The organism is Nocardioides sp., from assembly GCF_030149505.1.
Classification (GTDB): domain Bacteria; phylum Actinomycetota; class Actinomycetes; order Propionibacteriales; family Nocardioidaceae; genus Nocardioides.
On the sequence record NZ_JASBRN010000053.1, the window covers coordinates 1 to 56,544 of the forward strand.

The following is a 56,544-nucleotide window of genomic DNA, read 5'->3' on the forward strand; positions in this document are numbered from 1 at the left end:
CCGGGCTGCGGCGACTACGGCATCCTCAGCTCGGTGCAGTCGGCCTTCGCGAAGCTCGGCAAGTCGCTGGAGAACACGGTGATCATCTCGGGGATCGGCTGCTCCAGCCGCTTCCCGTACTACATGGGCACGTACGGCTTCCACACGATTCACGGCCGCGCGCCCGCCATCGCGACCGGCGTCAAGGCCGCGAGGCCCGAGCTCGACGTGTGGGTCGTCACCGGTGACGGCGACGCGCTCTCGATCGGCGGCAACCACCTGATCCACGCGCTGCGTCGCAACGTGAACATGACGATCCTGCTGTTCAACAACCGGATCTACGGGCTCACCAAGGGGCAGTACTCGCCGACGTCCGAGCGCGGCAAGCACACCAAGTCCACGCCGATGGGCTCGGTCGACGAACCGTTCCGGCCGCTGTCGCTCGCGCTCGGCGCCGAAGGCACGTTCGTCGCGCGCACCATCGACTCCGACCGCAAGCACCTCCCCTCGGTGCTGTCGGCTGCCGCGGCCCACCGCGGCACGGCACTGGTGGAGATCTTCCAGAACTGCCCGATCTTCAACGACGGCGCCTTCGACGCGATCAAGAGCCCCGACACCAAGGCCGACGCGATCATCCCGCTCGAGCACGGCCGGCCGATCCGCTTCGGCGCCCCGGCCGAGGACGGCCTGGGCTCGCGCGGCCTGGTCCGCTCGGCCTCCGGCGGCGTCGAGGTCGTCGACGTGGCCGAGGTCGGCGCGGAGGCGATCCTGGTCCACGACGCGCACCAGCCGGACCCGACGACGGCGTTCGCGATCAGCCGGCTCACCGACTCGGGCTACCTCAACCAGTCGCCGATCGGCATCTTCCGCCAGGTCGAGCGGTCGACGTACGACGACGAGGCCCGCGCCCAGCTCGCGACCGCCCGGGGTGCGGTCGAGGAGGCCGGTGCCGCGGCACCGACGGAGCGGCTCGCCGCCCTGATCGGTGGCGGCGACACCTGGACGGTCGTCTGAGGTCCACCCACCCACGCGCGAGAGGGCCCCACCGTCGGTGACGGTGGGGCCCTCTGCTGTGCCGGCCGGCCCGGCGGTGCCGGTCAGAAGATCCGGTAGATGTAGATCTCCGGCGAGACGGCGGCGAGGAACTTCTCGTTCTCCCGGGTGGAGACCCGGTAGTACACGCGCTTGATGCCCTTCTTCAGGCCCGGGACCCGCTCGGAGTACCGACCCTTGGCGTTGGTCTCGATGCCGCGCAGCTTCTTCCACTTGGCGCCGCAGTCCTTGTCCTGCTTGCAGAGCTTGGTCTCGATGACGGCGTTGACGCGCTCGCCGGTGCTGGGGGCGATCTTGCCCTTGATGAGGAACTTGTTGGGCTTGGGCTCCTTGCCGTTGATGCTGATCTGGCGCTCGACCTGCTCGGCGCTGGCAGCGGGGCCGGTCGCGACGACGAGGCCGAGTCCGAGCAGCAGCGCGGTGAGGGTGGCGAGCAGGCGGTGGATGGTCCGCATGGGAACTCCTGGGGTGGGGGGCTTGACGTTCGATGCCTCTCTGCCCCGGTGCCGGACCACCCAAACAGGCCTCTTATGCTCCGGAGGTGAACGACGCGGGTCGCGGGGTGGCGCTGGGCGCAGCGGCGTACCTCATGTGGGGGCTCTTCCCCCTCTACTTCCCGCTGCTGGAGCCGGCCGGCTCGCTGGAGATCCTGGCGCATCGGGTCGTGTGGTCGACGCTCACGGTCGGCGTGCTCGTGCTGCTGCTGCGACTGCGCTCCACGCTCGCCGAGGTGCTGCGGGACCGGCGCACGGTCGTGCTGCTGTGCCTGGCGGCGCTGGCGATCAGCGTCAACTGGGGTGCCTACATCTACGGGGTGACCAGCGGCCGCGTCGTGGAGACGGCGCTGGGCTACTTCATCAACCCGCTGGTGACCGTCCTCATGGGCGTCGTGGTGCTCAAGGAGCGCCTGCGGCCGCTGCAGTGGGCAGCCCTGGCGGTGGCTGCGGTCGCCGTCGTGGTGCTGGCCCTCGCCTACGGGCGCCCGCCCTGGGTCGCGATCGTCCTGGCCCTGTCCTTCGCCTGCTACGGGCTCGCGAAGAAGACCGCCTCGGTCGGTGCGGTGGAGTCGCTCGCCGTCGAGACCGCGGTGCTGGCCCCGCTGGCCCTGGGCTTCCTGCTGTTCATCGGTCTGGCCGGCACCGCCGAGGCCGGGCGGCACGGGGTGGGCCACGCCCTGCTCTTCACCACGACGGGCATCGTCACGGCGGTGCCGCTCATCTGCTTCGGCGCCGCGGCCACGCGGGTCCCGCTCTCGACCATCGGGCTGCTGCAGTACCTCGCGCCGGTCCTGCAGTTCCTGCTGGGGGTCCTGTGGTTCCGCGAGGAGATGCCGGCTGCCCGCTGGGTCGGTTTCGTGCTGGTGTGGATCGCCCTGGTCGTCTTCACCGCCGAGGCCCTGACCCACCGGCGCCGCCAGCTCGCGCTGGCGGCCGAGGCGTCCGCGGTGTGAGGCGCCCCCTGCGCTGACCACCGCCGTGGCACCCTGGTCCCGCTCGACACGCGGTCGACGTCAGGAGTCTCCAGGAGGTTGACGGTGGACCTGTCCCAGGTGGTCCCGGGCATCATCGACACCCACATCCACCAGTGGGATCCGTTCACCACTCCGCGCGAGGCGTCGCGACTCGCGCCGCTCTACCGGCGCGCACCGGGGCTGTTCGAGCGACTGATGCCGGTCCTGCTGGACCGCGGCGGCCGGGAGCTGATCCTCACCGCCCAGCACGTGGCTCGCGCCTACCTCCCCGCTGACTACGCCGCCGACGTCGCCACCGTCCAGACCGTGCTGGGCGTCCCCGTCACCGACGCCGTGCACGTGCAGTGCGGCTGGCACCGCCCCGACCAGTCGGAGGAGACCGCCTGGCTCGACGCGCTCCCCTTCGGTGTGGAGGGCCGGCCGCGCCTGGCGGCCATCGTCGGCAACGCCGACCCGCGCGATCCCGAGTTCGCCCGGCACCTCGACGACCACGCGGCCGCGAGCAGCCGCTTCCGCGGCATCCGCTTCATGACCGCCCACCACCCCGACAGCGGCGTGAAGTCCTGGATCGAGGAGCCCGGCGTCCTCACCTCGGCCCCCGTGCTGCGCGGCCTCGCGGCCCTGGTCGAGCGTGGCCTGACCCTGGACACCTTCGTCTTCTCCCACCAGCTGCGCGAGGTCGCCACCCTCGCCGCGGAGTACCCCGAGCTGACGATCGTCCTGGACCACTACGCCACCCCGATCGGGCTGCTGGGGCCCCGTGGCAAGGCGACCGGGCGCACCGAGGCCGAGCGCCTCGACCTGCTCGCCCGCTGGCGCGACGACATCGCCGTGGTCGCCGAGCACCAGAACGTCGTGGCCAAGCACTCCGGTCTCGCCTTCCCGCCGCTCGGCCACTCCGCACGCGACCTCGACCGGTCCCGGCTCGCAGAGCTCGTCGCGCCCTTGGTCGAGCACACGACGACGGTCTTCGGTGCCGAGCGGCTCGTCTTCGGCTCGAACTACCCCATGGACAAGCCGGTCGCCCGGATCGAGACGATCCTGGGCGCCCTGGTCGACCTGCTGGCCCCCCACGGCCCCGACCTGGTCCGCAAGGTCCTGCACGACAACGCGCAGCGGGTCTACTCGCTGTGACCGACCGTCGGTCGAGGTGCGGGGAGCGCCGGCGACGGGCCACGAGACCCCGCAGCGTCCACGCCTAGGCCGGGCTTGGCGGCTCCGCGCCCGGGTCGACCTTCTCGCCGGGAGCAGCTGCGACGGCGACGACGACCTTGCCCCGGGCGTGGTCGACCTCGAGGTGCCGCAGCGCCGCGGCCCCGTCCTCGAACGGGTACACCCGCTCCACCACCGGCCGCAGCTCCCCCCGCTCGACCATGCCGACCAGCTCGGCCAGCCGCGCCGCGTCCGGCTTCGCGAACGGCACCGTGACCCGCATGCCGAGGAGGCGCCCCAGCAGGGCACCGCGGGCGAAGAGCCCGATCGGGCCGAGGTAACCCCCCTCCCCCGGGTTGCCACCGCCGGCGAGCACGAGCCGACCGCGGGGCGCGACCAGGCGCCGAAGGTCCCGGAGGGACCGGTTGCCCACGAGGTCCAGCACCACGTCGTACGTCGTCGTCGACCGCTCCACCTCACCGCGGGTGTAGTCGAGGACCGCGCTCGCGCCCAGCGAGGTGACCATGTCGAGGTTGCGGCTGCTGCACACGCCGGTGACCTCGGCGCCCCGCGCCACCGCCAGCTGGACCGCGAACGTGCCCACCCCGCCCGATGCCCCGACCACCAGCAGCCGGGTGCCGGCACCGACACCGCCGGCGTCCAGGCACGTCACGGCCGTGGTGGCCGCCGCCGCCTCGACCACCCCCACCGCCTCCGGGCGCCGCGCCAGGCACGACGCCGGGACCGCGACCAGCTCGGCCAGCGTGCCCTCGTGCTCGCCCAGCACCTCGTCGCCGACCTGCCAGTCCTCCACGCCCGGGCCCACCGCGACGACGGTGCCCGCGACGTCCCGGCCACGGATCGGCTGCTTCGGCCTGCGCCGGCCGAAGTTCGTCCGGTCCAGCCGGGCGACCCGCGGCTCGCCGCGCATGATGTGCCAGTCGGCGGCGTTCAGCGAGACGGCCGCGACCCGCACGAGCACCTCACCGGTCCCCGGCACCGGCTCCGGGACGTCCGCCAGCCCCATCACCTCGGCACTGCCGTACACGTCCTGCACCCACGCCCGCATCGCCTGCTCCTGCCTCCGGCGGACCCCTCCGGCCCGCTCCGCACCCGACGCTAGTGAGCACTCGGCCGCAGCGGGATCGGGTGGAACCCTGGCCCGACCCCGAGTCCGCTGGCGCGTCCTCCTCAGCCGGTGCGGGTGGCGACGAGGTCGGCGAAGGCCTCGAGCGCACGACGCACGGGGGTGTCGGGGAGGACGACCAGCAGGGCCTTGGCCTCCTCGGCCTGCGCCTGGACGTAGGCACGGGCCTGGTCCATCGCCGGGTGGGCACGCAGGAGACCGAGCGCCTCGGCGACCTCGGCCTCGTCGACGATCGGGCCCGACAGCAGGGTCCGCAGCCGCTCGTCGGCGGGGTCGGTGGAGGCCTGCGCCATGAGCGTGGGCAGCGTGGGCACGCCCTCGCGCAGGTCGGTGCCGGGGGTCTTGCCGGACTCGTCGGTCTCCGAGGCGATGTCGAGGATGTCGTCGGAGAGCTGGAAGGCCGAGCCGACGATCTCGCCGTACGCCGCCAGCGCCTCCTCCACCTCGCGGCTCGCGCCGCTGAAGCGGGCGCCGTAGCGCGCGGAGGTGGCGATGAGGGAGCCGGTCTTGCCGGCGACGACCTCGAGGTAGTGCTGGAGGGGGTCCTCGCCGGGACCGGGCGGCACCGTCTCCATGATCTGGCCCTCGACCAGGCGGGTGAACGTCTCGGCCTGGATGCGCACGGCGTCCGCGCCCAGCCGCGAGGTCAGCTCGGAGGACCGGGCGAAGAGGAAGTCACCGGTGAGGATCGCGACCAGGTTGTCGTACCGGGAGTTGGCCGAGTCGGCGCCGCGGCGCAGCGCCGCCTCGTCCATCACGTCGTCGTGGTACAGCGAGCCGAGGTGGGTGATCTCCACGACGCAGGCCGCGGTGAGCACGTCCTCGCTGTCGGGGTGCTCCCCCGCCTCCGCCGCCAGCAGCACCAGCAGCGGTCGGAACCGCTTGCCACCCGCGGCCAGCAGGTGCCGGGCCGCCTCGGTGACGTAGGCGGTGCGCCCCTCGACGTGACCGTCGAGCAGGGCCTCGACGGTCTCCATCCGGGACCGGAGCCGGGCGGCGAGCGCGTCGTCGGTGACCGGCAGGGCCAGGGTGGCGGGGGGCGGGGTGGAGCTCACCTGATGAATTGTCCGGCATCCGCCGCGAGCTGCAGCAGCGGGCCCGGCACCAGGCCGAGGACCAGCGTGCCGAGGACGCCCACGGCGATGGTGCCGCTGGTCAGCAGCGACGGCGCGGTCACCGAGGCCACCTCCGCGTCGGCCTCCGGCACGTCGAAGAACATCAGCCTGATGTGGCGGACGTAGAAGTAGACGGCGAAGATCGAGGAGGCGATCGCGACGACCACCACCGGCCACGCGCCGGCCGACATGGCGACGGTGAAGACCGCCCACTTGCCGACGAACCCGGCGGTCAGCGGGATGCCAGCCATCGACAGCAGGAAGAACGCGAACGCACCGGCGACCAGCGGCGAGCGCTTGCCCAGACCAGCCCAGCGGTCGAAGGCCGTGGCCTCGCCGGAGGAGTCGCGCACCAGGCTGACGATCGCGAAGGCGCCGATCGTGGCGAAGGAGTACGTCGCGAGGTAGAACATCACCGCCTGCAGAGAGGTGACCTGGCCCTCGGCGAGCTCGCCGGAGGCCTGGACACCCAGGACACCGGTGAGCAGGAAGCCGGTGTGGGCGACCGCGGAGTAGGCGAGCATCCGCTTGACGTCGGTCTGCACGACGGCGAGGACGGCACCGATGAGCATCGTGAGGATTGCGATCACCCACATGACGGGCTGCCAGCTCCAGCGGTCGGCGCCGAAGCCGACGTACAGCAGGCGCAGCAGCGCGCCGAAGGCCGCGATCTTGGTGCCGGCCGACATGAAGGCGGTCACCGCGGTCGGGGCACCCTGGTACACGTCGGGGGTCCAGGCCTGGAAGGGCACGGCACCGACCTTGAAGAGCAGGCCGACCAGCAGCAGACCCAGTCCGATCCGGAGCATCACCGAGTTGGCGGAGTCGTTGCGGACGGCCGCGTCGATCGCGCCGAGGTCCATCGAGCCGGCGTAGCCGTAGACCAGCGCCATGCCGTAGAGGAAGAACCCGGAGGAGAACGCGCCGAGCAGGAAGTACTTCAGCGCCGCCTCCTGGCTCAGCAGGCGTCGGCGACGGGCCAGACCGCTGAGCAGGTAGAGGGGCAGCGAGAGGACCTCGAGGGCGACGAACATCGTGAGCAGGTCGCCGGAGGCCGGGAAGAGCAGCATGCCGCCGACGGCGAACATCAGCAGCGGGTAGACCTCGGTGTGGTCCAGGCCCTGGGCCTTGCGCTCGGCGTCGCTGCCCGGGAGGGCGGCAGCCTGGCCGGAGAAGGCGGAGACGCCGGCCTCGAGGCGGCGCTCGGCGAAGAGCGCGACACCCATGAGCGAGGCGACGAGCACCAGCGCCCAGATGAAGACCGTGGGGCCGTCGACCACGACCGACCCGGCTCCGCCGATGAGACCGCGGGCCTCGCCGTCGGCGACCGTGTCGAGGTTGGTGCCGACCAGGACGGTGCCGACGAGCGCGACGAGCAGGCCGACGGCGGCCAGGGCCACCTGGACGACGTGGCGGCGACCGCGCGGGAGGAAGGCCTCGGCGAGGATGCCGAGGCAGGCGACGCCGAAGACCACGATCAGCGGCCAGATCTCGGCGTACTCGAGGGCGGGCTCGGTGAACTCCATCAGTACTCGCCCTCCTCGGCGGTCTCGGCGGCCGCGGGCGCGGTCACCTCGGGCGGGTCGTCGGTGACCCCGACGTGGCTGAGCAGGTCACCGACGTAGGGGTTGGCGGCGTCCATCAGCGGGATCGGGTAGAAGCCGAAGAAGACCAGGGCAGCGACCAGCGGGGCCACGGCGGCGATCTCGCGCACACCGAGGTCCTGGTCGCGGGTCACGACGTCGGCGGTCGGGCCGGTCATCGTGCGCTGGTACATCCACAGCACGTAGATCGCGGCCAGCACGATGCCGGTCACGGCGACCGCGCCGACGTACCAGGCGTACTGGAAGGCCGCGATGATCACCAGGAACTCGCTGATGAACGGCGAGAGGCCCGGCAGCCCGAGCGTGGCCAGGCCGGCGACGAGCAGCAGGCCGGCGAGGACCGGGGTGACCTTCTCCTGGCCGCCCAGCTCGCGGATCGAGGCGGTGCCCCGACGGCTCACGAGGTAGCCCGCGACCAGGAACAGCGCCGCGGTGCCGAGGCCGTGGTTGACCATGTAGAGGATGGATCCGGTGCCGCCCTGGGTGCTGAAGACGAAGATGCCCAGCACGATGAAGCCGAAGTGGCTCAGCGAGGTGAGGCCGATCAGGCGCATCACGTCGTCCTGGCCGATCGCCACGAAGGCGCCGTAGACGATCGACACCAGCGCCAGCACGATGACCAGCGGCGTGGCCCACTGGGAGGCCTCGGGGAAGATCCCGAGGCAGAAGCGCAGCATGCCGAAGGTGCCGATCTTGTCGAGCACGCAGACCAGCAGCACGCTCGTTCCCGGCGTGGCCTTGCCGGTGGTGTCGGCCAGCCAGGTGTGCACCGGGAAGAGCGGGGCCTTGATGGCGAAGGCGATGAAGAAGGTCGCGAACAGCCAGCGCCCCGCCTCGGTGTCGATGTCGAGGGCCATCAGGTCCGAGAGCAGGTACGACGGCGTGCCGGCCTGCGCGGAGACGACGTAGAGCCCGATGACGCCGATCAGCAGGATGAGCCCGCCGGCCAGCTGGAACATCAGGAACTTGATCGCGGCCGCCGAGCGGCCGGCGCGGCCGAAGCCACCGATGAGGAAGTACGCCGGGATCAGCGTGGCCTCGAAGACCAGGTAGAAGAGGAAGACGTCGGTGGCCAGGAAGACCGCCAGCGACAGCGACTCCAGCGCCAGGGTCCAGGCGACGAAGGCCGTCGGGCTGCCCTGCTCGTTGCCGTCGACCGCGGTCTCCGTCTCGCGCCAGGAGGCGAGCAGCACGACCGGCACCAGGAGCGCGGTGAGCAGCACCATCAGCAGGCCCAGGCCGTCGACGCCCAGGGCGAAGTGCACGCCGAAGGCCGGGATCCAGTTGTAGGTCTCGGTCAGCTGCATGCCGCCGTCGAGCTCGTACTGCGCGGCCACGACCACGGCGAGGACCAGGGTCGCCACCGAGAAGCCGATGCCGGCCTGCTTGGCCACCGCGCCCTTGAGGAACGGCACGACCAGCGCGCCGACGAGGGGCAGCGCCACCAGGACGCTGAGAACTGGGAAGTCGTTCACAGGTTCACCACCAGGAGGGCCGCGAGCACGATGACCACGCCGGCGAGGATGGACAGGGCGTAGGACCGCACGAAGCCGTTCTGGGCCCGACGCAGGCCCTGGCCCAGGCCCTGCACCAGCGAGGCGCCACCGGTGAAGAGTCCGTCCACGAGCGAGCGGTCGGCCGACACCAGCCCACGGGTCAGTGCCTTGCCGGGCTCGACGACCAGGGTGTCGTGGATGGCGTCCCCGTAGAGGTCGTTGCGGGCCGCGCGGGTCACGAACGAGACGTCGGTCGGGGCGGTGCTGGGGATCGGGCGCCTACCGACGCTCAGCCAGGCGATCGCGACACCGACCGCCACCACGGCGACGGTGATGAGCGAGAAGACGATCGCCGGGAACGGCAGCTCGTGCTCGGGGGCCTTGCCGACGACCGGGACCAACCAGTCCTTGATCCAGCCGCCGAGGTAGAGCACGCCGCCGAGGACCGAGAGCGCGGCCAGCACGATGAGCGGGAAGGTCATGACGCTGGGCGACTCGTGCGGGTGCACGCCGTCCTGCCAGCGCTTCTCGCCGAAGAAGGTCATCAGCATGACGCGGGTCATGTAGAAGCCGGTCACACCGGCACCGATGAGCGCGCAGATACCGAAGACGGGGCTCTCGACCAGCGCGGTCTCGATGATCTTGTCCTTGGACCAGAAGCCGGAGAACAGCGGGAAGCCGATGATCGCCAGGTAGCCCATGGCGAAGGTCAGGAAGGTGACCGGCATGAGCTTGCGCAGCGCGCCGTAGTGGCGCATGTCGACGTCGTCGTTCATCCCGTGCATCACCGAGCCGGCGCCCAGGAACATGTTGGCCTTGAAGAATCCGTGGGTGATGAGGTGGAAGATCGCGTAGGCGTAGCCGTACACGCCCAGACCCGCGGCCAGCATCATGTAGCCGATCTGGGACATCGTCGAGCCGGCGAGCGCCTTCTTGATGTCGTCCTTGGCGCAGCCGATGACCGCACCCCACAGCAGCGTCACCGTGGCGACCACGACGACCGCGGTCTGGGCGGCGGGCGCGGCCTCGAAGACGAAGTTCGAGCGGACCACGAGGTAGACGCCGGCGGTGACCATGGTCGCGGCGTGGATGAGCGCGGAGACGGGCGTGGGGCCTTCCATCGCGTCCAGGAGCCACGCCTGCAGCGGCACCTGGGCGGACTTGCCGGCCGCACCGAGCAGCAGCAGGAGGCCGATCGCCGTCATGGTGCCCTCTCCGGCACCCGAAGCGTTGGCGGAGATGACGGTGAAGCTGGCCGAGCCGAAGGTCACGAAGAACATCGCGATCGCCAGGCTCATGCCGATGTCGCCGACCCGGTTGATGACGAAGGCCTTCTTGGCCGCCGCGGCCGCGGACGGCTTGTGCTGCCAGAAGCCGATCAGCAGGTACGACGCCAGGCCGACGCCCTCCCAGCCGAGGAACACGCCGAGGTAGTTCTCGGCGAGCACCAGCATCAGCATGGCCGCGACGAAGAGGTTGAGGTAGGCGAAGAACCGGCGGCGACGCGGGTCGTGCTCCATGTAGCCGATGGAGTAGACGTGGATCAGCGACCCCACGCCGGTGATCAGCATCAGGAACAGGATCGACAGCGGGTCGACCAGCAGGTCCATCCCGATCTCGTAGCCGCCGACGCTCACCCAGTCCCACAGGTGCTGGGTGACCGAGCGGTCACCCTCCTCGCGGCCCATCATCGCGATGAGCAGGAGGGTGCTGAGGACGAACGAGCCGACCGCCGTGGCCGTGCCGAGCAGGTGTCCCCACGCGTCGGTGCGCCGGCCGCCGAGCAGGAGCACCACGGCGCCGAGCAGGGGCAGCGCGATGACCAGCCACAGCAGCGGGAAGACGCCGCCGGCGTCGGCCGCGCTGATCGGGTCGACCACGGGGATGCTGTGGCCGCCTTCGGTGTAGAGGAACATCGTCCGCCTTAGTACTTGAGGAGGCTCGCGTCGTCGACCGAGGCCGAGCGACGGGTCCGGAAGATGGTCATGATGATCGCGAGTCCGACCACGACCTCGGCCGCGGCCACGACCATGACGAAGAAGGCCGCGACCTGGCCGTCGAGGTTGCCGTGCTGGTGGGCGAAGGCGACCAGGGCCAGGTTGCACGCGTTGAGCATCAGCTCCACGCACATGAAGACCACGATGGCGTTGCGCCGGGTCAGCACACCGATCGCGCCGATGGTGAACAGCACGGCCGAGAGGCCGATGTAGGCGTTGACGTCGTTCACGCGCCGGCCTCCGGGTTCTCGGTGTTGTGACCACTGCCGGAGGCCTGGTCGGTGCCGCCGGTCGCGCCGCCGGCGGGTCCGCCGTCGACGTCACCGAGCGTGCGCTGCACCTCGGTGATGTCGTCGGCGAGGGCCGGGGCGGACCGGACGGTACCGCGTGCGGCGAGGACCCGGGCGACCGACTCCTCGGCCGGGGTGCCGTCGGGCAGCAGCGCCGGGGTGTCGACGGCGTTGTGACGGGCGTAGACGCCCGGCGAGGGCAGCGGGACCAGCGGTCGGCCGGTCTCGGAGAAGTCACGCACGCGCTGCGCGGCCATCGAGGCCTGGGTGGGCTTGGGCTCCAGCCGCTCGCGGTGGGCCAGGACCATCGCGCCCACGGCGGCGGTGATCAGCAGCGCCGCTGTGACCTCGAAGAGCAGGACGTAGCGCGAGAACAGCAGGTCGGCGAGGCCCTCGATGTTGCCGCCGCTGTTGGCGGCATCGAGGCCGACCATGGTGCCGAGCGAGATCTGCGCGACGCCGACGAGCAGCAGCGCGCCCAGCACGACACCGGCGGTCCAGGCCAGCCAGCGCTGGCCGCGGATGGTCTCGACGACCGAGTCGGAGGCGTCGACGCCGACGAGCATGACGACGAAGAGGAACAGCATCATGATCGCGCCGGTGTAGACGATGATCTGCACCGCGAACAGGAAGGGCGCCTCGAGCGTCAGGTAGATGATCGCGAGGCTGATCATCACCGCCGCGAGCAGCAGGGCCGCGTGCACGGCCTTGCGCACGAACAGGATGCCGAGCGCCGCGGGGACGATGATCGCCGACAGCAGCCAGAAGGTGATGCTCATGCCTGCTCCCCCGCGGCCAGACCCGTCGCGAGGCTCGAGCCGGGCGCCGGTGCGGCGTACTGACCGCGGTAGTAGGCGCCCTCGTCGTCGCCGAGCCGCATCGGGTGCGGCGGCTGCTCCATGCCCGGCAGGAGCGGGGCCAGCAGGTCGGACTTCTCGTAGATAAGGTCCGCCCGGTTGTCGTCGGCCAGCTCGTACTCGTTGGTCATGGTCAGCGCGCGGGTGGGGCAGGCCTCGATGCACAGCCCGCACAGGATGCAGCGCAGGTAGTTGATCTGGTAGACGCGGCCGTAGCGCTCACCGGGGCTGTACCGCCCGGACCCGTCGGGCAGGTCGGTGTTGGAGGCGCCCTCGACGTAGATCGCGTCCGCCGGGCAGGCCCACGCGCACAGCTCGCACCCGACGCACTTCTCCAGGCCGTCGGGCCAGCGGTTGAGCTGGTGCCGGCCGTGGAAGCGCGGGGCGGTGGGGAGCTTCTCGAAGGGGTACTGCTCGGTCACCACCTTCTTGAACATCGTCCGGAACGTGACACCGAACCCGGCGACCGGGTCGATGAACTGCTCCTTGAACGTCTTCTCGTTCTCAGCCACAGGTCAGGCCTCCTCCCCGGCACCGGCCGGGACGGTGGTGGATCGGGGGAACTCGAGCGGTGCCGCGGCACCGCGCACGGCACCACCGGCGGGCATCGGGGGCACGGGGAAGCCACCGCTGGGGGCGGCCGGCTCCTCCGGCTCCTCCTCGCGCTCGCTGCCCAGCAGGCCGAGCAGCAGCACGACCGCGACGGCGGCACCGCCGAACAGGAGGACCTCCTGGACACCCACGTCGTAGGTGTTGGAGACGTAGCGCATGGTGGCGACCAGGATCGTCCAGCCCAGCGCGACCGGGATCAGGACCTTCCAGCCGAAGGCCATGAACTGGTCGTAGCGCAGTCGCGGCAGGGAGCCACGCAGCCAGATGAAGAAGAAGATGAAGAACAGGACCTTGCCGAAGAACCAGATCACCGGCACGTAGCCCTCGTTGGCGCCCTCCCAGACCCGGTCGATCCAGAACGGGGCGCGCCAGCCACCCAGGAAGAGCGTGGTCGCGAGGGCGGAGACGGTGGCCATGTTGATGTACTCGGCCAGGAAGAACAGGGCGAACTTCAGCGAGGAGTACTCGGTGTGGAAGCCGCCCACCAGCTCGCCCTCGGCCTCGGGGAGGTCGAAGGGGGCACGGTTGACCTCACCGACCATCGAGATCACGTAGATGACGAACGACGGCAGCAGGATCAGGCCGAACCACAGGTCCTCCTGGGCCGCGACGATCTCGCTCGTCGACAGCGACCCGGCGTAGATGAAGACCGCGATGAGCGCCAGGCCCATCGAGACCTCGTAGGAGATCATCTGGGCGCTGGAGCGCAGGCCGCCGAGCAGGGAGTACGTCGAGCCGGAGGACCAGCCGCCGAGCACGATGCCGTAGATGCCGATCGAGGCGATCGCCATCACGAAGAGCACGGCGACGGGCATGTCGGTCAGCTGCAGCGGGGTCCGCTCGCCGAACATCGAGACCTCGGGCCCGAACGGCACCACCGCGAAGGTGACGAAGGCCGGGATGACCGCGATGACGGGGGCGAGGACGAAGACGACCTTGTCGGCCGCCTTGGGGATCAGGTCCTCCTTGAGCGCCAGCTTCACGCCGTCGGCCAGCGACTGCAGCAGGCCGAAGGGGCCGTGCACGTTGGGGCCGACGCGGTGCTGCATCCGGGCCACCACCCGGCGCTCCCACCAGATGTTGAACAGCGTCAGCAGGACCAGCACGACGAAGACCAGGCCGGCCTTGACCAGCACCAGCCACCAGGGGTCCTGGCCGAAGGCCGAGAGGTCGTCGGCCGCACGGACCACGGTCGGGGCGATCACGCTCCTGCTCCCTTCACGGTCACCCGGGTGCCGGGTGAGGCGAGACCGGCGAGCACGCCGGCGCCGGTCGAGCTCGCGGGCACCCACACGGTGCCGTCGGTCATGTCGTCGACGACCTCGACCGGCATCGTCACCGAGCCACGGTCACCGGTCACGGTGACGGCAGCCCCGTCGGCGAGACCCAGGGCGGCGTGCGTCGCCGGGCTGACGCGGGCGACCGCGGGCCTCGCGGTGGCGGCGAGGTGCTTGTCGCCGTCCTGCATCGAGCCGCCGTCGATCATCAACTTCCAGGTGGACAGCGCGAGTCCGTCACCCGAGCCGGCGGCGGCGGGCTGCACGGGCGTCATGGTCGGGCGCTCGCCGTCCCACGGGCCCAGCTGCGCCATCTCGGCGCGGACGTCGGCGACCGTGCGGAAGCCGAGCGGGGCACCCTGGCCCAGGGCCGCCAGCTCCTCGGAGATCCCGGCGAGGACCCGCAGGTCGGGCAGCGAGGTCGGCGAGGGGAGCACGGCCTCGAAGGGCCGCGGACGGCCCTCCCAGGTCAGGAACGTGCCGGCCTTCTCGACCGCGGCGGCGACGGGGAACACCACGTCGGCCGCGCGGGTGACCTCGGTGTCGCGCAGGCCGAGGGCGACCACGAAGGACGCGGCGTCGAGCGCGGCACGCGTGGCTGCGGGATCGGTGGTGTCGTCAGGCTCCACGCCCGCGACGACCAGTCCGCCGAGCTCGCCGGCGGCGAGCGCGGCGACGATGGCGTCGGCGTCACGGCCGGGACCCTCGGGCAGCGAGCCGACGCCCCACGAGGTGGCCACGTCGACCCGGGCCGCGGCGTCGGCGACCGGACGGCCGCCGGGCAGCAGCGTGGGCAGGCAGCCGGCCTCGACCGCACCGCGGTCGCCCGCACGGCGCGGCACCCAGGCGAGCCGGGCACCGGTCTTGGCGACCAGGTCGGCAACCGCGCTGAACGCACCGGGGACGGCGGCCAGCCGCTCGCCCACCAGCACCACGGCGCCCGCGTCGATGCCGTGGTCGGCTCGGCCGAGCAGCTCGGCGATCGCCGCCGGCTCCTGGCCGGGGACGGTCGGGACGAGGGTCCCGTGCATCTTGCGCAGGCCGCGGGTGGTGTACGGCGCCAGCGCGAGGACGCGGGTCCCGCCCTGGCGGACCGACTTGCGCAGGCGCAGGAAGACCGCGCCGGCCTCGTCCTCGGGCTCGAGGCCGACCAGCACGACCGTGCGGGCCGACTCCAGGTCGGCGTACGTCACGCCGCCGTCCCACGGGCCCGTGAGGGCGACGTGGGCGGCGAGGAACTCCGCCTCCTCAGCGGAGTGCGGACGCGCGCGGAAGTCGATGTCGTGGGTGCCGAGGCTGACCCGCGCGAACTTGGCGTAGGCGTAGGCGTCCTCGGCGGTCAGGCGACCGCCGGTGAGCACGCCCACCCCGCCCGCGGCGTGCAGCCCGCGGGCCGCGACGGCGAAGGCCTCGGGCCAGGACGCCGGGCGGAGCGAGCCATCGCCGCCGTCCTCGACCCGGTCACGCACCATCGGGTGGGTGAGGCGGTCGTCGAGGGAGGCGTAGGTGAAGGCGAAGCGGTCCTTGTCGGTGAGCCACTCCTCGTTGACCTCCGGGTCGTCCCCGGCGAGGCGGCGCATGACCTTGCCGCGACGGTGGTCGACGCGGATGGCCGAGCCGCAGGCGTCGTGCTCGGCGACGCTGGGCGTCGAGACGAGGTCGAAGGGCCGGGAGCGGAAGCGGTAGGACTCCGAGGTCAGCGCGCCGACCGGGCAGATCTGGATGGTGTTGCCGGAGAAGTAGGACAGGAAGGGCGCGTCCTCGGCGATGCCGATCTGCTGCTGCGCGCCGCGCTCGACCAGCGCGATGAACGGGTCGCCGGCGATCTCGTCGGCGAAGCGGGTGCAGCGCTGGCACACGATGCAGCGCTCCCGGTCGAGCAGGACCTGGGGCGAGAGGTTGATCGGCTTGGGGAAGGTGCGCTTGACCCCGCCGGAGCCGGAGGTCGCGAAGCGGGACTCCCCGCGGCCGTTGGACATGGCCTGGTTCTGCAGGGGGCACTCGCCGCCCTTGTCGCAGACGGGGCAGTCCAGCGGGTGGTTGACCAGCAGGAACTCCATCACGCCCTGCTGGGCCTTGTCGGCCACCGGCGAGGTCGCCTGGGTGCTGACGACCATGCCCGGGGCGACCGGGAGCGTGCAGGACGCCTGCGGCTTCGGGAAGCCGCGGCCGTTGCCGGCGTCGGGGACGTCGACCAGGCACTGACGGCAGGCGCCCACGGGCTCCAGGAGAGGGTGGTCGCAGAAGCGCGGGACCTGCACGCCGATCTGCTCCGCGGCCCGGATCACCAGGGTGCCGGCCGGGACGCTGACCTCGACGCCGTCGATGGTCAGCGTGACGAGGTCGACCTCGGTCTTGTCGGGGGTCGTCGTCATGCTCGTGCTCCGGCCGTGGCCTTGCCGGCCCAGGCGGTCGAGGCGGCCGGGTCGAACGGGCAGCCGCCGTGGGTGAGGTGGGCGAGGTACTCGTCGCGGAAGAACTGGATCGAGCTGGAGATCGGGCTGGTCGCGCCGTCACCGAGGGCGCAGAAGGAGCGACCCAGGATGTTGTCGCACTGGTCGAGGAGCAGGTCGAGGTCGGACTCGCTGCCCTCGCCGCGCTCCAGCGCCGCCAGGGTCTGGGCCAGCCACCAGGTGCCCTCGCGGCACGGGGTGCACTTCCCGCAGGACTCGTGCTTGTAGAACTCGGTCCAGCGCAGCGTGGCGCGCACCACGCAGGTGGTCTCGTCGAAGAGCTGGAGGGCGCGGGTGCCGAGCATCGTGCCCACCTCGCCCATGGACTCGAAGTCCAGCGGGACGTCGAGGTGCTCGGCGGTCAGCAGCGGGGTCGAGCTACCGCCCGGGGTCCAGAACTTCAGCTGCCGCGGCTGGCCGTCGGGGCCCTGGCGCATGCCACCGGCCAGGTCGAGCAGCTGGCGCAGGGTGATGCCCAGCGGCGCCTCGTACTGGCCCGGGCGGGTCACGTGGCCCGAGAGGGAGAAGATGCCGTAGCCCTTGGACTTCTCGGTGCCCATCGAGGCGAACCACTCCGCGCCGTGGTCGATGATGCTGGGCACCGAGGCGATCGACTCGACGTTGTTGATGACGGTCGGGCTGGCGTAGAGACCGGCGACCGCGGGGAACGGCGGGCGCAGGCGCGGCTGGCCGCGACGGCCCTCGAGGCCCTCGAGCAGCGCGGTCTCCTCGCCGCAGATGTAGGCGCCGGCACCGGCGTGGACCACGATGTCGAGGTCGAAGCCGGAGCCGTGGATGTCCTTACCGAGGTGGCCGGCGGCGTACGCCTCCTCGACGGCGTTCTGGACCCGGCGGATGACGTGCAGGATCTCGCCGCGGACGTAGATGAAGGCCTTGTTGGCGCGGATGGCGAAGGAGCTGATGATGACGCCCTCGACCAGGGTGTGGGGGCTGGCCATCATGAGCGGGGTGTCCTTGCAGGTGCCCGGCTCGGACTCGTCGGCGTTGACGACGAGGTACTTCGGCTTGGGGTTGTCCTGCGGGATGAAGGACCACTTCATGCCGGTCGGGAACCCGGCACCACCGCGACCGCGCAGGCCGGAGTCCTTGACGGCGGTGATGATGTCGTCGGGCGCCATCGTGAGCGCCTTCTTCAGCGCGCGGTAGCCGCCGTGCTGCTCGTAGGACTCCAGGGTCCAGGACCGCTCCGCGCTCCAGTTGGCGGTGAGGACCGGCGTCAGGGTGTCGACCATCGCTACTGCGCCTCCTTCTTCTCTGCTGCGGTGGTGGCTGTGGGGGCCTCCTCCTCGACGGCCGCGGCCTCCGCCTCCTGCGAGGCGTCGCTGGCGGCGGCGACGTCGGCCGGAGCACCGGTGAGGTCGGTGCCACGACCGGCGTCCGAGCCCTCGGGCGCGGTCCATCCGCGCTCGGTGGCGATGCCCAGGCCGACCAGGGACGGGGCACCGGCGGCGGGGCCCTCGTGGACCCGGCCGTCGGGGAAGCCCGCGAGGACCCGCTCGGCCTCGCGCCAGGTGCACAGGCGCGGACCGCGGGTCGAGGTGACCTCCTTGCCCGCGCGCAGGTCGTCGACCAGGGCGACCGCGGACTCGGGGGTCTGGTTGTCCATGAACTCCCAGTTGACCATCACGACCGGGGCGTAGTCGCAGGCCGCGTTGCACTCGATGTGCTCGAGGGTGATCTTGCCGTCCTCGCTGGTCTCGTCGTTGCCGACGTCGAGGTGCTCCTTGAGGCGGGAGAAGATCTCGTCCCCGCCCATGACCGCACACAGCGTGTTGGTGCAGACCCCGACGTGGTAGTCGCCGACGGGCCGGCGCTTGTACATCGTGTAGAAGGTCGCGACCCCGCTGACCTCGGCGGGGGTGATCTCGAGGATCTCCGCGCAGGCCTGGATCCCCTCGGGGGTGACCCGGCCCTCGGCCGACTGCACGAGGTGCAGCATCGGCAGCAGCCCCGAGCGGGCCTCGGGGTAGCGGCCGGCGATCTCGCGGAGCTCGCCGTAGGTCTTCTCGTCGAGTGCCATTACCGGTCAACGCCTCCCATGACGGGGTCGATCGAGGCGATGGCCACGATGACGTCGGCGACCTGGCCGCCCTCGCTCATGACGCTCGTCGCCTGCAGGTTGTGGAAGGACGGGTCGCGGAAGTGCACGCGGAAGGGTCGGGTGCCGCCGTCGGAGACGACGTGCGCACCGAGCTCGCCGCGCGGGGACTCCACCGGGACGTACGCCTGGCCGGCCGGGACCCGGAAGCCCTCGGTCACCAGCTTGAAGTGGTGGATCAGCGCCTCCATGGACTCGCCCATGATGTGCTTGATGTGGTCGAGGCTGTTGCCCATGCCGTCGGAGCCGATCGAGAGCTGGCTCGGCCAGCCGATCTTCTTGTCGGCCACCATGACCGGGGCGCCCTCGAGGCCCGCCAGCCGGTCGGCGGCCTGCTCGACGATGCGCAGCGACTCCCACATCTCGGCCAGGCGGACGCGGAAGCGGCCGTAGGCGTCCGCGGTGTCCCACGTCTGGACGTCGAACTCGTAGTCCTCGTAGCCCGAGTAGGGCTGGGTCTTGCGCAGGTCCCAGGGGTAGCCCGTCGCGCGCAGCACCGGGCCGGTGAGGCCCAGCGCCGTGCAGCCCTCGAGGTCGAGGTGGCCGACGCCCTCGAGGCGGGCCTTGAAGATCGGGTTGGCGTTGCAGAGCGCGGCGTACTCGGGGATGCGCTTCTTCATCAGGGCGACGAAGGAGCGGATCTCCTCCAGCGCGCCGACCGGGAGGTCCTGGGCCACGCCGCCGGGGCGGATGAACGCGTGGTTCATCCGCAGGCCGGTGATGAGCTCGAAGAGGTCCAGGACCAGCTCGCGCTCGCGGAAGCCCATCGTCATGACGGTCAGGGCGCCGATCTCCATGCCGCCGGTCGCGATGGCGACCAGGTGGGAGGAGATGCGGTTGAGCTCCATGAGCAGCACCCGCATGACCTGGGCCTTCTCGGGCACGTCGTCCTCGATGTCGAGCAGCCGCTCGACGCCCAGGACGTAGGTCGCCTCGTTGAAGAACGGGGAGAGGTAGTCCATCCGGGTGCAGAACGTCACGCCCTGTGTCCAGGTGCGGAACTCCATGTTCTTTTCGATGCCGGTGTGGAGGTAGCCGATGCCGCAGCGGGCCTCGGTGACCGTCTCGCCCTCTAGCTCGAGGATGAGCCGCAGCACCCCGTGGGTCGAGGGGTGCTGGGGACCCATGTTGACGACGACCCGCTCCTCGGCCTCCTCGGCGAGGCCCTGGCTGATCGCGTCCCAGTCCTGCCCGGTGACGGTGAAGACCCGTCCCTCGGTGGTCTCGTTGGTGCCGGCGTACGCGTCGGTGGTGCTCATCAGTTGTAGCTCCTGCGCTGGTCGGGCGGCGGGACCGAACCGCCCTTGTACTCCACGGGGATGCCGCCCAGCGGGTAGTCCTTGCGCTGGGGGTGGCCCGGCCAGTCGTCGGGCATGAGGATGCGCGTCAGTGCGGTGTGGCCGTCGAAGACCACGCCGTACATGTCCCAGGTCTCGCGCTCGTGCCAGTCGGCAGCGGGGTAGACGCCGGTGACCGAGGGGACGTGGGGGTCGGAGTCCGGCGCGGTGACCTCGAGCCGGATCCGGCGGTTCCAGGTCATCGAGCCGAGGTGGTAGACGACGTGGAGCTCGCGGCCGGTGTCCTCGGGGTAGTGCACGCCGCTGACGCCCGCGCAGAACTCGAAGCGCAGCGCCGGGTCGTCGCGGAGCACCTTGACGACGGCGACGAGGTCCTCGCGGCGCACGTGGAAGGTGATCTCGCCGCGGTGGACGACGACGTCCCCGAGGGCGTGCTCGACGCCCGCGGCGCGGGTGCCCGCCTCCAGGGCGTCGGCGACCTCGTCGAACCAGCCGCCGTAGGGGCGCTGGACGGGCGCCGGGAAGGTGACGGCGCTGACCAGGCCGCCGTAGCCGGAGGTGTCGCCGGTGCCGGAGACGCCGAACATGCCGGTGCGGACACCGACCTGGCCGACCTGGCCGGTGGGGGCCGGGACGTTCTCCGGGGACTGCTCGGGCGCGCGCTGCTCGGGGCTCTTGTCGTCGCTCATCGCAGCAGGCCCCGCATCTCGGAGGTGGGCAGGGCCTTGAGGGCGGAGTTCTCCAGCTCCTCGATCTGGGCGCGGCGGTTGGCGCCGAGCTTGGTGTCCTGGACCTGGTCGTGGAGCTTGAGGATGGCGTCGATGAGCATCTCCGGGCGCGGCGGGCAGCCGGGGAGGTACATGTCGACGGGCACGACGTGGTCGACGCCCTGGACGATGGCGTAGTTGTTGAACATGCCGCCGGAGCTGGCGCACACGCCCATCGCGAGCACCCACTTGGGCTCGGCCATCTGGTCGTAGATCTGGCGCAGGACGGGGGCCATCTTCTGGCTCACGCGGCCAGCGACGATCATCAGGTCGGCCTGGCGCGGGGAGGCGCGGAAGACCTCCATGCCGAAGCGGGCCAGGTCGTACTTCGGGCCGCCGGTGGTCATCATCTCGATGGCGCAGCAGGCCAGGCCGAACGTGGCGGGCCAGAACGACGCCTTGCGGAAGTAGCCGGCGACCCCCTCGACGGTGGTCAGCAGGACTCCGCTGGGGAGCTTCTCCTCAATTCCCATCAGATCATTCCTTCCTCGGGCGACGCTGAGGGTCGCGAGGTGCTGTGCATGCCAAGGCGGACGAGGGAAGGCGACCTTCGTGCGGAGCGCAGCGGAGCGGTCGCCGACCGAGGACAACGCAGGCAGGTGCAGTGCATCGCGATCCTCAGTCCCAGTCGAGACCGCCGCGTCGCCATTCGTAGGCGTAGGCGACGGTGAGGTTGAGAAGGAAGAGCGCGACGGCCACGAGGCCGAACCCGCCGAGGACGTCGAAGTGGACCGCCCAGGGGACGAGGAACATGATCTCGACGTCGAAGACGATGAAGGTCATCGCCACGGTGTAGTACTTCACGGGGAACCGACCGCCGCCGATCGGCTGCGGGGTCGGCTCGATGCCGCACTCGTAGGAGTCGAGCTTGGCGCGGTTGTAGCGCTTGGGGCCGGTCAGCGTGCTGACGGCGACCGAGAAGATCGCGAAGCCCGCCGCCAGCGCGGCGAGGAACAGGACCGGTGTGTAGAGCTCCATGTGCTCCGACTCTCCTCTCCGGCGCCGCCGCCTGCCGGGCTCTCGTGACCGGTCCGAGCCGGGCTCCGGGCCCGGCGCGTGACCTTGTGAACGGAATCACGAGGTGGCGCGCCCCACATCTTGCCACTCGGCTGGGCGGGCGACCACCGGGGGGTGGGTGAGGTGCGGACCGGCTCGGACGAGCCGCTGACCTGCGCATTTACCGCACAGGAGCGTTGCTTAATTCAGGGGGCCGACCTACGCGCGGGCGCGGTGGAGCGCGACGATGCCGCCGGTGAGGTTGCGCCACTCCACCCCGGCCCAGCCGGCCTCCTGCAGCAGCGCGGCGAGCCCGGCCTGGTCGGGCCAGGCGCGGATCGACTCCGCGAGGTAGACGTAGGCGTCGGGGCTGGAGGAGACCGCGCGGGCCACCGGGGGCAGGGCGCGCATGAGGTACTCGACGTACGCCGTGCGGAAGGGCGACCACGTGGGGTGACTGAACTCGCAGACCACCAGCCGGCCCCCCGGGCGGGTCACGCGGAGCATCTCGCGCAGCCCGGCGACCGGGTCGACGATGTTGCGCAGGCCGAAGGAGATCGTCACCGCGTCGAAGGTGTCGTCGGCGAAGGGCAGCCTCGTGCCGTCACCGGCGGTGAAGGGCAGGTGCGGGCGTGCCTGCTTGCCGACCTGGAGCATCCCGAGGGAGAAGTCGCAGGGGACGACGGTCGCGCCGCGGTCGTGGAACGGCACGCTGGAGGTGCCGGTGCCGGCCGCGAGGTCGAGGATCCGCTCCCCCGGGACCGGCGCGACCGCGTCGACGACCTCGGTGCGCCAGCGGCGGTCCATGCCCAGCGAGAGCACGTCGTTGGTGACGTCGTAGCGCTTGGCCACGGCGTCGAACATCCGACGGACGTCGGTCGGCTGCTTGTCGAGGTCTGCGCGGGCCACGGGTCGAAGACTAGGCGGTGGGTCCTGGCGCAGGACTCACGCCCACCCGAGGGCGTCGAGGAGCAGCGGCGCCCCGAAGAAGAGCAAGATCCCCAGGACGATCCAGCCGGCGCTGCGGGCCATCGCCGGCCGTTCCTCCGGCAGCACGGCCCGGGGCACGCTGCGGACGGCGGCGAGGACGGCCAGGCCGCCGAGCAGCATCGGCACGGGCACGACCGAGTGGTCGCCGTACAGGAAGCCGACGGCGAAGGCGCCCCCGGCCGACAGGAGCATGATCGTCGCGGCCACCGCCAGGGACGTGCGCCACCGGTCGTGCAGCGCGCGGTTGACCTCAGGATCCGTGATGCCCATGGCCGGCACCCTTCCCCGATCCGGGTCGCGGTGATCCTGCTCTCTCGATGCCCGACGCCCGCGGACCCGTGAGTAGGCTCGACCCGTGACGAGCGGAGGTGCCATCGGGGACGGGCTCGGGGCTCCCGCCCCTGCCCTGGTCGCCCGCACCGTCGCCATCGACCCCGCTCGGGTCGAGGACCTGCTCGCCCTGCTGCCCGCAGGCGAGGAGCCGGTCAGCTGGGTACGTCGTGGCGAGGGCCTGATCGGCTGGGGCCGCGCCGCCGAGCTGCGGACGTCCGGACCGGGACGCTTCGAGGACGCCTCCGACTGGTGGGGCTCGCTGACCGCGCGCGCCGTGGTGCGGGACGAGGTGGCCCAGCCCGGCACCGGGCTGGTGTCGTTCGGGACGTTCGCCTTCGCCGACGACCCCGGCGACTCCGTGCTGGTCGTGCCGGCCGTGGTGGTCGGCCGTCGCGGGGACCGGGCCTGGCTGACCACGGTCGGCCGCGGCCTGGAGCACCTCGAGCACCCGTTGGTCGCCGCGGAGGCGCCCGTCGCGCCGGCCGGGGTCACCTTCACCGACGGTTCCCTCGACGGCGAGGCGTGGATGGCGGTCGTCGCCGACGCGGTCGCCCGGATCGGGCGCGGTGACCTGGAGAAGGTCGTGCTGGCGCGCGACCTGGTCGCCACCGCCGAGTCCGACGTGGACGTGCGCTGGCCCCTGCGTCGCCTGGCTGCGTCGTACCCCATGTGCTGGACGTTCCACGTCGACGGCATGGTCGGGGCGACCCCCGAGATGCTGGTGCGCCGCGAGCGCGGGCTGGTCACCTCGCGGGTGCTGGCCGGCACGATCCGGCGCACGGGCGACGACGAGCGCGACCTGGCCCTGGCCGCGCACCTCGCACGGTCGTCGAAGGACCTCGAGGAGCACGAGTACGCCGTCCGCTCGGTCGCCGACGCGCTCGGCCCGCACTGCTCGTCGATGAACGTGCCCGAGGCGCCGTTCGTGCTGCACCTGCCGAACGTGATGCACCTGGCCACCGACGTCGCCGGCGTCGTGCAGGACACCCACTCCTCCCTCGACCTCGCCGCCGCGCTGCACCCCTCCGCCGCGGTCGGCGGCACGCCCACCGCGGACGCCGTCGCGCTGATCGCCGAGATCGAGCGGATGGACCGCGGCCGCTACGCCGGCCCGGTCGGCTGGATGGATGCCAGCGGGGACGGCGAGTGGGGCATCGCCCTGCGCTCGGCCGAGGTCACCGGCCCGACCGTGCGGCTCTTCGCCGGCTGCGGCATCGTCGCCGACTCCGACCCCGAGGCGGAGTTGGCCGAGGCGCAGGCGAAGTTCGTGCCCGTGCGCGACGCGCTGTCCTGACCCGCCGAGCCGTCACTTCCGCACCCTCGAGACGTCAGTTCCTGCTCCGGTGAGGGTCGGACGTGACGGTTCGGGGGTTCGTTCCTGACGGTTCGGCGGTGCGGGGGTGAGAGCTCGGCGGTGCGGGGGTGACGGCTCGGCCGGGACCGGGCGCGGCTACAGGTCGGCGCCGTCGGGCAGCCGGAGGTACTCCTGGCCGCGCGGCTCCAGGAAGGTCCGCAGGTGCCCGTCGGCCATGCCGAGGGCCAGCTCGGAGTAGACCTTGTCGTGGATCGCGAGCGTGCGCGGGGCGCCGACGGCCAGGGCGAAGTCGATCGCCTCGGAGATCTTCAGCCACGGCGCCGAGACCGGGGCCAGCAGCAGGTCGACGGGCCGGCCGGGGCCGTCGAGGGCGTCGCCGGGGTTGAACAGGGTCGTGCCGCCGACGTCGAGGAGGTAGCCCGAGTTGTGCACCCGGTCGTAGTCGGGGTGGATCACCGCGTGGTGCTCGTTGACCACCTCGACCTCGATGCCCCCGGCGGCGAAGGTGTCGCCGGGTCGCACCCGCTCGACCCGCTCGGCCAGGTCCGGCGCCTGCGCGGCGATCGCGTCCGCGACCTCGCCGATGGTCCGGACCGGCGCGTCGGCGCGGCGCAGTTGCTCGGGGGTCCAGTGGTCGGCGTGGACGTGAGTCACGAGCACCAGGTCGGCCCCGTCGACGGCCTCGGGTGCCGTGAACGCACCCGGGTCGATGACGACGGTCGTGCCCTCGTGCTCGACACGGACGCAGGCGTGGCCGAACTTGGTCAGGCGCATGGGCCCCACGGTAAACGGCTGGGTGCGGAGCAGTGGCGTGCGCCAGGATGCGGCCCGTGCGCGAGGTGGTGCTGTCCGGCCTGGTCACCGGCTGGGCCATCGCCGTCCCCGTCGGCGCGGTCGCCGCGCTGCTGGTGACCCTGACGGCGCGCACGTCGTGGCGGGTCGGCGCGTCGGCGGCGCTGGGCGTGGCCACCGTCGACGGCGTGTACGCCGCGGTCGCGGTCGTCTCGGGGGCGGCACTGGCCCAGCTGCTGGCCCCGGTGGCGACCGGGCTGCGGATCGCCTCGGGCCTCGTCCTCCTCGCGCTCGCCGCGCTCACCGCGATCCACGCCTGGTCGCGCCGGTCGGCCCCGACGCAGGAGGGGCAGGCGGTGGGTCCGCTGCCGGCGTACGCGATGTTCGTGGGGGTGACGGCGGTCAACCCGGCGACGGTCGTCTACTTCGCGGCCGTCGTGCTCGGCAACCGCGACCTGGTCGACGGGGCGCTGGAGGGCAGCGTCTTCGTGCTGGCGGCGTTCGCGGCCTCGGCGTCGTGGCAGCTCTTCCTGGTCGCGGCCGGGTCAGGGCTGGGCCGCGCGGTCACCGGGCCGCGCGGTCGCCTGGTCACGGGGCTGCTCGCCGCCGGGGTGATCGCCGGGCTGGCGCTGCACACGATGCTGGGGTGAGGTCCCGACCGCCGGTCGGCACCAGGTCGGAGGAGGGCTCGTGACAGGGACGATCGGGATCACAGGGGTCACCGGGGCGGTGGGCGGCGAGGTGGTGCGCCTGCTCGGGGGCGCCGACATGCGGCTGGACCTGCGGCTGCTGGCCCGCGACCCCGCTCGGGCCCCCGCGGTGGACACCGACGTGCGGCGCTGCGACTACGCCGACCCCGCGGGCGCCCGCGAGGCATTGCGCGGGGTCGAGGTGCTGCTCATGGTCTCGGGCTCGGAGTCGGCCGACCGGCGGGCGCAGCACCGGTCCTTCGTGGCCGCCGCCGCCGACGCCGGGGTGCGGCACGTCGTCTACACGAGCTTCCAGGGGGCGGCACCCGACGCGACCTTCACCCTGGCCCGCGACCACCACGACACCGAGCAGGCACTGGCGGCCTCCGGGATGGCGGTGACGCTGCTGCGCGACTCCTTCTACCTCGACGTGCTGCCGTACTTCGCGGACTCCTTCGGGGTGCTGCGGGGACCGGCGGGCGCGGGCCGGGTCGCGGCCGTGGCCCGCGCCGACGTCGCCGCGGTCGCCGCCTCCGTGCTGCGCGCGCCGACGGAGCACGCGGGTCGGACCTACGAGCTCACGGGACCGGAGGCGCTGACCCTCGCCGAGGTCGCGGAGCGCGCCGGCCGGGTGCTGGGCAGGGACCTGGTCTTCGCCGACGAGACCGAGCAGGAGGCGTGGGACTCCCGGCGGGCGGCGTACCCCGAGGCGGAGGAGTGGCAGCTGGCCGCCTGGGTCAGCACCTACCTGGCGATCCGCGACGGCTCGTGCGCCCGGGTCACCGACGACGTGGAGCGGGTCCTCGGCCGGGCGCCGCTGCGGCTCGAGGACGTGCTCGGGGGCTGAGGGACGGGTCGCGCGCAACCTCGCGACGGGTCAGGGGCGGAGGGCGCGGATGCGGGCGTCGAGGTCGCGGCGGTTGTCGCGGCGCACCCGGACCTCGACGACCTCGAGGCCGCCGTTCGGGGAGGCGAGGGCCTGGTGGAGCTCGGGGAGCGACTCCACGCGCCAGTGCGGGGTGCGGGTGGCGGCGCAGAGGGCCGCGAGGTCGACGTGGTGAGGGGTGCCGAAGACCCGCTCGAAGCGGTCGGCGTGCGCGGGGTCGCCCTGCTCGAGCCCGGCGAAGATCGAGCCGCCGTCGTCGTTGACCACGACGATCGTCAGGTCGGGGCGCGGCTCGTCGGGCCCGAGGACCAGGCCGTTGGCGTCGTGCAGGAACGTCACGTCGCCCACGAGCGCGATCGCCCGGGAGGACCAGGGGCGGGCGAGCGCGGCACCGATCGCGGTGGAGACCACGCCGTCGATCCCGGCGAGACCGCGGTTGGCGAGCACCTTGCGGCGGTCGCCGACGGCCCACCCGGCGACCATGAGGTCGAGGTCGCGGACCGGGTTGGAGGGACCAACCACCAGCAGCCCACCAGGAGGTACGGCGGCAGCGACCGCCCCTGCGACCTCGTGCGGGGTCAGGTCCGGCTCGTCGGCCAGCAGCCGGTCGAGCTGGGCGGAGACGGAGCGGTCGGCGGTGCGCCACTCCTCCAGCCAGGCGGGGTCACCGGCCTGCTGCTCGGGGTGCGGCTCGCCCCAGACCAGCTCTCGGTCGACCCGGAACGGCCGCGCGGCCCAGACGCCGGGGGTGGGTGCCGAGAGCACCTCGACGTCCTCGCGCGAGAGCAGCGCCTGGACGGGCCGCGACAACGTGGGGTGGCCCATGACCACGACCCGCTCGACCCGGTCGGCGAGGTCGGTGGCGAGGAGCAGGCGGTAGGTGCGCACCGGGTGGGTGCCGGTGCGGCAGCCGGCGCTGGGCTCGGCCAGCAGCGGCCACCCGGCGCGCTCGGCGAGGACCCGAGCGGGCGGGCCTGCGTCGTCCCCAGCGACGACCACGGTGCGCGGCCCGGGGTCGAGCAGGTCGAGGTGGCGTCCGCGCCAGGCATGCTGGACCCGCGGCGGGTCCTCGACCGCAGGCAGGTCGCTCCACGCTCGCGCCGGGACGAGCGGGTCGTCGAACCGGACGTTGAGGTGCAGCAGCCCGTCCAGCAGCGGCACCTCCTCCCCCGGTCCGAGGTCGTGGTGGGGCACCAGCGGGCCGAAGACCCCCGCCTGGTCGGTGGTCTGGTTGGCGCCGGTCCCGCGCAGCCGGGCCGGCCGGTCGGCGGTCACGGCTAACAGCGGGACCCCGGCGTGGGCGGCCTCGAGCATCGCCGGGTGGAGGTTGGCCACGGCGGTGCCGGAGGTGCAGGTGACCGCGGCGCGGGCGCCGTTCTTGGTCAGGCCCAGGGCCAGGAAGCCGGCGGAGCGCTCGTCGACCCGGGTGTGCAGCCGCAGCAGGCCGGCCTGGGCGGCGTCCCAGAGGGCGAAGGAGAGCGGGGCGTTGCGCGACCCGGGTGCCACGACGACGTCGCGGACCCCGGCGTCGAGCAGTGCGGTGACCACGGCCCGGGCGGTGGCGGTGCTGGGCTCGGGCTGCTGGGGGGCGGGGGTCACGAGCGGCGATCCTGCCGCAGCGCCCGCACCGCGGCCAGCCGCGCCTCCCAGTGCGCGACCCGGTCAGGTGCGGCGGCCAGCCGGTCGAGGGCCGCGGGCACGACGACCGGTCGGCCCACGGACAGCGACCCGTCGACCGGGAGCAGCTGTTCCTCGACGACGTCGTCGGTCAGCAGCGACACGGTGGCCAGGCCGCAGGCGTGCTGCAGATCGGGGAGCGCAGCGGCCAGCGCCACCCCGGCCGCGATGCCGACGGAGGACTCCAACGCCGAGGACACGACGACCGGCAGCCCTATGTCCTCCGCGATCCGCAGGCACGCCCGCACCCCGCCCAGCGGCTGCACCTTGAGCACGGCCACGTCGGCGGCCTCGAGGTCGCGCACGAGGTAGGGGTCCGCGGCCCGCCGGATGGACTCGTCGGCGGCGACGGGCACGTGCTGCCGACGGCGTACGACGGCGAGGTCGGTGACCTCGGCGCACGGCTGCTCGACGTACTCCAGCCCGCCGGCCGCGCGGTCGAGGACCGGCAGCCTCCGCAGCGCGGTGTCGACGTCCCACAGGCCGTTGACGTCGATCCGCACCGCGCCGTCGGGGCCCAGCGCGTCGCGGACCGCCTCGAGCCGGGCCTCGTCCTCGGCCTCGACCTGCCCGGGCTCGGCGACCTTGACCTTGGCGGTGCGGCAACCGGACGCGGCGACCAGCGCGTGCGCCTGCTCGGCGCCGACGGCCGGCACCGTGGTGTTGACCGGGACCGAGCTCCGCAGCGGGTCGGGCCAGTCACCGGCTGCCGCCTCCTCGGCGCAGCGCAGCCAGGGCTCGGCGACCTCGGGCGGGTACTCCAGGAAGGGGCTCCACTCCCCCCACCCCCCAGGGCCCTCGACCAGTGCGACCTCGCGGACGGTGATCCCGCGGAAGCGGGTGCGCATCGGGATCGACACGATCCTCACGTCGGATCCCCCGCCAGCGCGACCAGCGCGACCCGGTCGGGCTTGCCGTTGGCGAGCAGCGGGATCTCGGGCACCGCGAGCACCTGGCGCGGCGCCCACGAGCGCGGCCGCTGCTCGGCCACCCAGTCGCGCAGCTCCTGCGTCGACGGCACCCGGCCGGGCGCCCGCGCGACGACGAAGGCGACCAGCCGGCGGCCCCACTCCTCGTCGGGCACGCCGAGCACCTCGGCGGCGAGCAGGTCGGGGTGCTCGCGCAGCCGGGCCGCGACGGCCGGCCCCGGCACGTTGACGCCGCCGGTCACCACCACGTCGTCGACCCGGCCGAGCACCTGCAGCCGCCCGTCGTCGTCGAGCCGGCCGGCGTCGGCGGTGTGGAACCACCCGTCGACCAGGACCTCGGCGGTGAGCGCCGGGTCGCCGTCGTACCCGCTGAAGAGCGTGGGCCCGGCCAGCCGGATCCGTCCCGAGGGCCCGAGCGCGACGGCGACCCCGTCGAGCGGGTGCCCGTCGTAGACGCAGCCGCCCGCGGTCTCGGCCGCGCCGTACGTCGCCACGACCCGCACCCCGGCCGCCTCGGCCCGCGCCCGGAGCCCAGGGTCGACGGGCCCGCCGCCGAGCAGGACGGTGTGGAAGGTGCGCAGCGCCCAGACGTCGTCGGGGGTGCTGTGCGCGGTCCGGCCGCCGTCGGGGTCACCGCCGAGCATCCGGTGCAGCTGGGTCGGGACGAGCGAGGTGAACCGGTCGGCGGTCGGGTGCGCGCGCATCAGCGCGGCCGTCGCCTCGGCGAACGAGCCGTGCTCCTCGGCCAGCACCGGCACGTGCCCGGCGAGCCAGGAGCGGGCCACGACCTGGGCGCCGGCGACGTACGTCGCGGGCAGGGTCAGCAGCCAGGCGCCCTCCGCCCCGAGGCGAGACCGGCTGGCGCGCACCGAGGCCAGCACCGCATCCCGGCCCAGCACGACCCGCTTGGGCCGCCCGGTCGAGCCGGAGGTGGAGATGACGAGCGGCTCGTCGTCGTCGCGCTCCAACCAGCCGGTGAGGGCGCGGACGGCCTCGGCCGTGCTGCCCGTGAGGTCCATGGCCCCGAGCCTATGAGGTGCGTGTTGAATGGCCCCTCGTGGCGACTCCTGGACAGTGGCTGGCCGGCTCGCGGCCCCGGACCCTCCCTGCTGCGGTCTCCCCCGTGCTCGCGGGGACCGCGGTGGCAGCGCACGTCGCCGAGCCCGTCTGGTGGCGGGCGGTCCTGGCCCTGGTCGTGAGCCTGGCCCTCCAGGTGGGCGTCAACTACGCCAACGACTACTCCGACGGCGTCCGCGGCACCGACGACGACCGGGTCGGCCCGATGCGGCTGGTCGGCTCCGGCGCGGCGAGCGCGTCCGCGGTGAAGCGGGCGGCGTTCCTCTCCTTCGGTGTCGCCGCGGTCGCGGGGCTGGCGCTCGCGGCGGCCACCGCCTGGTGGCTGGTCGCGGTCGGTGCCGTGTGCGTGGCGGCCGCCTGGTTCTACACCGGTGGCTCGCGCCCCTACGGCTACCTCGGCCTCGGCGAGGTCATGGTCTTTGTCTTCTTCGGCCTGGTGGCGGTCGTCGGCACGACCTACGTCCAGACCCGCACCTGGGAGGTCGCAGCCCTGTGGGCGGCCGTCGGCATCGGGTCCCTGGCGTGCGCGATCCTGGTCGTCAACAACCTGCGCGACATCCCCACCGACACCCTGGCCGGCAAGCGCACCCTCGCGGTGCTGCTCGGCGACCGCGCCACCCGGGGCCTGTACGCCGGGCTCGTGGCCGCCGCCGGGGCGGCCGTGGTCGGGCTGGCCGTCACCACGAGCGGCTGGGCCCTGCTGGGGCTCGGCTTCGTGCTGCCGGCGCTGCCGGGCCTGCGGACCGTCCTGGGCGGCGCCACGGGGCCCGCGCTGGTGCCGGTGCTCCAGTCGACCGGGGTGGCCCAGCTGGTCTGGGCCGTGCTGTCCGGCGTACCGCTGTTCCTCGTCTGAGCCCAGATCCACCGATCCTCGCCTGCTACGCGACACCATCCGGGCTCCCTGGCTGCGTTGCCGACGCTCGACGGGCATCCAGCAGGCCTTCGCGACGGGCGCCTTGCCAGCGCACCCGCCTGGTGCCGCTCGCGACGGCGATCATCGGTGGATTCTCAATGACTTTGTCAAGCCGTTGCAGGCAGTTCCTTCCGCGCTGGCGGGGCGACCTCGAAGGGTCGGTTTTCACGAAGCAGCGCCCATAGGACGTCGACGCGGCGACGCGCCAGACAGATGAGTGCTTGGACGTGTTTGTGGCCCTCACTGCGCTTCTTCAGGTAGTAGTCGCGGTTGGGTCCCTCGCGCATCATCGCCGATTGCGCGGACAGGTAGAACACGCGGCGCAGCTTGCGGGAGTAGCGCACCGGGCGGTGCAGGTTCCCGGTCCGTCGACCCGAGTCCTTCGGGACCGGTACCAAGCCAGCGGCCGACGCGAGCCGGCCGGCGTTGGCATAGCCGTTGAGGTCACCGGCTGCGGCGATGAGCTCGGCTCCCAAGATCGGACCCATGCCGGGCAGGGACTCGATGATCGCGGCCTGAGGATGGGCGCGGAAGGTGGTCGTCACGCGTTGATCGAGGTCCTTGATCCGGTCGTCGATCGCCAGCAGCTGAGCGGCCAGATCTGCCACGATGGTGGCGGCCACGTCCTGCCCCGGAACGACCGTGTGCTGGGCCCCGGCCGCATCCAGCGCAGCAGCCGCGACCTGGTCGGCGCTGCGGACCTTCCGCTTGACCAGCCAGCCCTGCAGCCGGGACTGGCCGATCCGACGGATCGCGGCCGGGGTCTGGTAGCCGGTCAGCAGGACCAGCGCGCCGCGACTGTGGGCGTAGTCGAAAGCCCGCTCCAGTGCGGGGAAGTAGCCGCTGAGCACGTCGCGGAGCCGGTTGATCAGCCGGACCCGGTCAGCGACCAGATCGGTGCGGTGGGTGACCAGCAGCCGCAGCTCGGTCACCAGCGTCGCGGCAACCTCGACCTCGGTCAGATCGCCGCGTTGGCGAACGGTCTCGGCGATGACGTAGGCGTCACGGGCATCGGTCTTGGCCTCACCGCGGTAGGTGTCGGCCATCTTGTTCGCGACCCGGCCGGGTACGTACTTGACCGTCTCGTCATGCGCCGCGAGCAGCGCCAGCAGCAGCCCGGACATCGTGCCGGTCACGTCCACTGCCCAGGTCACCTGCTCGGCGCGAGAACAGACCTCGCCGATCGCCTCCAGAATCGTGGTCTCATCGTTGATGACCTTGTTTGACCACAGGGTCGTCCCATCCTCGGCGATCAGGCACACCCAGTGGTGACCCTTGCCGACGTCGACTCCTGCCCAGCCTTGCGGGACTGGCTTCATTCCCATCGCTCCCCTCGAACCGTTCGACTCCATCGTCGGCCCGAAGAGCTCCTCGCTGGCGGATCCGTAAACAGCGACCAGAACGCGCATCTCAATCAGCAGCCAAGGCGCCCCAGGAGAAGCCGGGCGGCCAATCCACCGGAGCCACCAGCAAGGCGATCAAGGCTCAGCCACACCCGACCCTCCCGGGCCAGCCAAGAACTTACGGATCTGGGCTGAGCCGGGGCGGAGCGGCCTGTCGGGGCTTCCGGGTCAGGCGCCCTCCTCCTCGCGGTCCTCCTTCGCGCGCATCTCCTCGAAGCGGCTCGTGGCCGCGCGCGCCCGGGCGTCCACCCGCTGGGCGAGCGCCTCGCGGGGGCCGTTGAGCAGGAAGTAGGAGCCGACGCCGCTGACGACCAGGGCGATCACGAAGGCCCACAGCAGGTTGGCCTCGCCGGCCAGGGGCACCCAGATCCCGAGGACGATGCCGAGGGCGGCGACGAAGAGCAGGATGCGCAGACCGGTGTAGACGACGAACTCCTTCACGGGCTCCAGGGTAGTCGAGCCCCGGCGGTCGCCCCCACGCGTGCGCACGCGGTGGGCCGGTCCGGGCGGCGGCTACGGTGCCGCCACGACCGCGGTGGCCCTCACCGGGCGCGACCTACAGTGGAGGCGTGCTCAAGATCCTGCTCGTGGTCGCGCTGGTCGCGGTGGCGGTCTACCTCGTCGTACGGGCCTCCCAGGGCGGCGCGTCGGCTCTGGGCAGGTCCGTCGGCAAGCGTGGCCCGAAGCGGCCGCCCAAGCCGCCGCGGCCGCGGATGATCGCACCCGACGACGACGAGGATTTCCTGCGCGACCTCGACCGGCGCAAACCGCACGGCGGGGAGGAGGACGGTCCCGCAGGCTCCTAGCCCGCGGCCTCGCCCACCACTCCCCCTGCGCCTGCGCCCGTGCTCCCGGCCGACCTCCCGGAAGGCGCGTCACCCGGTACGCCCGGCCGTGCGGACGTCCTCGGTCACACCGCCGCGGGGAGACGGACCCTGAAGCTGCTCCCGACCCCGTCGGGACCGTCTCCGACGCTGATCTCGCCGCCGTGGCGCTGCACGATGGTGCGGCAGATAGACAGACCCATCCCGGTGCCGCCGAGCCCGGTGCCGGGCACCCGCTCGAAGCGCTGGAAGACCTGCTCGCGCATGCCGGCCGGGATGCCGATGCCGTTGTCGGTGACGGTCACGTCGACGACGCCGCCGACCTGGGTCCCGCGCACGACGACGTGCGGATCCACACCGGCAGGCACGAACTTCACCGCGTTCCCGACCAGGTTGTCCACGAGGTGCTGCAGCATCGGCGCGTCCCCGCTCACCTTCGGCAGCTCGTGCACCTCCACCCAGCGGCGTACGTCGCGGGCCTCGGCGACCTCCTCCACGACCGACGCCAGGTCGACCGGTGCCCGCTGCAGCTCCCGGTCGCGGGAGGTGGCGTGCAGCAGGAGGTTGGCCACCATCCGGTCCAGCCGCTGCGCACCGTGGTGCAGGCGCGCCAGCAGGGCGGCCACCTCCACGGGGTCGGCGGGTGGGGTGGACAGCAGTGCGTCGAGTGCGGTCTCCGACCAACCGACCATCGCCGAGATCGGACCCCGCACGTCGTGCGCGACCACCCCCGCGAAGGCCGACAGCGCGTCGACCTGCTCACGCTCGTCGGTCACATCGCGCAGCACCAGCACGGTGCAGCCCGCCTCCGCACCGCCATCCTGCCCCTGTCCCCTGCCGGCTGTCGGACCGACGGCCAACCGACTGGCGGTGACCGACAGCGTCCGAGGTCCCTGCGCGGTCACGACCGGGAGGTCGACAGGTCCCCGCTCGCCGGCGGCGGCCGCCCGCCAGACCTCGGCGAGCAGCGGCGGGACGGGGGTGGAGGCCGCGACACCCAGCTCCTCGCGGGCGACCCGGTTGGCCTCCAGGACCAGCCCGGACGCCGAGACGACGACGAGCCCGTCGCTCAGGGCGTCGACGGGGCTGGTCGGGTCGGGTTCGCGGGGCGGCATGGTCCTCCTCGCCCTCCCCGTTCGGCCGGCCCGGGCCCGGCTGTAGGAGTCGCAGCCCCTGGTCTGGTCACACCCGGCGCCCCGCCACGCCCTCACGGACGCCAACGGCCGGCCACCGAGGTGGCCGGCCGCTGGTCGGGAGGAGCGCTGCTGGGAGCCCAGCCCGGGTCAGTCGACGACGGGGACCTCCGCCGGCGCGATCACCGCTGCGTCGGCGTAGGAGTGCATCGAGGAGGTGGAGAAGTAGTTGATGCCGATGAAGTTGAACCACAGGGTCGCCATCCCGACGAGGGCGAGGATCGCGGCGTTGCGGCCCTTCCAGCCGGCGGTGGCGCGGGCGTGGAGGTAGGCGGCGTACACGACCCAGGTGATGAAGGCCCAGACCTCCTTGGGGTCCCACGACCAGTAGGACGCCCACGCCTCGTGCGCCCAGATCGGCCCGGTGATGAGCACGGCGAAGGTCCACACGGGGAAGGCGAAGGCGTGCATCCGGTAGGACACCCGGTCCAGCACGGCCGTGGAGGGCACGCGGGCGAGGTAGCCCGTCGTGGTGGCCGTCCCGCGACGCTCGGCGCGGTCCTTGAGCAGGAACAGCGACGAGGCGATGCCGCCGAGGGTGAAGGCACCGGTGGCGATGATCGCGGAGACGACGTGGATCACGAGCCAGTAGGAGTTCAGCGCCTCGCGCAGGGGGCCGACGGGCTGGTAGAGCCAGATGACGGCGACCATCAGCAGCGCCAGGACCACGCCGACCACGATGGGGGCCATCCACGCCAGACCGAAGCGCTTGCGCGTGGCGAGGTAGAGCGCCGCGACGACGAAGGTGCCCGAGATCGTGAACTCGTACATGTTGCCCCAGGGCACGCGGGCCGGCTCGGCAGCCATGCCCCGGGCGACCAGCGCGACCAGGTGGACCGCGGCGGCGAGCACCGTGAGCAGCAGACCGAGGCGAGCCGACATCGCGACCCGCTCCGTGGTGCGCTCGTCGGGGGTCGCGGAGGGCGGCGGGTCGAGCGGCGCCCCGGCGCCCACGGCGACCGGCTCGCGCGCTTCGGCTGTGGCCTCCACGGGCACCTTGCGCAGCAGCGACCACTCGGCGAGGTGGGCGAGCAGTGCGAGGAAGTAGACCACGCCGGCAGCGGCGATGGCCTGGTTGGAGAGCGCCTCCTAGGCGGTCTGCGTCATCGGTCCTCCTGTGTGGGGTGGAGCGCCTCCACGATAGCCAGGCGCAGGTCGTCGACCACGGCGGCGGTGTCGCCACCACCCGAGCGGTCCAGGGCGGCGAGGTCGACGCGCGTGCCGCCGTCCTCGCCGTCGGGCGCGGCTGCGACGCGCAGCCACACGCGTCGGGGCCGGATGAACAGGGAGCCGCACAGACCCACCAGGGCCAGCACGACACCGCCCAGGGCGATGCCCTTGCCGGGCGTCTGGCTGACCTGGACCCGGACCCACGGGGTGACGGACTCGAACGTGACCGAGCCCAGCCCGTCGGGCAGCTCGACGGTGTCGCCGACGGCGAGGTCCAGCCGCAGCGGGCGGCCGTCCTCGCGCTCGAGCTGGGTCGCGTCCTCCTTGTCGAGGATGTAGACCGACTGGGACTCACCGTCCTCCAGGCCGAGGTCGCCGGTGTAGACGTTGACCGAGACGACCGGGTTCTGGTCGTCGCCCATGACGTTGAAGGGTTCGCCGTCGAGGCTGGCGAAGAAGGGGTAGAAGAACCCCTCCAGCCCGATCGCCTGCGGCTCGGCGGCCAGTGCCTTGACGACGCCGAAGGAGAAGAAGCTGGCGTCCTGGGGCAGGAAGACCGTCGGACCGGAGTAGGCGACCTCGCCGTCGCCGCCGCGCACCGTGATGACCGGCGCGTAGCCGTGGCCGACGAGGAAGACCTCGCTGTCGCCGATCCGCAGCGGGTGGTTGACCCGCAGGTCGTAGGTGCGGTACTGCTCGCCGGGGGCGGTGCGGTACGTCAGACCGGCCTCGAAGCCCTGCGCCTGCCCCTGGCCCGGCCCCTCGGTGAGCCACTCGACGTCGAAGCGGTCGACGTCGAAGGAGAAGGGCTCCATCTCGTCGGCGGTGAACAGCGATCCGGGGACGAAGTCGTCGTACTGGGTGAGGTTGTTGGAGAAGCCCTGGCCCTCCAGCAGGATCACGCCACCCTTGTAGCCGAGCAGCCCGCCCATGGCGAAGCCCACCAGCACCACGATCACCGAGAGGTGGAAGAGCAGGTTGCCGGCCTCGCGGAGGTAGCCGCGCTCGGCGGAGACCGTCAGCTCCTCGCCGTCCTGTGCGGGGCGCAGGCGGTAGCGGCGACGGCGCAGCTCGGCGCGGGCGGTCTCGAGCACCTGCTCCGGCGTCGCCGCGACGACGTACGACGTGTGGTCGGGCAGCCGGTCGAGGTGGCGGGGCGCCCGGGGCGGGACCGCGCGGGCCGCGCGCCAGTAGTGCTTGGTGCGCGGCAGGATGCAGCCGACCAGGCTGACCATGAGCAGGACGTAGACGGCCGCGAACCACGCCGAGCCGTAGACGTCGAAGAGCCCGAGCCGCTCGTAGATCGGCGTGAGGGTCTCGTGCTGCTCCTTCCACTGCCGCGCGCCGAAGGAGTCGACGCTCTCCTGCGGGATGATCGAGCCGGGCACCGCGGCGAGCGCGAGGAGCAGCAGCAGCACGAGGGCCGTGCGCATCGAGGTCAGCTGGCGCCAGACGTAGCGGCCCAGCTCACGGGCATCGAGCTCGCCGGCGCGGCGGGACCCGGGGTCGGGGGCCGCGGCGGGGCGTTGCTGCTGGTCGGTGCTCACACGGCCACCTCGAAGTCGCTGACGAGCTGGATCTGGATCCAGGTCACGGCCTGGTCCCACAGCCCCGTCACGAGCAGCACGCCGACCAGGACGAGCATGCCGCCCCCGGTGCGGGTCACCCACTGCTGGTGCCGGCGCACGAAGGCCACGGCGGTGAGGGCGCGGCGCCAGGCGAACCCCGCGAGCACGAACGGCACGCCGAGGCCCAGGGAGTAGAACGCGAGCAGCAGCGCGGCGCGACCGGCCGTGCCCTCGTCGTACCCCAGTCCGAGGATGACGCCCAGGGTCGGGCCGATGCAGGGGGTCCAGCCGAGGCCGAAGAGGAACCCGAGCACCGGGGCGGCGGCCAGGCCGACGGCCGGCACCTTGTGGATGCGCAGGTCGCGCTGGAGCCACGGGAGGGCCTTGGCGAAGACGCCGATGAAGGCCAGGCCGAGCACGATCGAGAAGATCCCGAGCCCGACGTCGAGGGCCTGCTTGTTGACCAGCAGCCAGGTGCGCATGCCGCCGACGGCCGCACCCAGGATGACGAAGACGACGGTGAACCCGAGCACGAAGAGCACCGATCCGGCGACCATCCGGCCGCGGCGCACCTCGCCGGAGGCGAGGTCGGCGCCCGACAGGCCCGTGGCGTAGGAGAGGTAGCCCGGCAGCAGCGGCAGCACGCACGGGGAGAAGAAGGAGACCAGCCCGGCGAGCACGGCCACCGGTACGGCCAGCACCAGCGACCCGGACAGGGTCGTGGCCTCGAGCCACTCACCCATCGGTGCTCCCGGAGGCGTCCTCGGAGGTGGCCGTGGCGGGCGGCGGCGCCGGTGGGCCACCGGCGTCCTCGACCAGGTCGGTGAGGGTGGTGCGGCTCGGGATCTCGCCGTTGATCAGCGAGACCACGACACCGTCCTCGTCCAGGACCAGGGTGGTCGGGGTCGCGCGTGGCGCCGTGCGGCCGGTGAAGGCCAGCAGGGCGTTGCCGTTGGGGTCGTAGATCGAGGGGTAGTCGACGTCGCGGTCGATCTCGAACGCGTGGGCGTTGGCGGCGCTGGTGTCCTGGATGTTGATGCCGAGGAAGTCCACGTCGCCGTCGTAGGCGTCGTAGAGCTCGGTGAGCATCGGCATCTCCTTGATGCACGGCCCGCAGCCGCTCCACCAGACGTTCACCACGGTGACCGTCCCGGGCGTGAAGGTGTACTCCTCGCCCGTGGTCGTCTCGCCGCCGAGCTCGACCGGCGGCTGGCGGTCCTCGGCGTCGAACTCGACGACGCCGCCGTTGCCGGGGACGTAGTCGAGCTCGCCGGTGCCGACGAGGTCGGAGCAGCCGGCCAGCAGCAGCGAGGCAGGGAGCAGGACGGCGGCGAGCAGGGTCCGGGGGGTGCGGCGCGTGTCAGGGACGGCGCTCCTCGGGGGCGCCGCCGGCGGAGAACGGGGCGCCCTTGTCGCCGACGGGGATCAGGTCGCCGGCGGGCTCGGAGTAGGTCAGCGAGGTGATCCTGTCCCCGCGGAAGTGGATCGAGGTCAGCGAGCAGAGCGTGCACTGGCGCTTGCGCGGGTCGTGGAGGAAGGGGCGGCCCTCGAGCGAGAGCCGGGTGATCCAGATGGGCAGCTGGTGGGACACGACGACGGCCTCGTGGCCCTCGGCCGCGGCGCGGGCGTCCTGCAGCGCCTCGGTCATCCGGGCCACGACCTGCTTGTAGGGCTCGCCCCACGAGGGCCGGAAGGGGTTCCAGAGGTGCCGCCAGGCGCTGGGCTTCTTCAGCGCGCTCTTCCCGGCCCCGAAGGTCTCGCCCTCGAAGACGTTGGTCGACTCGATGACCCGGGGGTCGGCGTGCACCTCGAGCCCGCGCACGGCCGCCAGCGGCGCGATGGTCTCGCGCGTGCGGTCGAGCGGGGAGGTGACCAGGTGGACGATGTCGCGGTCGGCGACGGTGTCGGCGACCCGCTCGGCCATCCGGCGGCCGAGGTCGGAGAGGTGGAACCCGTCGCGCCGGCCGTAGAGGATGCCGTCGGGGTTGTGGACCTCACCGTGGCGCAGCAGGTGGACGATCGTCTCGCTGGTCACGCGGCACCTCCTGCGGCGGCGGCCGCACGGGCGGCGGCGGGCAGGGCGTCGAGCACGGTCTGCACGGCCTCCTCGTCGTGGGCCGAGGAGAGGAACCACGCCTCGTACGCCGAGGGCGGCAGGTAGACGCCCGCGTCGAGCATGGAGTGGAAGAACGCGGCGTACGCCGTGGTGTCGGTGCGGGAGGCGTCGGTGAAGTCGCGCACCGGGCCCTCGCAGAGGAAGACCGAGAACATCGTGCCCGTCGACTGCACCGTGTGCGCGACGCCGGCGGCGCTCAGCGCCTCGGAGGCGGCGGCCTTGATGGTGTCCGCCGCACTGCCGATGTGGTCGTAGACGTCCTGGGTCGCCAGCCGCAGCGTGGCGAGCCCGGCGGTCGTGGCGATCGGGTTCCCCGAGAGCGTGCCGGCCTGGTAGACCGGCCCCTCCGGCGCCAGGTGGGACATCACGTCGGCGCGACCGCCGAAGGCCGCGGCCGGGAAGCCCCCGCCCATCACCTTGCCGAAGGTGACCAGGTCCGGCCGCCAGCCCTCGACCTTGCCGTCCAGGCCCCACTGCCCCTCGCGGGTGGCGCGGAAGCCCGTCATCACCTCGTCGGAGACGAAGAGGGCACCGTGCCGGGCGCAGGTCTCGGCGAGGAAGGCGTTGAAGCCGGGGTCGGGCGGGACGATGCCCATGTTGCCGGGGGCGGCCTCGGTCACCAGGCAGGCGATCCGGTCGCCGTGCTCCGCGAAGACCGCCTCGACGGCGGCTCGGTCGTTGTAGGGCAGCACCAGCGTCAGCTCGGTCGAGGAGGCCGGCACGCCCGGGGTGCCGGGCAGCGCGAAGGTGATCAGGCCGGAGCCCGCGGAGGCCAGCAGCGCGTCGACGTGGCCGTGGTAGCAGCCGGCGAACTTCACGACCACGTCGCGACCGGTGAAGCCGCGGGCCAGCCGGATCGCCGACATCGTGGCCTCGGTGCCGGAGGAGACGAATCGGACCCGCTCCACCGACGTGCGGGCGACGATCTCCTCGGCCAGCTCGACCTCGGGCTCGGTCGGGGTGCCGTACGACGTGCCCCGGGACACCGCGGCCTGGACCGCGGCCTGGACCTCCGGGTGGGCGTGGCCGAGGAGCATCGGCCCCCAGGAGCAGATGAGATCGACGTACCGATTGCCGTCGACGTCGGTGAGCCAGGGGCCGGACGCGGAGCGGATGAAGCGCGGGGAGCCGCCGACCGCGTTGAACGCGCGGACGGGCGAGTTGACCCCGCCGGGGGTCACCGCGTGGGCACGCTGCATCAAGGCTCGGGAGGCGGGGGCTGCGTCCGGTCGCTCGAAGGTGCTCACTCCCTCATCATCCCCGAGCACCGGTCGCCGCCCCAGTCGGGGCGCCGTGCGGTGGGCCACGTCACGCACGGCCGGGCAGTCGACCCGCGAGCCCGATCCGGACGTCCCCTCGACCACCCGGCGCCCCGGGTGGTCCAGACCAGGCCTCATCTCCTGCAAGGCCGGGCCGTTTCGCCGCCATAGATGGCGGGCAGGCTCGTTGTCCGAGTGGCAGACAACGCAGTGCGGGCGTAACTCAACCGTGACACCCTTCGTTAGGACCGTCACACACGTGCTTGAGGGAGCACCGACCACACAGACACCTGGGGAGACCAAGCATGGCAGGACAGCGCACCGGACGCTGGCAGAAGGGCACCGCACTCGTACCGCTGGCGCTCGTGTCGGCGGCATGGACCGCGAGCCTGGTCTCGGCGCCGACGGTCGCCACCGTCGCGGCCGACACCGACCAGGTCCCCGCAGTGCTGCCCGACGGCGCCTCCGTGCCGACCGAGGCCATCGAAGCCCCGGCGTCGGTCTCCTCCTCCACGCTGGCCGGCCAGCTGACTGGCGGCAAGGCCACCCGGGTCGTCTCCACCGCCTCCACCTCCGCCATCCCCTCCGCCGCCCTGGCCGCCTACCAGCGCGCCGAGACCGTCATCAACTCAGCCGACAGGTCCTGCAACGTGACCTGGCAGCTCGTGGCCGCCATCGGCCGCGTCGAGTCCAACCACGGCCGCTACGCCGGCTCGGTCCTCGACGACGAAGGCGTCGCTACCCCGGGCATCTTCGGCATCGCGCTGAACGGCACCAAGGGCACCCGGGCCATCTCCGACACCGACGGCGGCCAGCTCGACAACGACTCCCGCTGGGACCGCGCGGTCGGCCCCATGCAGTTCATCCCCTCGACTTGGTCGGTCGTGGGCGTCGACGCCGACGGCGACGCCCAGCGCAACCCGCAGGACATCGACGATGCCGCCTTGGCCTCGGCGGTCTACCTCTGCTCCGGCGGCGACGACCTGTCCACCACCGCCGGCCAGGAGAAGGCCGTCTACCGCTACAACAACTCCTTCGACTACGTCGAGCTCGTCCTGTCGATCATGGACGCCTACGCCTCCGGCGACTTCACCTCGGTGCCGACCTCGGTCTCGGCCGCGCCGATGATCGCGCCGGACCCGAAGTTCACCCCGGCTCCCGTCAAGAACGACCAGGGCCCCCAGCAGCAGCCCCAGCAGGAGGTCGCCGCGCCGGTGGAGCAGTCAGGCGAGGAGGCCGCCGAGGAGCCGGCGTCCCCCCAGCAGCCCGGCGGCACCCCCGTGACCGGCGGCGGTGACGGTGGCGGTGACGATGGCGGTGGCCTGCTGCCCGGCGGTCCGAAGATCCCGCTCCCGACGCTGCCCACCACCGGGATCACCGTCGTCGACCAGACCCTCTCCTTCGCCCAGGCCGTGCTCCAGTGCACCCTCGACGGCCACATCAACAACATCTTCAAGAAGGACGACCCCTTCGACCTGTGTGTCGAGGACTACATGGACGGCGACAAGTAGCCGCCGCTCCCACGCTCACCGCCGACGGGCGGGTCCCCACCTGGGGGCCCGCCCGTCGGTCGTCCGGCTGGATCCCGCGACTCGGGCTCGGCCAGCCGGGGGCTCAGCGGCCCAGCAGGCGCGCGGCCTCGGAAGCCCAGTAGGTGAGGATCACGTCGGCGCCGGCCCGGTGGATCGAGGTCAGCACCTCGAGGATCGCCGGCTCGCGGTCGATCCAGCCGCGCTCCGCGGCGGCCTCGACCATGGCGTACTCCCCCGAGATGTTGTACGCCGCCACCGGGACGTCCACCGCGTCGCGGACCTTCCGCACCACGTCGAGGTAGGACAGCGCCGGCTTCACCATGACGATGTCTGCTCCCTGCTCGACGTCCAGCAGCGCCTCGCGCACGCCCTCGCGGCCGTTGGCGGGGTCCTGCTGGTAGGTCTTGCGGTCGCCGCTGAGCGAGGAGTCGACCGCCTCGCGGAAGGGCCCGAAGAAGGCGGAGGCGTACTTCGCGGAGTAGGCCAGGATCCCGACGTCGGTGTGCTCGTAGGCGTCGAGCGCGTCCCGGATGACCCGGACCTGCCCGTCCATCATCCCGCTGGGGCCCACCATGTCGACACCGGCGTGCGCCTGGGCGCGGGCCATCTCGGCGTACGCCGCCAGCGTCCTGTCGTTGTCGACCCGGCCGTCGTGGGTCAGCAGCCCGCAGTGGCCGTGGTCGGTGAACTCGTCCAGACACAGGTCGCTCATCACCGTCAAGGCGTCACCGACCTCGGCGACGACGTCGGTGATGGCCAGGTTGAGGACCCCGCCCGGGTCCACGGCACCCGAACCGGTCGCGTCCTTGGACTCGGGGATGCCGAAGAGCATCACGCCGCCGAGGCCCAGCTCGGCGGCCTCGGAGACCGCGGCCAGCATCGAGGAGCGCGTGTGCTGGACGACGCCGGGCATCGAGGAGATCGGGCGCGGCTCGTCCAGGCCCTCGCGGACGAAGAGCGGCAGCACCAGCTGGCGGGCCTGCACCTGCTGCTCGGCGACCATCCGGCGCAGGGCCGGCGTGGTCCGCAGCCGGCGCGGTCGCACCAGGGGCGGGATGACGGGGGCGGGCAACGGGTGCTCGGTCACGCGCTCGATCCTGTCAGGTCCGGCTCGTCCCCGCGGGCCCGGTGGGGTGGGCGCGGTCGGGGTTCCGAGCGGGTGGGCGCGGTCGGGGTTCCGAGCGGGGGTAGTCCGAACTCGTTCTCACCCTCAGCTCGAGCTGAGGGTGAAAATGCGTTCGGACTACCCCGGCTCGCGCCTCACTCGGCCTTGCGGCGACGGGCGGAGGTCTTGCGGTCCGAGGGCTTGGTGACGGCCTGGCCGGCCTCGAGGAGGGCGGCGCGGCGGGAGGCACCGAAGTCGGCGAGGGCGTCGACGAGGACGTCGACGTCGGGCTTGGGGGCCATGACGTCGACCCGCAGGCCGTGCTCCTCGGCGGTCTTGGCCGTGGCGGGGCCGATGACCGCGATCACCGTCGAGGCGTGCGGCTTGCCGGCGATGCCGACCAGGTTGCGCACGGTCGAGGAGGAGGTGAAGACGACGGCGTCGAACTTGCCGGTCTTGATCGCGTCGCGGACCGGCGCGGCCGGCGGGGCGGCGCGCACGGTGCGGTACGCCGTCACGTCGTCGCACTCCCAGCCCAGGTCCACCAGGCCGGCGACGAGGTTCTCGGTGGCGATGTCGGCGCGGGGCAGGAAGACCCGGTTGATCGGGTCCAGCTGCTCGTCGTACTCCGGCCAGTCCTCGAGGAGACCCGCGGCGGACTGCTCGCCCGAGGGCACCAGGTCCGCGCGCAGGCCCCAGGCCGCGATGGCGGCGGCGGTCTTGTCGCCCACCGCGGCGATCTTGAGCCCGGAGAAGGCGCGGGCGTCCAGGCCGTACTCCTCGAACTTCTCCCGCACCGCCTTAACGGCGTTGACCGAGGTGAAGGCGATCCACTCGTAGCGACCCTCGACCAGGCCGCGGACGGCCTTGTCCATCTGCTGGGGGTTGCGCGGCGGCTCGACCGAGATGGTCGGCACCTCCTCGGGCACCGCGCCGTAGCCGCGCAGGCCCGACGAGAGCGAGCCGGCCTGCTCCTTCGTGCGTGGCACCAGGACGCGCCAGCCGAAGAGCGGCTTGGTCTCGAACCACGACAGCGTCTCGCGCAGGTCGACGACCTTGCCGACGACGATGACGGCCGGCGGGGTCATCCGCGCGGCGCGGCAGTCGGCGGCGACGTGCTCGAGCGTGGTGGTGACGGTGGCCTGCTCGGTGGTCGTGCCGACCCGGGTCACGGCGACCGGGGTGGTGGCGGGACGACCGGCGGCGACCAGCTGCTTGGCGATCTCGCCGACCTGGCCCACGCCGGAGAGCAGCACGAGGGTGCGGTCGTCGGCGTAGCGGCTCCAGTCCACGGTGCCGTCGCAGGTGACCACGGCCATCTCGCGGTGGTCCTTGGTGGTGAGCGGGATGCCGGCGTACGCCGGGACGCCGCTGACCGCGGAGACACCGGGCACGATCTCGAACCCGATGCAGGCCTTGGCGCAGGCCTGCGCCTCCTCGGGGCCGGAGGCGTAGGTGAAGGGGTCGCCGCTCATGAGCCGCACGACGCGGCCCTTCTTGGCGTGCTTGACCACGACCTTGGCGCGCGCGGCGTGGGTCAGCGGCTGGCCGTCCTCACCGAAGCCGCCGTCGACCAGCTCGGGCATCGCCTCGTCGTCGACGGAGGGGAGCCCCAGGACGACGCGCACCAGCTCGGCGTGCTCGGGGGCCTCGGTCACGACCACCTCGGCCTGCCGCAGCAGGTCGACCGCGCGGACCGTGAGCAGCTCGGGGTCACCGGGGCCGGCGCCCACGAAGGACACCCAGCCGACGCGGGCCCTGGCGGGGGTCTCGGTCTCCGTCCCGGTGGCGGTGGAGGTCTTCGCTCGGGTCATGCGTGTGGCACCTGTCCTGAATCGATGGCCGGACCTGGCTGGCCCAGCTGTCCTGCCCCGTCGGCGAGCATCTCCTCGCCCAGACGGGCACCGACGCCGTGGGCGTCGGCAGGCGACCCGGTCGCGGACATCCGCACCGAGAGCGCACCGTCGGGTGACAGCGCGATCGCGCGCACCCACAGCTCTTCCTCGTCCTCACCCTCCACGACCTCGGCCAGCGCGCCGATCGGTGCGGAGCAGCCACCCTCGAGCGTGGCCAGCACCGCCCGCTCGGCGTCGACGGCGGCGCGGGTGCGCGGGTCGTCCAGCACGGCCAGGGCCGCGATCAGCGCCGCGTCGTCGCTGCGGCACTCCACCGCCAGGGCCCCCTGGCCAGGGGCAGGGAGCATCTGCAGGGGATCGAGCACCTCGGTCGCCTCCGTGAGCCGATCGATCCGGGCCAGTCCGGCCCGGGCGAGGACGACCGCGTCGAGCCGGCCGTCGCGGACCGTGCGGATCCGCGTGTCGACGTTCCCACGAATGCCCACGACCTCCAAACCGAGGCCGAGGGCGTGCAGCTGGGCGGCCCGCCGCGGGGAGCCGGTGCCGACCCGGGAGCCGACCGGCAGCTCGCCCAGCGTGAGCCCGTCGCGGGCGACCACGACGTCACGCGGGTCCTCGCGGGGCGGCACCACCACGAGGGTCACGCCGTCGCAGGGGTAGGTCGGGAGGTCCTTGAGCGAGTGGACGGCCAGGTCGACCTCGCCGGACAGCAGCGCGTCGCGCAGGGCGCTCACGAAGACCCCGGTCGAGGAACTGCCGGCCAGGGGTACGCCGGAGGCCTGCGACCGGTCGCCGTCGGTGGTGATCTCCACCAGCTCGGTGGTCAGGCCCAGGCCCCGGACCATGTCGGCGACGTGGCCGGACTGGGTCGTGGCCAGCAGGGAGCGGCGGGTGCCGACGCGCACGTGCTGCGGCGCCCCAGGGGTCGGGGTCGGGGTCGAGGACGTCATCGGGCGGGCTCCTCGGGGACCGGCGGGCGGGTCACGGCGGTGACGGCGTCGGGGTCGAGCGCGAAGAGCTCGGCGAGCGCGGCGGCGTACGACACCGCCCCGGACTCGTTGGCCAGCTCCCGCACCCGCACGGTCGGCTCGTGCAGGAGCTTGTCCGCCACCCGGCGTACGGCGTGGAGGACCTCGGCCCGCACGGCCGGGTCGAGCTCGGGAAGACGGCCGTCGAGCCGACTCATCTCGGCGTCGACCACCGAGGTGGCCATCGAGCGCAGGGCCACCACGGTGGGGGTGACGCTGGCCTGGCGACGGGCGGCCAGGAAGGCCGCGACCTCCTCGGTGACGATGCTGCGGACCGCCGCGACCTCGGCGCCGGCCTCGCTCTCGTGCTGGCTGGCGGCCAGGTCGGCGAGGTTGACCAGCTGCACGCCCGGCAGCTCGCCCGCGGCAGGGTCGACGTCGTGCGGCAGTGCGAGGTCGATGATCGCCAGCGGGCGAGCGTCGGGCCGCGCCTCGCGCACGAGGTCGGCGCCGACCTGGATGCCGGTCGCACCGGTGCAGGTGATGAGGAGGTCGACGCCCGCGAGCTCGGAGCCGAGGGACTCCACCGGGGCGGGGCGGGCGGCATACTCCGCGGCCAGCCGCTCGGCCCGGGCGGGGGTGCGGTTGAGGACCACGATGTCGCCGGCGCCGAGACGGGACACGGTGGCGGTCGCCAGACCGGCCATCGCACCGGCACCGAGCACGGCCACCGAGCGGCCGGCGACGTCGCCGATCGTCGGGCGGGCCCGCTCCAGGGCCGCGGTCACCAGGGAGGGGGCCGCGCGGTCGATGCCGGTCTCGGCGCGCGAGCGCTTGCCGACCCGCAGCGCCTGCTGGAAGAGCACGTTGAGGGCGGGCCCCACGGTGCCGAGCTCCTGGCCCACACGCAGCGCCTCGCGGGTCTGGCCGAGGATCTGGCCCTCGCCCAGCGCCATGGAGTCGAGCCCGGCGGCGACCTGGAAGAGGTGGGCGACCGCACCGTCGTCGTAGTGGACGTAGAGGTGGGGCAGCAGGGTCTCGGTGGTCTCGCCGGAGCGCTCGACGAAGAGCGTGGAGAGCTGCTCGACCGAGCCGTGGAAGCGCTCGACGTCGGCGTAGATCTCCAGCCGGTTGCAGGTCGAGATCACCGTCGCCTCGGCGACGTGGGCGCAGCCGGCCGCGTCGGTGACCAGCTTGTGCACCGAGTCCACGCCCGGGGAGGCGAGGCGCTCGAGCAGCCACACGGGCGCGGAGTTGTGGGAGACCCCCACGATCAGGACGCTCATGCGGGTGCCTCCAGCCGGCCCTCGAGCCCCGCGGGACCCTTGCGCTGCTCGTGGTAGGCGAGGATCTGCAGCTCGATCGACAGGTCGACCTTGCGCACGTCGACGCCGTCGGGCACCGACAGGACCGCCGGCGCGAAGTTGAGGATGCTGCGGATGCCCGTGGACACCATCGCGTCGGCGACGTCCTGCGCGGCGTGGGCCGGGGTGGAGATGACGCCGATGGCGACCCCGTGCTCGGCGACGATCGCAGCCAGGTCGGAGAACGGGCGAACGTCGACGCCGGCGACCTGCTCGGCGTGCCGGCTCGGGTCGGCGTCCAGCAGCGCCACGACCCGGAAGCCGCGGCTGCGGAAGCCGGAGAAGTTGGCCAGGGCGTGGCCCAGGTTGCCGATGCCGACGATGACCACGGGCCAGTCCTGGGTCACGCCGATCTCGCGGGCGATCTGGTAGCGGAGGTACTCCACGTCGTACCCGACCCCGCGGGTGCCGTAGCTGCCGAGGTGGCTGAGGTCCTTGCGCAGCTTGGCGCTGTTGACTCCCGCCGCGCTGGCCAGCTCCTCGCTGGAGCAGGTCGCGGTGCCCGCCTCGGCGAGGGACGTGAGGGCCCGAAGGTAGACGGGCAGCCGGGCGACGGTGGCCTCCGGGATGTCCCTGGCCGCCTCGGTGGGGGTCCGTTCGGTCACTGCTCGCTCTCCAGCCAGCGGTCGCGGGGCGTGGGTCGGACGAGGTCCGACCGGGGGGAACGGGCCCCCCGCAAGGCGCGACGGCTCCTTCACTGTAGGAGTTTGTGAACGCGAGAACAAACCGGCAGCGGCCCCCGCTAGCACACGTGGCGCAGGCCACGCCGGAGACCCGGCGCGGGCGTGCCACGAGGGCCGCACCGATCCCCCGGGGGGTGCCCCGTCGGCGTACGACGACGGGGCAGGTCGCGCGCCGGTGCGGGTGGGCGCGGACCGGCCCCCGTGCCGCCTCAGCCCGGCGGCGCGGACAGGGCGGCGCGGAGGCGGTCCGCGGAGACCCGCCAGAAGTCGTGCTGGCGGCCGTCGACGAAGGTCACCGGGATCTCCTCGCCGAAGCGGGCCTGCAGGGCGGGGTCGTCGTCGATCGAGACCTCGTCGAACTCCTCGCCCAGCTCCGCGCAGACCGCCGCGACGACGGCGCGGGCGTCGTCGCAGAGGTGGCAGCCGGGGCGGGAGTAGATGCGCACCCGGGGCGCGGAGCCCGCGGCCCCGATCACAGCAGCTCCAGGTTGCGGCGGCGCTCCGCCGCCCGCAGCGAGCCCTTGCGGACCTTGCCGGTCACGGTGTGCGGCAGCTCCTCCACGACCTCGATGCGGCTGGGCTGCTTGAACCGCGCCAGGCGGGTGCTGCACGCGGCACCGACCGCGGCCACGACGTCGTCGGCGTCCTGGCCCGGCGCGACGACGTACGCCACGACGGCCTCGCCGGTGTCGGTGTCGGGGACGCCGATCACCGCGACCTCGGCCACGCCCGGCACCTCGCCGACGACGTCCTCGACCTCGCTCGGGTAGACGTTGAAGCCGCTGACGATGACCAGCTCCTTGACCCGGTCGACCAGGAAGAGCTGCCCGTCGGGGGCCAGGAATCCGACGTCGCCGGTGGTCCACCAGCCGTCCTCGTCGGGGCCCTCGACGCCCTGGGGCCAGTAGCCGCTGAAGAGGTTGGCCCCGCGGATGCTCACCTCGCCGGGGTCGCCCTGCTCGGGCGCGAGACCACGGTCGTCGACCAGGCGCACCTCGATGCCGGGCAGGGCGTTGCCCACCGAGCCCGGCTCGGGACGACCGACCTCGCCGTCCTCGCCGGGGGGCACGCACAGCGTGCTCGTCACGATCGGTGCGGCCTCGGTCAGGCCGTAGCCCTGGTGGACGGCGATGGCGGTGATCGCCACGAACTCCTCGACCTGCTCGGGGTCCAGCGGCGCGGAGCCCGAGAGCACCAGACGGACCGAGGACAACCGCTCGGCGAGCCGGTCCCGGCCCAGCAGGTGGCCGATGACGGCCGGGGCCAGCGGCAGGACCGTGACCTGCTGCTCGGCCACCAGGTCCAGCACCGACTCCGGCTCGTAGGCCTCGACCAGCACCAGGGTGGCCCGGTGCCACAGCACGGCACCCAGCACGGCGTTGAGGCCGTAGACGTGGAAGAGCGGCAGGGCGCCCAGGACGACGTCGTCGGAGCGGATCATCGCGGGCTCGACGCGACCGGCCTGCTCGATGTTGGCCAGCAGCGCGCGGTGGCTGAGCATCGCCGCGCGCGGGCGCCCGGACGCACCGCTGGTGTAGAGCAGGACCGCCAGCTTCTCGGGGTCGGGCAGCTGGGGGTGGTCGCGGGTGGTGTCGGCGCGCAGCTGGTCCCAGGACCGCTCGCCCGGCTGCAGGGTGGTGCCGACCGTCACGACCCGGGGTACGACGGCGCGCGCGAGGAGCTCGGCGGGCAGGCCGCCGCCCGCGGCACCGGGCGCGGAGGCGTCCGCGTCGCCCTCGTCGGCCCCCGCCCCGGCCTCGCCCTCCAGCGCGGCGGCCAGCGTCGCGACCGCGGCCCGGACCGCGGCGACCGAGACGGTGTCGGCGAGGACCATCCGGGCACCGGCGTCGGCGAGCATCCGGGCGAGCTCGTCGGCGGTGGCTCGGGGATTGAGCGGCACCGCGACGGCCTGCACCCGCAGCACCGCGAAGTAGCCGACGACCATCTCGGGACGGTTGGCCATGGCGAGCGCGACCCGGTGGCCGGCGACGACCCCGGCCGAGGACAGGCCGTGGGCGACCCGACCGACCTCCTCGTCGAGCTCGGCCCAGGTCAGGGTGGTGCCGTCCGCCACCAGCGCGGCGCGCTGCGGGACCGCGGCGGCCGCGGCGACGACCAGGTCGACCAGGTCGGTGGGCGCGCCGGGAGCGTCCCCGGGCTCCTCCAGTCGCTGCTCAGGCATGCACTCGATCCTGGCACAGCGCCACCTCGCACGGGGCGCGGTGGGCCCGACATCCGCCGCGTCCCCGGACTAGGGTGAGCGCCGTGACCCCGCCGCCTGCTCGTCGCACGCTCCCGGACCTGAGGCAGCGCTCGGTGCTCGCGGGCGAGGCCGCAGCAGCCGCCGCCGAGGTCGAGGCCGCCCTGGACACCCCGCCGGACCCCGACGCGGCCGCGTTCTTCGACGTCGACAACACGATCATGCAGGGCGCGAGCATCTTCCACCTGGCGCGGGGACTGCACCGTCGCAAGTTCTTCACGACCCGTGAGATCGCGGGTGCGGCGTGGAAGCAGGCCTACTTCCGCATCGTCGGCGTCGAGGACCCCGAGCACGTCGCCGACGCGCGCAACTCCGCTCTCGCCTTCATCGCCGGACACACCGTGACCGAGCTCCAGGAGCTGAGCGAGGAGATCTTCGACGAGGCGATGGCGCACCGGATCTGGCCCGGCACCCGGGCCCAGGCCCAGCTCCACCTCGACCAGGGGCAGCGGGTCTGGCTGGTGACGGCCGCGCCGATCGAGATCGCCCAGATCATCGCCAAGCGCCTCGGGCTCACGGGCGCGATGGGCACCGTCGCCGAGCACGAGGACGGCGTCTACACCGGCCGCCTGGTCGGCGACATGCTCCACGGACCGGCCAAGGCCGAGGCCGTCAAGGCCCTCGCGGCCCGCGAGGGCCTGGACCTGGCCCGCTGCTCGGCGTACTCCGACTCCTACAACGACGTCCCGATGCTCTCGATGGTCGGCGACCCCTGCGCGATCAACCCCGACAGCAGGCTGCGCGCCCACGCCCGGGCGGCGGGGTGGCGGATCCGCGACTACCGCACCGGGCGGAAGGCAGCCCGCGCCGGTCTCGTCGTCGGAGCGGCCGCCGGGGCCGTGAGCGGCACCGTCGCGGCCGGCGTCGCGCTGCGCCGGCGTCGCTGAGCGACCGCCCGAAGCTCCCGGGGAGACCTGGCAGCGCACCGACAGGTTCGACCCTCAGATCACGGTCCGATCACGGTGCGGGGCTGGTCTGGACCAGCCACCTGCGTGAACAGTCGTACGCCGGGTGGCCCGGGCGTCCGATTTGGCGGAACCTGTTTCACGCTCCGCCCGATCGTCGTACCCTCGAAGGGCTCCGTGGGGGGGGAGCGAATCGGGAGGGTCACATGGCGGTGGACGCCAAGAGAATCGCGCGCGGTCTCGACGCGCTGCGGACCGCTGTGTCCCAGGCCCTCCTCGACGGGCTGCTCCAGGCGCCCGGCCAGGGTCCCTCACCCGCCCTGGCCACGGCCGGCGCCACGCCGGTGGTCCCGCACCGCTCGCTGCTCGGCCTGCTGACCGAGGCGATGGCCGACGACGACGCCCGGCTCACCGGCAGCCCGGGCAGCCCCGGTGGTGCGTACGGCGACGCCGGCCTGGCCACCTCCTCCGAGGACGACGCCGCCGACCGCGAGCGCCTCATCGCCCTCGTCGAGCTCGCCCGCCAGGGCGACAGCGAGGCTTTCGGCCTGCTCTACGACCACTACCAGGCCTCGGTCTACCGCTTCCTCTTCTACCGGACCCGCTCCTCCGCGGTCGCCGAGGACCTGACCTCCGAGACCTTCTTCCGGGCCCTGCGCTCGATGCAGGGCTTCCGCTGGCAGGGCAAGGACTTCGGCGCCTGGCTGATGACCATCGCCCGCAACCTCGCGACCGACCACTTCAAGGCCGGTCGCACACGCCTGGAGCTCACCACCGAGGACATGGGCCAGCACGACGACGCGACCGAGGGTCCTGAGCCCACGGTCCTCGCCGTGCTCACGAACGAGATCCTGCTCAAGGCCCTCACCGAGCTGCCCGACGAGCAGCGCGACTGCCTGGTGATGCGGTTCCTGCAGAGCATGAGCATCGCCGAGACCGCCGCGGTCCTCGGCCGCAGCGACGGCGCGGTCAAGCAGCTGCAGCTGCGCGGCGTGCGGAACCTGGCCAAGCTGATGCCGGAGGGCCTGCGATGAGCGCCCGGCACTGTGGCCGAACCGTGCACCGCACGTCCATGACTCGTGGATCACACGCCGTAACCCCGGTGGTCGACTGGTCGTTGGGGGAGGTGTCGGAGCGCGTGCGCGCCGGCCTCCCCCTCCCCACCGACACCATGACGACAGGACTGCTGCGATGAGCCCCGTGTTCTCGGCGCGACGACGCGCCGACGAGTTCGACTCCCTGGTCGAGGCCGCTGCCTCGGGCCGCCGGGTCGAGGACGCGCGCTTCACCGACCTGCTCGACGTCGTCGCCACCCTGCGCACCGCCCCGGCCCCCGCGGCCCGCCCGGAGTTCGTCGCCGACCTCCGCGAGCGGCTGATGGCCGCAGCCGCGGACGAGCTGGTCCAGGCCTCCCCGGCGGCCCCCCAGCGCCTCACGATCACCCCGAGCCGCAGCCCGCGCGAGCGCCGCCTGGCCATCGCCGTCGGCGGCGTCGCACTCGTGGGCGCCACCACCTCGATGGCGGTCGCCGCCCAGTCCGCCCTGCCCGGCGACGTGCTCTACCCGCTCAAGCGTGCCCTGGAGAACGCCCAGACCGGCGTCCGCGTCGACGACGCCGCCAAGGGCGCCTCGCTGCTGGCCATCGCCCGCGGCCGGCTCGCCGAGGTCGACGAGCTGACCCGCTCCGAGCAGGGCCAGGACATCGTCGCGATCGAGGAGACCCTCGCCGACTTCGCCGTCCAGACCACCGAGGCCTCCGACCTGCTCCTGGCCGACTACGCCGAGACCGGCTCCGAGGCCTCCATCAAGGATTTACAGGACTTCACCGCGCAGAGCCTCGCGGCGCTCGAGGACCTCTCGGCCGTGCTGCCCTCGGTCGCGCAGGAGGCGCTGGTCCAGGCCGGCGAGCTGCTCGCGCAGATCGCCCAGACCGCGCTCTCGCTCTGCCCCCTGTGCGGCGGCGAGCAGATCGGTCGCATCCCCAGCTTCCTGGTGCAGGCGGTCGAGGAGACCCTCGGCACCCTGGTCTCCCCCGCCACCGGCGGCACCACGGCCGCCGACGGCGGCGAGTCCACCCGACCCAGCGGGAAGCCCTCCGGCAAGCCCTCCGCCGGCGCCGGTGAGGCCGACCAGCCCACCGCGACCCCGAGCGGTCCGTCGCTGCTCGACCCGCCCGCCTCGACCGGCGGCGACGGGGGCGGCACCTCCGGTGGTGGCACCTCCGGTGGTGGCACCGGCGGAGGCAAGGACGACGAGCCCCTCGGCGGGCTCGGCGACCTCCTCGGCGGCGGCACCCCCGCCTCCGGGCCGGGGGCCGGGAACCCGCTGACCGACCTGCTCGAGCCGTTGCTCGATCCGGTCGGGGACCTGGTCGAGGACCTCCTCAACCCGGACGCCGGCAAGAAGTAGCCCCGTCGTTCCACCACGTCGACGGCCCCCTGAGGGGTCGTGCGAGGTGGGACAGCCGCGCGCGTTCCGACCCGACCTGCGCAGGCAGGTGTCCCGGCGGCCACTCGGGCCTCGAGGTCAGCGGAAGACCGACTCCCGCTCCATCAGCAGCGTGTAGAGCGTCTGCTGGATGGTCTCGCGCACCTGGTCGGTGACGTTGAAGACGAGCATCGGGTCGTCGGCCGCGCCGCCGTCGTACTCGTCGGTGCGGATCGGCTCGCCGAACTCCAGCAGCCACTTCGACGGCAGCGGCACCAGGCCCAGCGGGCCGAGCAGCGGGAAGGTCGGGGTGATCGGGATGTAGGGGACGCCCAGGATCCGCGCCAGGCCGGGCAGGTTGCCGACCAAGGGGTAGATCTCCTCGGCCCCCACGACCGAGAGCGGGACGATCGGGACTCCGGTACGGATCGCGGCCGAGACGAAGCCGCCGCGACCGAAGCGCTGGAGCTTGTAGCGCTCGGCGTACGGCTTGCCGATGCCCTTGAAACCCTCGGGCCACACGCCCACGAGCTCGCCGCCGCGCAGCATCCGCTCGGCGTCCTCGTTGCAGGCCAGGGTGGCGCCGCCCTTCCGGGCCATCGTGGAGACGATGGGCAGACGGAAGACGAGGTCGGCGCCCAGCGGGCGCAGGTAGCGGCCGGCGTGGTCGTGGATGGAGACCATCGTCATGAGGCCGTCGACCGGGACGGTGCCGGAGTGGTTGGAGACCACCAGCGCGCCGCCGTCGGTGGGGATGTTCTCGATGCCGCGGACCTCGATGCGGAACCACTTCTGCGCGATCGGCCGCAGCGCGGCCATGAAGAAGCGCTGGGTGATCTCCTGGTCGAAGCCGTACTCGTCGACGACGTAGCTGCCGGTGACCCGGCGGCGCAGGAAGGCGAGGAACCGGGCGAGCTGGACCTCCCACTCCTCGCCGAAGACCTCGCGGGCCGCGACCTGGAAGGCAGCCATCAGGTCGGCGGCCGGGATGCCGCCGGCGTGGCGGTCCCGGGTGCGGGCGGCGGGCCGCTCGGGGACCGGCGTCTCCGAGGCCGCGGCCGGGGTCTGGTCGCTCTCGGTCGGCTCGGCCGCCTCCTCCTCCGACGTACGCCGCTGGGCGGGCCGGCCGGAGGTGCCCTTGCTCCCGGCGCCACCGCCGCTGCCGCCTGCCAGGCTGCGCGCCGCGGAGGACGGCGCCTTGCCCGTGCCGCGGCCGGGGCGCCCGCGGGTGCCGATCGGGATGATCTCGGCGTCACTCATGCTCTGCTCCTCCCGGGGCTCCGTGGGCGGGGACGGCACGCGGACCGGTCGCCTGCTCGGCGCCCTCGGGGCCGGCGACCGCCTCGAGCACCGGCTCGTCGGGGTCGGGCAGCGCCTGCGACAGCGTGGCCAGCACCCGCTCGGCCCGGCCGCCGGTGGGCGTGAGGGTCGTGGCGAAGTCGGCGAAGGCCTCCGCGGTCGTCATGGTGGGCTCGAAGCCCAGCTGGGTCCGCATGCGGGTCGTGTCGACCCCGCGGCCGTAGGTCAGGAAGGCCAGCTGCTCGGGCGAGAAGTCCGCGACCCGGGCCTGGCGCAGCAGGTTGCCCATGCGCCCGACGGCGAAGCCGGGCATCGGCACGGTGGGCCGCTGGAGGCGACGCAACGCCTGGGAGAGCATGAGGATGCCGTCGCCGGCGACGTTGAAGGTGCCGGCGACCTCCTCGCGCACGGCGTGCTGCAGCACGCCGTAGAGGTCCTGCTCGTGCAGGACCTGCAGGCGCGCGTCGTACCCGATGACGGTCGGGACGACGGGCAGCCGGAGGTAGGAGGTCAGCGGGCTGACCACCGCGGGGCCGAGCACGTTGGCGCAGCGCAGGGTAGTGACCCGGACGTCGGGGCGACGCCGCGCGAAGCCGCGGACGTAGCTCTCGATCTCGGCGACGTCCTTGGCGTAGCCCGAGCGCGGTGCGCGGCGCGGCTGCATGTCCTCGGTGAACATCGCGGGGTCGCGGTTGCTGGCGCCGTAGACGGTCGTCGTCGACTTCACGACCAGGTGCTGCAGGGACGTGGCGCGCTGGCAGGCGGCCAGCAGCTGCATCGTCCCGATGACGTTGAGCTCCTTCATCGTGTTCCGACCGCCGGCGGTGCCGGGGGTCGCGATGACGCTCATGTGGACGACTGTGTCGACGTCCTCCTTGGCGATCACCTTGGCGATCACCGGGTTGCGGATGTCGGCGCGGACGAACGAGACGTCGCCGACGTCGCCCCGCGGGGGGACCACGTCCACACCGATCACGCGGTCGACGCCGGGGTCACCGGCCAGGGAGCGCGCGAACGTCCGGCCGAGGTCCCGCGAGACCCCGGTGACGAGTACGACCTTCCCCAACTCCGCCTCCGGCTGCCCGTCGCCCACGAGGGGCGATCACGACGGTGGACTCATCCCCCGACCCGGGCTGCGTCGCCCGGGCGGGCAGGTGAGGGGCGCGGCGCCAGCGTGTGCCGCTGCTGGCGCGCGCCGCGGCTCACTTGCCGAGCTTGCGACGCTGGACGCGCGTCTTCTTGAGCAGCTTGCGGTGCTTCTTCTTGGCCATGCGCTTGCGGCGCTTCTTGATGACCGAACCCACGAGGTGTTCCTTTCCAGCCTGGAC

Annotated in this window: 54 protein-coding genes; 12 read left to right on the top strand and 42 right to left on the bottom strand. The window is 72.8% G+C overall.

From position 1 onward, the window contains the following. On the top strand, window positions 1–993 hold a 993-nt coding region (locus Q1V71_RS11400; RefSeq protein WP_300643920.1), incomplete at its 5' end, for a 2-oxoacid:ferredoxin oxidoreductase subunit beta. A gap of 83 nt (window positions 994–1,076) precedes the next feature. Here Q1V71_RS11400 and Q1V71_RS11405 read toward each other — a convergent pair. Further along, window positions 1,077–1,487: a hypothetical protein gene (locus Q1V71_RS11405; protein WP_300643922.1), complete on the bottom strand. Its 411-nt coding sequence runs from the start codon at window positions 1,485–1,487 to the stop codon at window positions 1,077–1,079. 86 nt (window positions 1,488–1,573) lie between these two features. Between Q1V71_RS11405 and rarD the strand changes: the two genes are divergently transcribed. Further along, window positions 1,574–2,482, top strand: coding sequence for an EamA family transporter RarD (rarD, locus tag Q1V71_RS11410; protein ID WP_300643924.1), 909 nt, complete (start codon window positions 1,574–1,576; stop codon window positions 2,480–2,482). A gap of 84 nt (window positions 2,483–2,566) precedes the next feature. After that, window positions 2,567–3,637 (top strand): amidohydrolase, encoded by a 1,071-nt coding sequence (locus tag Q1V71_RS11415; protein ID WP_300643926.1) that lies wholly within the window; start codon window positions 2,567–2,569, stop codon window positions 3,635–3,637. Window positions 3,638–3,701: 64 nt separating this feature from the next. On the opposite strand, the gene Q1V71_RS11420 is transcribed toward Q1V71_RS11415, so the two are convergent. The 18 genes from Q1V71_RS11420 to Q1V71_RS11505 all read right to left on the bottom strand — a co-directional run bounded on the left by Q1V71_RS11420 (window position 3,702) and on the right by Q1V71_RS11505 (window position 22,943). Beyond that, window positions 3,702–4,724: an NAD(P)-dependent alcohol dehydrogenase gene (locus tag Q1V71_RS11420; RefSeq protein WP_300643928.1), complete on the bottom strand. Its 1,023-nt coding sequence runs from the start codon at window positions 4,722–4,724 to the stop codon at window positions 3,702–3,704. Window positions 4,725–4,846: 122 nt separating this feature from the next. Next, window positions 4,847–5,857, bottom strand: a complete 1,011-nt coding sequence (locus tag Q1V71_RS11425; RefSeq protein ID WP_300643930.1) for a polyprenyl synthetase family protein — start codon at window positions 5,855–5,857, stop codon at window positions 4,847–4,849. After that, the gene (gene nuoN / locus Q1V71_RS11430; protein ID WP_300643931.1) at window positions 5,854–7,443 is read right to left on the bottom strand and encodes an NADH-quinone oxidoreductase subunit NuoN; all 1,590 of its coding nucleotides are present in this window, start codon (window positions 7,441–7,443) and stop codon (window positions 5,854–5,856) included. Before nuoN ends, Q1V71_RS11425 begins: the two co-directional genes overlap by 4 nt. Beyond that, on the bottom strand, window positions 7,443–8,996 hold the full coding sequence (locus tag Q1V71_RS11435) for an NADH-quinone oxidoreductase subunit M (RefSeq protein ID WP_300643933.1): 1,554 nt from the start codon (window positions 8,994–8,996) through the stop codon (window positions 7,443–7,445). The genes nuoN and Q1V71_RS11435 overlap by 1 nt, the downstream gene beginning before the upstream one ends. Beyond that, window positions 8,993–10,933, bottom strand: coding sequence for an NADH-quinone oxidoreductase subunit L (gene nuoL / locus Q1V71_RS11440; protein WP_300643935.1), 1,941 nt, complete (start codon window positions 10,931–10,933; stop codon window positions 8,993–8,995). Before nuoL ends, Q1V71_RS11435 begins: the two co-directional genes overlap by 4 nt. Window positions 10,934–10,941: 8 nt before the next feature. Further along, window positions 10,942–11,244: an NADH-quinone oxidoreductase subunit NuoK gene (nuoK, locus tag Q1V71_RS11445; RefSeq protein ID WP_300643938.1), complete on the bottom strand. Its 303-nt coding sequence runs from the start codon at window positions 11,242–11,244 to the stop codon at window positions 10,942–10,944. Continuing rightward, window positions 11,241–12,083, bottom strand: a complete 843-nt coding sequence (locus Q1V71_RS11450; RefSeq protein ID WP_300643940.1) for an NADH-quinone oxidoreductase subunit J — start codon at window positions 12,081–12,083, stop codon at window positions 11,241–11,243. The genes nuoK and Q1V71_RS11450 overlap by 4 nt, the downstream gene beginning before the upstream one ends. Then, a complete protein-coding gene (gene nuoI / locus Q1V71_RS11455; RefSeq protein ID WP_300643942.1) occupies window positions 12,080–12,673 on the bottom strand; it encodes an NADH-quinone oxidoreductase subunit NuoI in 594 nt (197 codons plus the stop codon). The genes Q1V71_RS11450 and nuoI overlap by 4 nt, the downstream gene beginning before the upstream one ends. 3 nt (window positions 12,674–12,676) lie before the next feature. Continuing rightward, window positions 12,677–13,978: an NADH-quinone oxidoreductase subunit NuoH gene (gene nuoH / locus Q1V71_RS11460; protein ID WP_300643944.1), complete on the bottom strand. Its 1,302-nt coding sequence runs from the start codon at window positions 13,976–13,978 to the stop codon at window positions 12,677–12,679. Next, window positions 13,975–16,425 carry an NADH-quinone oxidoreductase subunit G gene (locus Q1V71_RS11465; RefSeq protein WP_300643946.1) on the bottom strand — a complete coding sequence of 817 codons (2,451 nt, stop codon included), beginning with the start codon at window positions 16,423–16,425 and terminating at the stop codon, window positions 13,975–13,977. Before Q1V71_RS11465 ends, nuoH begins: the two co-directional genes overlap by 4 nt. Then, the gene (nuoF, locus tag Q1V71_RS11470) at window positions 16,422–17,756 is read right to left on the bottom strand and encodes an NADH-quinone oxidoreductase subunit NuoF (RefSeq protein WP_300643947.1); all 1,335 of its coding nucleotides are present in this window, start codon (window positions 17,754–17,756) and stop codon (window positions 16,422–16,424) included. The genes Q1V71_RS11465 and nuoF overlap by 4 nt, the downstream gene beginning before the upstream one ends. A gap of 2 nt (window positions 17,757–17,758) precedes the next feature. After that, a complete protein-coding gene (gene nuoE, locus Q1V71_RS11475; protein ID WP_300643949.1) occupies window positions 17,759–18,544 on the bottom strand; it encodes an NADH-quinone oxidoreductase subunit NuoE in 786 nt (261 codons plus the stop codon). Continuing rightward, window positions 18,544–19,881 (bottom strand): NADH-quinone oxidoreductase subunit D, encoded by a 1,338-nt coding sequence (locus Q1V71_RS11480; RefSeq protein ID WP_300643951.1) that lies wholly within the window; start codon window positions 19,879–19,881, stop codon window positions 18,544–18,546. The genes nuoE and Q1V71_RS11480 overlap by 1 nt, the downstream gene beginning before the upstream one ends. Further along, window positions 19,881–20,609 carry an NADH-quinone oxidoreductase subunit C gene (locus Q1V71_RS11485; protein ID WP_300643952.1) on the bottom strand — a complete coding sequence of 243 codons (729 nt, stop codon included), beginning with the start codon at window positions 20,607–20,609 and terminating at the stop codon, window positions 19,881–19,883. Before Q1V71_RS11485 ends, Q1V71_RS11480 begins: the two co-directional genes overlap by 1 nt. Further along, entirely contained in the window at window positions 20,606–21,160 is a 555-nt protein-coding gene (locus tag Q1V71_RS11490) for an NADH-quinone oxidoreductase subunit B family protein (RefSeq protein WP_300643953.1), read from the bottom strand. Before Q1V71_RS11490 ends, Q1V71_RS11485 begins: the two co-directional genes overlap by 4 nt. Before the next feature lie 145 nt (window positions 21,161–21,305). Next, complete coding sequence (locus Q1V71_RS11495) at window positions 21,306–21,665, bottom strand: NADH-quinone oxidoreductase subunit A (RefSeq protein ID WP_300643954.1); 360 nt, start codon at window positions 21,663–21,665, stop codon at window positions 21,306–21,308. A gap of 237 nt (window positions 21,666–21,902) precedes the next feature. After that, complete coding sequence (locus Q1V71_RS11500) at window positions 21,903–22,592, bottom strand: demethylmenaquinone methyltransferase (protein WP_300643955.1); 690 nt, start codon at window positions 22,590–22,592, stop codon at window positions 21,903–21,905. Between the two features lie 36 nt (window positions 22,593–22,628). Further along, window positions 22,629–22,943 carry a hypothetical protein gene (locus tag Q1V71_RS11505; protein ID WP_300643956.1) on the bottom strand — a complete coding sequence of 105 codons (315 nt, stop codon included), beginning with the start codon at window positions 22,941–22,943 and terminating at the stop codon, window positions 22,629–22,631. Between the two features lie 85 nt (window positions 22,944–23,028). On the opposite strand from Q1V71_RS11505, the gene Q1V71_RS11510 reads away from it, so the two are divergent. Then, complete coding sequence (locus tag Q1V71_RS11510; protein WP_300643957.1) at window positions 23,029–24,300, top strand: isochorismate synthase MenF; 1,272 nt, start codon at window positions 23,029–23,031, stop codon at window positions 24,298–24,300. A gap of 156 nt (window positions 24,301–24,456) precedes the next feature. Here Q1V71_RS11510 and Q1V71_RS11515 read toward each other — a convergent pair whose 3' ends face one another. Beyond that, window positions 24,457–25,095, bottom strand: a complete 639-nt coding sequence (locus Q1V71_RS11515) for an MBL fold metallo-hydrolase (protein WP_300643958.1) — start codon at window positions 25,093–25,095, stop codon at window positions 24,457–24,459. 56 nt (window positions 25,096–25,151) lie between these two features. Between Q1V71_RS11515 and Q1V71_RS11520 the strand changes: the two genes are divergently transcribed. Together Q1V71_RS11520 and Q1V71_RS11525 are read left to right on the top strand one after the other, a co-directional pair. Beyond that, the gene (locus Q1V71_RS11520; protein WP_300643959.1) at window positions 25,152–25,763 is read left to right on the top strand and encodes a LysE family transporter; all 612 of its coding nucleotides are present in this window, start codon (window positions 25,152–25,154) and stop codon (window positions 25,761–25,763) included. Window positions 25,764–25,803: 40 nt separating this feature from the next. Next, window positions 25,804–26,649 carry an NAD(P)H-binding protein gene (locus Q1V71_RS11525; protein WP_300643960.1) on the top strand — a complete coding sequence of 282 codons (846 nt, stop codon included), beginning with the start codon at window positions 25,804–25,806 and terminating at the stop codon, window positions 26,647–26,649. Between the two features lie 30 nt (window positions 26,650–26,679). On the opposite strand, the gene menD is transcribed toward Q1V71_RS11525, so the two are convergent. The 3 genes from menD to Q1V71_RS11540 are packed head-to-tail and all read right to left on the bottom strand — an operon-like array spanning window position 26,680 to window position 30,313. After that, window positions 26,680–28,287 carry a 2-succinyl-5-enolpyruvyl-6-hydroxy-3-cyclohexene-1-carboxylic-acid synthase gene (gene menD / locus Q1V71_RS11530; RefSeq protein ID WP_300643961.1) on the bottom strand — a complete coding sequence of 536 codons (1,608 nt, stop codon included), beginning with the start codon at window positions 28,285–28,287 and terminating at the stop codon, window positions 26,680–26,682. After that, window positions 28,284–29,234, bottom strand: a complete 951-nt coding sequence (locus tag Q1V71_RS11535; RefSeq protein WP_300643962.1) for an o-succinylbenzoate synthase — start codon at window positions 29,232–29,234, stop codon at window positions 28,284–28,286. The genes menD and Q1V71_RS11535 overlap by 4 nt, the downstream gene beginning before the upstream one ends. Beyond that, window positions 29,231–30,313 (bottom strand): AMP-binding protein, encoded by a 1,083-nt coding sequence (locus Q1V71_RS11540; RefSeq protein WP_300643963.1) that lies wholly within the window; start codon window positions 30,311–30,313, stop codon window positions 29,231–29,233. Before Q1V71_RS11540 ends, Q1V71_RS11535 begins: the two co-directional genes overlap by 4 nt. 38 nt (window positions 30,314–30,351) lie before the next feature. Here Q1V71_RS11540 and Q1V71_RS11545 point away from each other — a divergent pair, with 38 nt between their 5' ends. Further along, window positions 30,352–31,224: a 1,4-dihydroxy-2-naphthoate polyprenyltransferase gene (locus Q1V71_RS11545; protein WP_300643964.1), complete on the top strand. Its 873-nt coding sequence runs from the start codon at window positions 30,352–30,354 to the stop codon at window positions 31,222–31,224. 167 nt (window positions 31,225–31,391) lie between these two features. On the opposite strand, the gene Q1V71_RS11550 is transcribed toward Q1V71_RS11545, so the two are convergent. Together Q1V71_RS11550 and Q1V71_RS11555 are read right to left on the bottom strand one after the other, a co-directional pair. After that, entirely contained in the window at window positions 31,392–32,603 is a 1,212-nt protein-coding gene (locus Q1V71_RS11550; protein WP_300644050.1) for an IS110 family transposase, read from the bottom strand. 252 nt (window positions 32,604–32,855) lie between these two features. Next, entirely contained in the window at window positions 32,856–33,128 is a 273-nt protein-coding gene (locus tag Q1V71_RS11555) for a DUF4229 domain-containing protein (protein WP_300643965.1), read from the bottom strand. 128 nt (window positions 33,129–33,256) lie between these two features. On the opposite strand from Q1V71_RS11555, the gene Q1V71_RS11560 reads away from it, so the two are divergent. After that, window positions 33,257–33,493, top strand: coding sequence for a hypothetical protein (locus Q1V71_RS11560; RefSeq protein ID WP_300643966.1), 237 nt, complete (start codon window positions 33,257–33,259; stop codon window positions 33,491–33,493). Between the two features lie 104 nt (window positions 33,494–33,597). On the opposite strand, the gene Q1V71_RS11565 is transcribed toward Q1V71_RS11560, so the two are convergent. The 7 genes from Q1V71_RS11565 to hemL form a co-directional block, all read right to left on the bottom strand. Continuing rightward, the gene (locus Q1V71_RS11565) at window positions 33,598–34,626 is read right to left on the bottom strand and encodes a sensor histidine kinase KdpD (protein WP_300643967.1); all 1,029 of its coding nucleotides are present in this window, start codon (window positions 34,624–34,626) and stop codon (window positions 33,598–33,600) included. Between the two features lie 168 nt (window positions 34,627–34,794). Continuing rightward, window positions 34,795–35,757: a c-type cytochrome biogenesis protein CcsB gene (gene ccsB, locus Q1V71_RS11570; RefSeq protein WP_367280139.1), complete on the bottom strand. Its 963-nt coding sequence runs from the start codon at window positions 35,755–35,757 to the stop codon at window positions 34,795–34,797. A 50-nt stretch (window positions 35,758–35,807) separates the two neighbouring features. Continuing rightward, the gene (locus Q1V71_RS11575) at window positions 35,808–37,421 is read right to left on the bottom strand and encodes a cytochrome c biogenesis protein ResB (protein WP_300643968.1); all 1,614 of its coding nucleotides are present in this window, start codon (window positions 37,419–37,421) and stop codon (window positions 35,808–35,810) included. Continuing rightward, window positions 37,418–38,185, bottom strand: coding sequence for a cytochrome c biogenesis CcdA family protein (locus Q1V71_RS11580; protein ID WP_300643969.1), 768 nt, complete (start codon window positions 38,183–38,185; stop codon window positions 37,418–37,420). The genes Q1V71_RS11575 and Q1V71_RS11580 overlap by 4 nt, the downstream gene beginning before the upstream one ends. After that, entirely contained in the window at window positions 38,178–38,780 is a 603-nt protein-coding gene (locus tag Q1V71_RS11585; protein WP_367280140.1) for a TlpA family protein disulfide reductase, read from the bottom strand. Before Q1V71_RS11585 ends, Q1V71_RS11580 begins: the two co-directional genes overlap by 8 nt. Window positions 38,781–38,802: 22 nt before the next feature. Next, on the bottom strand, window positions 38,803–39,477 hold the full coding sequence (locus tag Q1V71_RS11590; RefSeq protein WP_300643970.1) for a histidine phosphatase family protein: 675 nt from the start codon (window positions 39,475–39,477) through the stop codon (window positions 38,803–38,805). After that, window positions 39,474–40,805: a glutamate-1-semialdehyde 2,1-aminomutase gene (gene hemL / locus Q1V71_RS11595; protein ID WP_300643971.1), complete on the bottom strand. Its 1,332-nt coding sequence runs from the start codon at window positions 40,803–40,805 to the stop codon at window positions 39,474–39,476. Before hemL ends, Q1V71_RS11590 begins: the two co-directional genes overlap by 4 nt. Window positions 40,806–41,122: 317 nt before the next feature. Between hemL and Q1V71_RS11600 the strand changes: the two genes are divergently transcribed. Beyond that, entirely contained in the window at window positions 41,123–42,328 is a 1,206-nt protein-coding gene (locus Q1V71_RS11600) for a lytic murein transglycosylase (protein WP_300643972.1), read from the top strand. A gap of 103 nt (window positions 42,329–42,431) precedes the next feature. Here Q1V71_RS11600 and hemB read toward each other — a convergent pair whose 3' ends face one another. The 7 genes from hemB to Q1V71_RS11635 all read right to left on the bottom strand — a co-directional run bounded on the left by hemB (window position 42,432) and on the right by Q1V71_RS11635 (window position 50,507). Beyond that, the gene (gene hemB / locus Q1V71_RS11605) at window positions 42,432–43,436 is read right to left on the bottom strand and encodes a porphobilinogen synthase (RefSeq protein ID WP_300643973.1); all 1,005 of its coding nucleotides are present in this window, start codon (window positions 43,434–43,436) and stop codon (window positions 42,432–42,434) included. Between the two features lie 173 nt (window positions 43,437–43,609). After that, entirely contained in the window at window positions 43,610–45,268 is a 1,659-nt protein-coding gene (locus Q1V71_RS11610; protein WP_300643974.1) for a uroporphyrinogen-III synthase, read from the bottom strand. Further along, window positions 45,265–46,260, bottom strand: a complete 996-nt coding sequence (hemC, locus tag Q1V71_RS11615; protein ID WP_300643975.1) for a hydroxymethylbilane synthase — start codon at window positions 46,258–46,260, stop codon at window positions 45,265–45,267. The genes Q1V71_RS11610 and hemC overlap by 4 nt, the downstream gene beginning before the upstream one ends. Further along, window positions 46,257–47,564 (bottom strand): glutamyl-tRNA reductase, encoded by a 1,308-nt coding sequence (locus tag Q1V71_RS11620; RefSeq protein WP_300643976.1) that lies wholly within the window; start codon window positions 47,562–47,564, stop codon window positions 46,257–46,259. Before Q1V71_RS11620 ends, hemC begins: the two co-directional genes overlap by 4 nt. Then, entirely contained in the window at window positions 47,561–48,247 is a 687-nt protein-coding gene (locus Q1V71_RS11625; RefSeq protein ID WP_300643977.1) for a redox-sensing transcriptional repressor Rex, read from the bottom strand. The genes Q1V71_RS11620 and Q1V71_RS11625 overlap by 4 nt, the downstream gene beginning before the upstream one ends. Window positions 48,248–48,534: 287 nt before the next feature. Next, window positions 48,535–48,801: a glutaredoxin family protein gene (locus tag Q1V71_RS11630; protein ID WP_300643978.1), complete on the bottom strand. Its 267-nt coding sequence runs from the start codon at window positions 48,799–48,801 to the stop codon at window positions 48,535–48,537. Continuing rightward, window positions 48,798–50,507, bottom strand: a complete 1,710-nt coding sequence (locus Q1V71_RS11635) for a class I adenylate-forming enzyme family protein (RefSeq protein WP_300643979.1) — start codon at window positions 50,505–50,507, stop codon at window positions 48,798–48,800. The genes Q1V71_RS11630 and Q1V71_RS11635 overlap by 4 nt, the downstream gene beginning before the upstream one ends. An 83-nt stretch (window positions 50,508–50,590) precedes the next feature. On the opposite strand from Q1V71_RS11635, the gene Q1V71_RS11640 reads away from it, so the two are divergent. The 3 genes from Q1V71_RS11640 (at window position 50,591) to Q1V71_RS11650 (ending at window position 53,899) form a co-directional block, all read left to right on the top strand. Further along, window positions 50,591–51,472: an HAD family phosphatase gene (locus Q1V71_RS11640; RefSeq protein ID WP_300643980.1), complete on the top strand. Its 882-nt coding sequence runs from the start codon at window positions 50,591–50,593 to the stop codon at window positions 51,470–51,472. A 224-nt stretch (window positions 51,473–51,696) separates the two neighbouring features. Next, a complete protein-coding gene (locus Q1V71_RS11645) occupies window positions 51,697–52,524 on the top strand; it encodes a sigma-70 family RNA polymerase sigma factor (RefSeq protein ID WP_300643981.1) in 828 nt (275 codons plus the stop codon). A 157-nt stretch (window positions 52,525–52,681) separates the two neighbouring features. Beyond that, entirely contained in the window at window positions 52,682–53,899 is a 1,218-nt protein-coding gene (locus Q1V71_RS11650) for a DUF5667 domain-containing protein (RefSeq protein ID WP_300643982.1), read from the top strand. 117 nt (window positions 53,900–54,016) lie between these two features. Here the strand turns inward: Q1V71_RS11650 and Q1V71_RS11655 are convergent, their stop codons facing one another. From Q1V71_RS11655 to Q1V71_RS11665, 3 genes are all read right to left on the bottom strand, one after another. Continuing rightward, a complete protein-coding gene (locus Q1V71_RS11655; RefSeq protein WP_300643983.1) occupies window positions 54,017–55,177 on the bottom strand; it encodes a lysophospholipid acyltransferase family protein in 1,161 nt (386 codons plus the stop codon). Then, the gene (locus Q1V71_RS11660; protein ID WP_300643984.1) at window positions 55,170–56,282 is read right to left on the bottom strand and encodes an NAD-dependent epimerase/dehydratase family protein; all 1,113 of its coding nucleotides are present in this window, start codon (window positions 56,280–56,282) and stop codon (window positions 55,170–55,172) included. Before Q1V71_RS11660 ends, Q1V71_RS11655 begins: the two co-directional genes overlap by 8 nt. A gap of 136 nt (window positions 56,283–56,418) precedes the next feature. Then, window positions 56,419–56,520, bottom strand: a complete 102-nt coding sequence (locus Q1V71_RS11665; RefSeq protein WP_008356322.1) for an AURKAIP1/COX24 domain-containing protein — start codon at window positions 56,518–56,520, stop codon at window positions 56,419–56,421. Window positions 56,521–56,544: the final 24 nt, after the last annotated feature.

Excerpts from the sequence above, each read along its gene's own strand:
- Q1V71_RS11405 (WP_300643922.1), bottom strand. The coding sequence starts at position 1,487 with ATGCGGACCATCCACCGCCTGCTCGCCACCCTCACCGCGCTGCTGCTC.
- Q1V71_RS11420 (WP_300643928.1), bottom strand. The coding sequence starts at position 4,724 with ATGCGGGCGTGGGTGCAGGACGTGTACGGCAGTGCCGAGGTGATGGGG.
- nuoN (WP_300643931.1), bottom strand. The coding sequence starts at position 7,443 with ATGGAGTTCACCGAGCCCGCCCTCGAGTACGCCGAGATCTGGCCGCTG.
- nuoL (WP_300643935.1), bottom strand. The coding sequence starts at position 10,933 with ATGTTCCTCTACACCGAAGGCGGCCACAGCATCCCCGTGGTCGACCCG.
- Q1V71_RS11450 (WP_300643940.1), bottom strand. The coding sequence starts at position 12,083 with ATGAGCATCACCTTCTGGCTGCTGTCGGCGATCATCGTCCCCGCGGCG.
- Q1V71_RS11465 (WP_300643946.1), bottom strand. The coding sequence starts at position 16,425 with ATGACGACGACCCCCGACAAGACCGAGGTCGACCTCGTCACGCTGACC.
- nuoF (WP_300643947.1), bottom strand. The coding sequence starts at position 17,756 with ATGGTCGACACCCTGACGCCGGTCCTCACCGCCAACTGGAGCGCGGAG.
- nuoE (WP_300643949.1), bottom strand. The coding sequence starts at position 18,544 with ATGGCACTCGACGAGAAGACCTACGGCGAGCTCCGCGAGATCGCCGGC.
- Q1V71_RS11480 (WP_300643951.1), bottom strand. The coding sequence starts at position 19,881 with ATGAGCACCACCGACGCGTACGCCGGCACCAACGAGACCACCGAGGGA.
- Q1V71_RS11485 (WP_300643952.1), bottom strand. The coding sequence starts at position 20,609 with ATGAGCGACGACAAGAGCCCCGAGCAGCGCGCGCCCGAGCAGTCCCCG.
- Q1V71_RS11490 (WP_300643953.1), bottom strand. The coding sequence starts at position 21,160 with ATGGGAATTGAGGAGAAGCTCCCCAGCGGAGTCCTGCTGACCACCGTC.
- Q1V71_RS11495 (WP_300643954.1), bottom strand. The coding sequence starts at position 21,665 with ATGGAGCTCTACACACCGGTCCTGTTCCTCGCCGCGCTGGCGGCGGGC.
- Q1V71_RS11505 (WP_300643956.1), bottom strand. The coding sequence starts at position 22,943 with ATGGGCATCACGGATCCTGAGGTCAACCGCGCGCTGCACGACCGGTGG.
- Q1V71_RS11515 (WP_300643958.1), bottom strand. The coding sequence starts at position 25,095 with ATGCGCCTGACCAAGTTCGGCCACGCCTGCGTCCGTGTCGAGCACGAG.
- Q1V71_RS11540 (WP_300643963.1), bottom strand. The coding sequence starts at position 30,313 with ATGGACCTCACGGGCAGCACGGCCGAGGCCGTCCGCGCCCTCACCGGC.
- Q1V71_RS11550 (WP_300644050.1), bottom strand. The coding sequence starts at position 32,603 with ATGAAGCCAGTCCCGCAAGGCTGGGCAGGAGTCGACGTCGGCAAGGGT.
- Q1V71_RS11565 (WP_300643967.1), bottom strand. The coding sequence starts at position 34,626 with ATGCCGCCCCGCGAACCCGACCCGACCAGCCCCGTCGACGCCCTGAGC.
- Q1V71_RS11580 (WP_300643969.1), bottom strand. The coding sequence starts at position 38,185 with ATGGGTGAGTGGCTCGAGGCCACGACCCTGTCCGGGTCGCTGGTGCTG.
- Q1V71_RS11600 (WP_300643972.1), top strand. The coding sequence starts at position 41,123 with ATGGCAGGACAGCGCACCGGACGCTGGCAGAAGGGCACCGCACTCGTA.
- Q1V71_RS11610 (WP_300643974.1), bottom strand. The coding sequence starts at position 45,268 with ATGACCCGAGCGAAGACCTCCACCGCCACCGGGACGGAGACCGAGACC.
- hemC (WP_300643975.1), bottom strand. The coding sequence starts at position 46,260 with ATGACGTCCTCGACCCCGACCCCGACCCCTGGGGCGCCGCAGCACGTG.
- Q1V71_RS11620 (WP_300643976.1), bottom strand. The coding sequence starts at position 47,564 with ATGAGCGTCCTGATCGTGGGGGTCTCCCACAACTCCGCGCCCGTGTGG.
- Q1V71_RS11635 (WP_300643979.1), bottom strand. The coding sequence starts at position 50,507 with ATGCCTGAGCAGCGACTGGAGGAGCCCGGGGACGCTCCCGGCGCGCCC.
- Q1V71_RS11645 (WP_300643981.1), top strand. The coding sequence starts at position 51,697 with ATGGCGGTGGACGCCAAGAGAATCGCGCGCGGTCTCGACGCGCTGCGG.
- Q1V71_RS11650 (WP_300643982.1), top strand. The coding sequence starts at position 52,682 with ATGAGCCCCGTGTTCTCGGCGCGACGACGCGCCGACGAGTTCGACTCC.
- Q1V71_RS11655 (WP_300643983.1), bottom strand. The coding sequence starts at position 55,177 with ATGAGTGACGCCGAGATCATCCCGATCGGCACCCGCGGGCGCCCCGGC.